The organism is Pseudomonas sp. NPDC086566 (genome assembly GCF_050280885.1).
GTDB classification, from domain to species: Bacteria; Pseudomonadota; Gammaproteobacteria; order Pseudomonadales; family Pseudomonadaceae; genus Aquipseudomonas; species Aquipseudomonas vlassakiae.
Window position 1 is genome coordinate 1 of the sequence record NZ_JBNNWD010000013.1, and the last position, 56,646, is coordinate 56,646.

Annotated in this window: 50 protein-coding genes and 4 pseudogenes (1 of these 54 only partly in view); 12 read left to right on the forward strand and 42 right to left on the reverse strand. The window is 64.4% G+C overall.

Features of this window, described 5'->3' with window-relative positions; genetic code table 11:
- Window positions 1-96: pseudogene (locus ACQKPS_RS24670) on the forward strand (hypothetical protein); the annotation flags it as partial.
- Window positions 97-179: 83 nt separating this feature from the next.
- Here the strand turns inward: ACQKPS_RS24670 and ACQKPS_RS24675 are convergent.
- The 7 genes and pseudogenes from ACQKPS_RS24675 to peaA form a co-directional block, all read right to left on the reverse strand.
- Window positions 180-434: pseudogene (locus tag ACQKPS_RS24675) on the reverse strand (TniQ family protein); the annotation flags it as partial.
- Window positions 431-1,339 (reverse strand): TniB family NTP-binding protein, encoded by a 909-nt coding sequence (locus tag ACQKPS_RS24680; protein WP_003830789.1) that lies wholly within the window; start codon window positions 1,337-1,339, stop codon window positions 431-433. The pseudogene ACQKPS_RS24675 and the gene ACQKPS_RS24680, both read right to left, overlap by 4 nt.
- A 2-nt stretch (window positions 1,340-1,341) precedes the next feature.
- On the reverse strand, window positions 1,342-3,021 hold the full coding sequence (locus tag ACQKPS_RS24685) for a Mu transposase C-terminal domain-containing protein (protein WP_003830788.1): 1,680 nt from the start codon (window positions 3,019-3,021) through the stop codon (window positions 1,342-1,344).
- A gap of 145 nt (window positions 3,022-3,166) precedes the next feature.
- Window positions 3,167-4,102 (reverse strand): annotated as a pseudogene (peaD, locus tag ACQKPS_RS24690) (quinohemoprotein amine dehydrogenase subunit beta); the annotation flags it as partial.
- A gap of 32 nt (window positions 4,103-4,134) precedes the next feature.
- A complete protein-coding gene (qhpC, locus tag ACQKPS_RS24695; RefSeq protein WP_427605795.1) occupies window positions 4,135-4,458 on the reverse strand; it encodes a quinohemoprotein amine dehydrogenase subunit gamma in 324 nt (107 codons plus the stop codon).
- Between the two features lies 1 nt (window position 4,459).
- Window positions 4,460-5,890, reverse strand: coding sequence for a quinohemoprotein amine dehydrogenase maturation protein (gene peaB / locus ACQKPS_RS24700; RefSeq protein WP_254485289.1), 1,431 nt, complete (start codon window positions 5,888-5,890; stop codon window positions 4,460-4,462).
- 49 nt (window positions 5,891-5,939) lie between these two features.
- Window positions 5,940-7,508, reverse strand: a complete 1,569-nt coding sequence (gene peaA, locus ACQKPS_RS24705) for a quinohemoprotein amine dehydrogenase subunit alpha (RefSeq protein WP_427605797.1) — start codon at window positions 7,506-7,508, stop codon at window positions 5,940-5,942.
- A gap of 392 nt (window positions 7,509-7,900) precedes the next feature.
- Here peaA and ACQKPS_RS24710 point away from each other — a divergent pair, with 392 nt between their 5' ends.
- Window positions 7,901-9,394 carry an aldehyde dehydrogenase family protein gene (locus ACQKPS_RS24710; RefSeq protein ID WP_313202534.1) on the forward strand — a complete coding sequence of 498 codons (1,494 nt, stop codon included), beginning with the start codon at window positions 7,901-7,903 and terminating at the stop codon, window positions 9,392-9,394.
- Window positions 9,395-9,522: 128 nt separating this feature from the next.
- On the opposite strand, the gene qhpG is transcribed toward ACQKPS_RS24710, so the two are convergent.
- From qhpG to ACQKPS_RS24730, 4 genes are read right to left on the reverse strand one after another with little or no spacing between them, the layout of a single operon-like run.
- Complete coding sequence (gene qhpG, locus ACQKPS_RS24715) at window positions 9,523-10,815, reverse strand: flavin-dependent monooxygenase QhpG (RefSeq protein ID WP_427605799.1); 1,293 nt, start codon at window positions 10,813-10,815, stop codon at window positions 9,523-9,525.
- Window positions 10,808-11,479: a subtilisin-like serine protease QhpE gene (gene qhpE / locus ACQKPS_RS24720; protein WP_427605801.1), complete on the reverse strand. Its 672-nt coding sequence runs from the start codon at window positions 11,477-11,479 to the stop codon at window positions 10,808-10,810. Before qhpE ends, qhpG begins: the two co-directional genes overlap by 8 nt.
- Window positions 11,469-13,202 carry an ABC transporter ATP-binding protein gene (locus ACQKPS_RS24725; protein WP_427605803.1) on the reverse strand — a complete coding sequence of 578 codons (1,734 nt, stop codon included), beginning with the start codon at window positions 13,200-13,202 and terminating at the stop codon, window positions 11,469-11,471. Before ACQKPS_RS24725 ends, qhpE begins: the two co-directional genes overlap by 11 nt.
- Before the next feature lies 1 nt (window position 13,203).
- Window positions 13,204-15,117, reverse strand: coding sequence for a sigma-54-dependent Fis family transcriptional regulator (locus tag ACQKPS_RS24730; protein ID WP_427605805.1), 1,914 nt, complete (start codon window positions 15,115-15,117; stop codon window positions 13,204-13,206).
- Window positions 15,118-15,682: 565 nt separating this feature from the next.
- On the opposite strand from ACQKPS_RS24730, the gene ACQKPS_RS24735 reads away from it, so the two are divergent.
- From ACQKPS_RS24735 to ACQKPS_RS24750, 4 genes are read left to right on the forward strand one after another with little or no spacing between them, the layout of a single operon-like run.
- A complete protein-coding gene (locus tag ACQKPS_RS24735; RefSeq protein ID WP_427605807.1) occupies window positions 15,683-17,011 on the forward strand; it encodes a hypothetical protein in 1,329 nt (442 codons plus the stop codon).
- 32 nt (window positions 17,012-17,043) lie between these two features.
- A complete protein-coding gene (locus ACQKPS_RS24740) occupies window positions 17,044-19,278 on the forward strand; it encodes an Ig-like domain-containing protein (protein WP_427605809.1) in 2,235 nt (744 codons plus the stop codon).
- A 15-nt stretch (window positions 19,279-19,293) separates the two neighbouring features.
- A complete protein-coding gene (locus ACQKPS_RS24745) occupies window positions 19,294-19,764 on the forward strand; it encodes a curlin (RefSeq protein WP_283724522.1) in 471 nt (156 codons plus the stop codon).
- A 16-nt stretch (window positions 19,765-19,780) separates the two neighbouring features.
- Entirely contained in the window at window positions 19,781-21,226 is a 1,446-nt protein-coding gene (locus ACQKPS_RS24750) for a curlin (RefSeq protein WP_283724521.1), read from the forward strand.
- 133 nt (window positions 21,227-21,359) lie between these two features.
- Here the strand turns inward: ACQKPS_RS24750 and ACQKPS_RS24755 are convergent, their stop codons facing one another.
- Entirely contained in the window at window positions 21,360-22,292 is a 933-nt protein-coding gene (locus ACQKPS_RS24755; protein WP_427605812.1) for an RHS repeat-associated core domain-containing protein, read from the reverse strand.
- A 190-nt stretch (window positions 22,293-22,482) separates the two neighbouring features.
- Between ACQKPS_RS24755 and alkB the strand changes: the two genes are divergently transcribed.
- Window positions 22,483-23,127, forward strand: coding sequence for a DNA oxidative demethylase AlkB (alkB, locus tag ACQKPS_RS24760; protein ID WP_427605814.1), 645 nt, complete (start codon window positions 22,483-22,485; stop codon window positions 23,125-23,127).
- 141 nt (window positions 23,128-23,268) lie between these two features.
- Here alkB and ACQKPS_RS24765 read toward each other — a convergent pair whose 3' ends face one another.
- Both ACQKPS_RS24765 and ACQKPS_RS24770 read right to left on the reverse strand, forming a co-directional pair.
- Window positions 23,269-23,463, reverse strand: coding sequence for a hypothetical protein (locus ACQKPS_RS24765; protein ID WP_427605816.1), 195 nt, complete (start codon window positions 23,461-23,463; stop codon window positions 23,269-23,271).
- Window positions 23,464-23,734: 271 nt separating this feature from the next.
- Entirely contained in the window at window positions 23,735-24,610 is an 876-nt protein-coding gene (locus ACQKPS_RS24770; RefSeq protein ID WP_427605818.1) for an RHS repeat-associated core domain-containing protein, read from the reverse strand.
- Between the two features lie 118 nt (window positions 24,611-24,728).
- Here ACQKPS_RS24770 and ACQKPS_RS24775 point away from each other — a divergent pair.
- Window positions 24,729-24,998: pseudogene (locus tag ACQKPS_RS24775) on the forward strand (alpha-ketoglutarate-dependent dioxygenase AlkB); the annotation flags it as partial.
- A 138-nt stretch (window positions 24,999-25,136) separates the two neighbouring features.
- Complete coding sequence (locus ACQKPS_RS24780; RefSeq protein WP_427605820.1) at window positions 25,137-25,865, forward strand: RHS repeat-associated core domain-containing protein; 729 nt, start codon at window positions 25,137-25,139, stop codon at window positions 25,863-25,865.
- Between the two features lie 153 nt (window positions 25,866-26,018).
- On the opposite strand, the gene ACQKPS_RS24785 is transcribed toward ACQKPS_RS24780, so the two are convergent.
- From ACQKPS_RS24785 to mnxG, 20 genes are all read right to left on the reverse strand, one after another.
- Complete coding sequence (locus ACQKPS_RS24785) at window positions 26,019-26,264, reverse strand: hypothetical protein (RefSeq protein WP_427605879.1); 246 nt, start codon at window positions 26,262-26,264, stop codon at window positions 26,019-26,021.
- 551 nt (window positions 26,265-26,815) lie between these two features.
- Window positions 26,816-27,667, reverse strand: a complete 852-nt coding sequence (locus ACQKPS_RS24790; protein ID WP_254485275.1) for a CsgG/HfaB family protein — start codon at window positions 27,665-27,667, stop codon at window positions 26,816-26,818.
- 34 nt (window positions 27,668-27,701) lie between these two features.
- On the reverse strand, window positions 27,702-28,115 hold the full coding sequence (locus ACQKPS_RS24795) for a curli assembly protein CsgF (RefSeq protein ID WP_254485274.1): 414 nt from the start codon (window positions 28,113-28,115) through the stop codon (window positions 27,702-27,704).
- Entirely contained in the window at window positions 28,112-28,510 is a 399-nt protein-coding gene (csgE, locus tag ACQKPS_RS24800; RefSeq protein ID WP_427605822.1) for a curli production assembly/transport protein CsgE, read from the reverse strand. The genes ACQKPS_RS24795 and csgE overlap by 4 nt, the downstream gene beginning before the upstream one ends.
- Window positions 28,507-29,034, reverse strand: coding sequence for a type II secretion system protein (locus ACQKPS_RS24805; protein WP_313202523.1), 528 nt, complete (start codon window positions 29,032-29,034; stop codon window positions 28,507-28,509). The genes csgE and ACQKPS_RS24805 overlap by 4 nt, the downstream gene beginning before the upstream one ends.
- Window positions 29,009-29,383, reverse strand: coding sequence for a type II secretion system protein (locus ACQKPS_RS24810; protein ID WP_054885274.1), 375 nt, complete (start codon window positions 29,381-29,383; stop codon window positions 29,009-29,011). Before ACQKPS_RS24810 ends, ACQKPS_RS24805 begins: the two co-directional genes overlap by 26 nt.
- Window positions 29,384-29,388: 5 nt before the next feature.
- A complete protein-coding gene (locus tag ACQKPS_RS24815) occupies window positions 29,389-29,862 on the reverse strand; it encodes a type II secretion system protein (protein WP_313202522.1) in 474 nt (157 codons plus the stop codon).
- Window positions 29,859-31,739 (reverse strand): secretin N-terminal domain-containing protein, encoded by a 1,881-nt coding sequence (locus ACQKPS_RS24820; RefSeq protein WP_283724518.1) that lies wholly within the window; start codon window positions 31,737-31,739, stop codon window positions 29,859-29,861. The genes ACQKPS_RS24815 and ACQKPS_RS24820 overlap by 4 nt, the downstream gene beginning before the upstream one ends.
- Window positions 31,736-32,245, reverse strand: coding sequence for a hypothetical protein (locus ACQKPS_RS24825; protein ID WP_254485269.1), 510 nt, complete (start codon window positions 32,243-32,245; stop codon window positions 31,736-31,738). The genes ACQKPS_RS24820 and ACQKPS_RS24825 overlap by 4 nt, the downstream gene beginning before the upstream one ends.
- Window positions 32,245-32,796, reverse strand: coding sequence for a type 4a pilus biogenesis protein PilO (gene pilO, locus ACQKPS_RS24830; protein WP_254485268.1), 552 nt, complete (start codon window positions 32,794-32,796; stop codon window positions 32,245-32,247). The genes ACQKPS_RS24825 and pilO overlap by 1 nt, the downstream gene beginning before the upstream one ends.
- The gene (locus ACQKPS_RS24835; protein ID WP_427605826.1) at window positions 32,783-33,325 is read right to left on the reverse strand and encodes a PilN domain-containing protein; all 543 of its coding nucleotides are present in this window, start codon (window positions 33,323-33,325) and stop codon (window positions 32,783-32,785) included. The genes pilO and ACQKPS_RS24835 overlap by 14 nt, the downstream gene beginning before the upstream one ends.
- Window position 33,326: 1 nt before the next feature.
- The gene (locus tag ACQKPS_RS24840; RefSeq protein WP_427605828.1) at window positions 33,327-34,106 is read right to left on the reverse strand and encodes a hypothetical protein; all 780 of its coding nucleotides are present in this window, start codon (window positions 34,104-34,106) and stop codon (window positions 33,327-33,329) included.
- Window positions 34,090-35,772 carry a GspE/PulE family protein gene (locus ACQKPS_RS24845; RefSeq protein ID WP_254485265.1) on the reverse strand — a complete coding sequence of 561 codons (1,683 nt, stop codon included), beginning with the start codon at window positions 35,770-35,772 and terminating at the stop codon, window positions 34,090-34,092. The genes ACQKPS_RS24840 and ACQKPS_RS24845 overlap by 17 nt, the downstream gene beginning before the upstream one ends.
- Before the next feature lie 60 nt (window positions 35,773-35,832).
- Entirely contained in the window at window positions 35,833-36,366 is a 534-nt protein-coding gene (locus ACQKPS_RS24850) for a response regulator (RefSeq protein WP_254485264.1), read from the reverse strand.
- 237 nt (window positions 36,367-36,603) lie between these two features.
- Entirely contained in the window at window positions 36,604-37,245 is a 642-nt protein-coding gene (locus ACQKPS_RS24855) for a SurA N-terminal domain-containing protein (protein WP_283724512.1), read from the reverse strand.
- A gap of 12 nt (window positions 37,246-37,257) precedes the next feature.
- Window positions 37,258-38,766 (reverse strand): ABC transporter substrate-binding protein, encoded by a 1,509-nt coding sequence (locus ACQKPS_RS24860; RefSeq protein ID WP_427605831.1) that lies wholly within the window; start codon window positions 38,764-38,766, stop codon window positions 37,258-37,260.
- A 144-nt stretch (window positions 38,767-38,910) separates the two neighbouring features.
- Complete coding sequence (locus ACQKPS_RS24865; protein WP_254485261.1) at window positions 38,911-39,573, reverse strand: SCO family protein; 663 nt, start codon at window positions 39,571-39,573, stop codon at window positions 38,911-38,913.
- Complete coding sequence (locus ACQKPS_RS24870) at window positions 39,570-40,226, reverse strand: SCO family protein (RefSeq protein WP_254485260.1); 657 nt, start codon at window positions 40,224-40,226, stop codon at window positions 39,570-39,572. The genes ACQKPS_RS24865 and ACQKPS_RS24870 overlap by 4 nt, the downstream gene beginning before the upstream one ends.
- Window positions 40,223-42,208 (reverse strand): cytochrome D1 domain-containing protein, encoded by a 1,986-nt coding sequence (locus ACQKPS_RS24875; protein WP_254485259.1) that lies wholly within the window; start codon window positions 42,206-42,208, stop codon window positions 40,223-40,225. The genes ACQKPS_RS24870 and ACQKPS_RS24875 overlap by 4 nt, the downstream gene beginning before the upstream one ends.
- Window positions 42,209-42,220: 12 nt before the next feature.
- Window positions 42,221-48,064 (reverse strand): manganese-oxidizing multicopper oxidase MnxG, encoded by a 5,844-nt coding sequence (gene mnxG / locus ACQKPS_RS24880; protein ID WP_427605834.1) that lies wholly within the window; start codon window positions 48,062-48,064, stop codon window positions 42,221-42,223.
- A 382-nt stretch (window positions 48,065-48,446) separates the two neighbouring features.
- Between mnxG and ACQKPS_RS24885 the strand changes: the two genes are divergently transcribed.
- The gene (locus ACQKPS_RS24885; RefSeq protein ID WP_054885289.1) at window positions 48,447-48,734 is read left to right on the forward strand and encodes a hypothetical protein; all 288 of its coding nucleotides are present in this window, start codon (window positions 48,447-48,449) and stop codon (window positions 48,732-48,734) included.
- Between the two features lie 84 nt (window positions 48,735-48,818).
- Window positions 48,819-49,433 (forward strand): Yip1 family protein, encoded by a 615-nt coding sequence (locus ACQKPS_RS24890; RefSeq protein WP_427605836.1) that lies wholly within the window; start codon window positions 48,819-48,821, stop codon window positions 49,431-49,433.
- Between the two features lie 18 nt (window positions 49,434-49,451).
- On the opposite strand, the gene ACQKPS_RS24895 is transcribed toward ACQKPS_RS24890, so the two are convergent.
- The 5 genes from ACQKPS_RS24895 to ACQKPS_RS24915 form a co-directional block, all read right to left on the reverse strand.
- On the reverse strand, window positions 49,452-49,712 hold the full coding sequence (locus ACQKPS_RS24895; protein WP_254485255.1) for a DUF1652 domain-containing protein: 261 nt from the start codon (window positions 49,710-49,712) through the stop codon (window positions 49,452-49,454).
- A gap of 215 nt (window positions 49,713-49,927) precedes the next feature.
- On the reverse strand, window positions 49,928-50,839 hold the full coding sequence (locus ACQKPS_RS24900) for a DNA-3-methyladenine glycosylase family protein (RefSeq protein ID WP_427605839.1): 912 nt from the start codon (window positions 50,837-50,839) through the stop codon (window positions 49,928-49,930).
- A gap of 117 nt (window positions 50,840-50,956) precedes the next feature.
- Window positions 50,957-51,844 (reverse strand): pirin family protein, encoded by an 888-nt coding sequence (locus ACQKPS_RS24905; protein ID WP_427605841.1) that lies wholly within the window; start codon window positions 51,842-51,844, stop codon window positions 50,957-50,959.
- A gap of 96 nt (window positions 51,845-51,940) precedes the next feature.
- On the reverse strand, window positions 51,941-52,816 hold the full coding sequence (locus ACQKPS_RS24910) for an alpha/beta fold hydrolase (protein ID WP_427605843.1): 876 nt from the start codon (window positions 52,814-52,816) through the stop codon (window positions 51,941-51,943).
- 21 nt (window positions 52,817-52,837) lie between these two features.
- A complete protein-coding gene (locus ACQKPS_RS24915) occupies window positions 52,838-53,467 on the reverse strand; it encodes a LysE family translocator (RefSeq protein WP_427605845.1) in 630 nt (209 codons plus the stop codon).
- A gap of 138 nt (window positions 53,468-53,605) precedes the next feature.
- Here ACQKPS_RS24915 and ACQKPS_RS24920 point away from each other — a divergent pair, with 138 nt between their 5' ends.
- Entirely contained in the window at window positions 53,606-54,085 is a 480-nt protein-coding gene (locus ACQKPS_RS24920) for a GNAT family N-acetyltransferase (protein WP_254485250.1), read from the forward strand.
- Between the two features lie 15 nt (window positions 54,086-54,100).
- Here the strand turns inward: ACQKPS_RS24920 and ACQKPS_RS24925 are convergent, their stop codons facing one another.
- The 3 genes in view from ACQKPS_RS24925 to ACQKPS_RS24935 are tightly spaced (at most 8 nt apart) and all read right to left on the reverse strand, a layout consistent with a single transcriptional unit that may run on beyond the window.
- Window positions 54,101-55,030 carry an aliphatic sulfonate ABC transporter substrate-binding protein gene (locus tag ACQKPS_RS24925; RefSeq protein WP_427605847.1) on the reverse strand — a complete coding sequence of 310 codons (930 nt, stop codon included), beginning with the start codon at window positions 55,028-55,030 and terminating at the stop codon, window positions 54,101-54,103.
- Between the two features lie 3 nt (window positions 55,031-55,033).
- The gene (gene mgrA / locus ACQKPS_RS24930) at window positions 55,034-56,077 is read right to left on the reverse strand and encodes an L-glyceraldehyde 3-phosphate reductase (protein ID WP_427605849.1); all 1,044 of its coding nucleotides are present in this window, start codon (window positions 56,075-56,077) and stop codon (window positions 55,034-55,036) included.
- An 8-nt stretch (window positions 56,078-56,085) separates the two neighbouring features.
- Window positions 56,086-56,646, reverse strand: the 3' portion of a protein-coding gene (locus tag ACQKPS_RS24935) for an LLM class flavin-dependent oxidoreductase (RefSeq protein ID WP_427605851.1). It continues 762 nt past the right edge of the window; 561 of the gene's 1,323 nt are visible here — the last part of the coding sequence; its start codon lies off the right edge, out of view — the gene reads right to left on this strand; its stop codon occupies window positions 56,086-56,088.

Consider the following 56,646-nt stretch of genomic DNA (forward strand, 5'->3'; position numbering starts at 1 on the left):
GACTACGTGTCGATCCGCCAGCTGGATGCGGACGGCAAGGTCATCAAGGAACACCGCTTCATGGGCCTGTACACGTCGTCGGTGTACGGCGAGAGTGGGAAGATTCTCGGCAGCAGTACCGAGAGCTGGAACGCATAGGTTTCCAATGCGGCTGGAATCTGATCATCAAGGCTGTCCAGTAGCCAAGGCACCCAGCCGGCGAAACTCATGCAGCGCAGCCGATCCAGCTCGATACCGCTCCGCTGGGAGAGCATCGCCAGCAGCGCCAGTGGTGGCGCGGTGTCCAGGTCATCAACCTGGCCGTGACCAAGATCGTGCTCCAGCAGCTCGGACACTTCCATGTGATAGCAAAGGGCCACGCGGTTGAGCCACGAAGACAGGGCTTCGGCTTCCCTGGGTGCCGGATGCAGTGGCCAGCGTGGCGCTGGCTTCACATCAGTTCCCGCTCGAATTGCCGACGCCGCTCGCTTGGGCCGGTGTAATCGGCCATGCTGAGCGTGCGGTGGTTGATCGCTTCCTCGCCGCTCTCCACGGCGACGAGGGCCGCCGCCATCAGCAAGTGCGCCAGTTCGCCGATGGTGCCCTCGCTGCGTGTGAGCAGGTAGCGGGCCATGTCCAGCGTGGCAATCGACGAGGGTCGCCGCAATGGAAGCGAAGCGGCGAAGCTGGCCAGCAGTGAGCAGCAATCGTCGTTGGCCTCCCACACCGGCAGCATCATGGGCTCGAAGCGGTTTTCCAATTGGTCATCCGAGCGGATGGCCAGGTAGGCGTCGCGCGTGCCGACCCCGACCAATGGGATGCGCAGCTCATTGCCGAGGAAGCGCAGCAGGTTGAGAAATTCCCGCCGGTTGACGCTGTTGCCGGCCAAGACGTTGTGCAGCTCGTCGATCACCAGCATGCGCACGCCGACCTTGCGCAGCAGTGCCAGCGCCAGTTGCTCCATTTCCGGCAGCCGTGGGCGCGGGCGCAATGGTGCCCCCATCGCGGCAAGTAGCGCGACGTAGAAGCGGATCACCGACGGTTCGGACGGCATCTGCACGACCAGCACCGGCATGTGTTCCTGGTCCGCGTCGGAGCTGGCCGGATGCGTGCGCCGGAATTTCTCGATGATCATCGACTTGCCGTTGTTGGTCGGGCCAACCAGCAGCAGGTTGGGCATGCGTTGCTTGTTTGGCCACGCATACAGGGTTTCCAGCCGGTTCAGCGCCTCGACCGCGCGCGGGTAGCCGATCCAGCGGTCGGCGCGAAGGCGCTGGATGCGCTCGTCCGCCGGCAGCCGAGCCAGCCCCTGTGCCGCTGGCAGCAGGTGTGACAAGTCGATGATGGGATATTCGTCCACGGCTACCACTCCTCGATCTGGTCGAACGGTTTGGCCGGAGGCAGGTTGTCTGCCTGCGGATCAGCAACGTCCGTTTTCGGCGGAATCGGCTTGTCCGGCGGAGGCGATGCCTTGAGGTGCTGGCGTCGATCCGCGTCGCGCCGCGCCTTGCGCGTGGCCTTCTGTGCGGTGGTCACGATCTCGCGCATCTGCCCGATCATGCGGAACAGCGCCGACTCATCCACCTGTTCGCGTCCCTGCTGCCGCAATTTCGTCAGCGCCTGCCGTTGTTCCCAGAGGGTGACAGCCGGGTGCGACAAGGTACGGTAGGGGATTTCCAGGTAATGCTGCCCCTCCGGTTCCAGCACCCAGATACGGCTGATGTCACGCGGGTCGCGCCGGATCAGGAAAGCGGGCAAGCGGTCGCGTCGTGCGATCCACGGTTTGAGCGCATCGGCGTAGTAGTGAATGTGGTCGATGACAAAGCCGGTGCGAGTCAGAGTACGGCGAATGATGGGCAGGAAATCGACCAAAAAAGCCAAGGCGCGGGTGACGACAGCCGGTACACCGACACGCGCCACGGCTTCTGACCAGCGCGCCGCCGGCGGCTGAAGCAGGCCGTTGTGCACAGAGCCGTGATAGGTGCCCACCGCCAACGTGAGCCAGCGCTCCAGCTCACGCAATGTCAGGGCGGCCTTGTTTTCGGAATCGTAGTCCCCGCGCTGGTCAGGGTTGGAGAAGGTCGTCCCTGGCAATTCATCGTGGATCATCTGCATCGCCGTACCGATGATCCGTTCCACGATGCCGCCGTAGTGCGGCTGCCCTGGCGGACGATAGTCCAACCGGATGCCGTGCTGCTCGCAGCCACGGCGCAGCGCCTCGCTCTTGAACTCGGCCGCGTTGTCCAAGTAGAGCAGCCTGGGCTTGCCGCTCATCGGCCAATCCATTTCTATATTCAGACCCTCCAGCCAGGGACGCTTGTCGCAGGCGACATGCACAAGGCACAGGCCGACCGAAACAGATGACGGCGCTTCCAGCGTGACGACCATGCCGAGCACGCAGCGGGTAAACACGTCGATGGCGATGGTCAGATACGGACGGCCAATCGGTTGCCGGTCGCGCTCGTCCACCACGATCAGGTCGATGACCGTGTGATCAATCTGCACTTGTTCCAGTGGCGCGGTCACGGCGGGAGGCTCACCACCGACACCTTGCAGGCTGCGGGACGCATCCTGACCTTCCCGGCGGCGAGTGGCCTTGAGCGGGTCGAGGCCGGCGATCCGCAGGGCCAAAGTGTTGCGCGCCGGCACCCGTAGCTTTTGCGCTTTGCAAGCCTGCGCGACCTCGCGGTGGAACGCCGCCAGGCTACGCTTCTGCTTGGTCAGGAAGCGCTTTTGCAGCAACTCGCGGATGATGCGCTCAACTGATTCCGGCAAGCGTCCCTTGCCTTTTCCGCCGCCGGACTGGCCGGGAACCAGGTCCGTCACAAACCCAGCACCTTGCCGGGCACGCCGGATCAGGACATACACCTGCCGCCTGGATAGGCCCAGCGCTTGAGCAGCGGCATCGGCGGCTTCATGCCCAACCACTTCAAGCGCTGCCAGCGGCCCGATGATTTCGGTCCGGTGCCGGGCCTGTGCCCATGCCGCATCGGGCAGGGTGGCCACGCCCTGCTCGGCAATTGGTAATGTGTCTGACGCCATGCTCACACCTCGCTTTGGTGCACACGAGTATTGAGCATAGTCGAGATTGGTGCAGATGACTTCTGATATTGCGTGGTCAGGAGCCGACTGCACACCTGGCGTTACGCCCCGTCAATTGGTGCAGTCGTCTTCTGAAAATGACATTGATCAGCTTGCGCTGCTTGATATCGTACCTGGCCAGGCGGTTGAGCACACCGTAGATCTGGTTCGGGTCCTTCGGCGAACGCAAGCCGGTGAAGTAGAGCTCGGTCAGGTCGGCAAACTCCTCGGTGTGGGCCTTGCCGGTCCTGAGGTCGATGCTCAGATAGCCATACAGCGGCTGCGCCTCGTTCGGGTCCTGCTTGGCGTCCTTGAACCTGGCGATGGTGTAGAGCATCGAGAACTCGTGGCGCGGGCTCTGGTGCGGCCAGAAGTACAGCACGTCGGGGGCGCTGTAGCCTTTGCGGTTCCAGTTGCGCAGCGGCAAGGCCACCGTGTACTTGCCGGTGTTCACGTCCATCTTGTAGATGTCCGGCCCGGCGACGAACAGGCTGCCATCGTCCGCCGCACGCATCAGGTACACCTGGCGCGGCATCGGGAAAATGCGCACCGGCTTGGCCTCCAGGCCATCGGCGGTGCTGAACACTTCCAGCCGCGGTGGCTTGACCACGTAGTGATCGTTCAGGCGCTGGGTCGGGTTGACTGTGGCGTACACTTCCTTGCCGTCCGGGCTGATGGCGAACGAGTACATTGACCGGCCCACCTCACCCGGCACACTGGACAGGTTGGCGTGAAAGGTGTTCTGGCAGGTGTCCAGGTCGATGCCGTAGATGTCACCGTAGTGGTTATTGAGCACGTAGGCGGTGCGGTTGTCCGGCGCCATCATTGCGGTGCCGGGGCCGAACTTGTCGGGCATCACGCAGCTCTTGTACACCGTGTCAGTGGCCACATCGACCACGTGCAGGTTGTTCGGGTAATTGGTCACGATCATGTATTCGTGGCCAGCCTTCAGTGCCGGCCCGGTGTCGTCGGCCTGAGCCAGCCCGACAAAGGCCGTGGCGGCGATGGTGAGCGCGAGTGGCGTGCAGCGTCCAGCTTTCATGCGGTTTCCCCTTGTCATTCTTGTCGGGCCGGTCACTTGTCTTTAGGGAACACGGTGCCGAGGTTGCGCCAGTCTTCCTGGGAGTTGTTCGCCTGGGCGTTCCAGTCCTGGTAGGTGCTCATCATGTCCGGCACCTGGGCCGGCCACCAGCAAGGATCGGAGCACCCGTACAGGTCGGCCTCCATCGGCTGGCACAGCGAGCTCACGCCACCAAAAGCGTCCACTTCCCAGCCCGGGTCGGTGGTGGCGGTGCAACCGGCCACCGCGCTCATGGCCATGATCTCTTCGACGCGGTCTTCAGCGGCGGCCTGCTCGAGGATGCGCGCCTTGTTGTTCAGGGGCTTCAAGTGCTTCATGTCAGTGCGCCTTCCGCGGGGTGATGTAGCGGTCGATGAAGGCCGGGTTGGCGGCCATGATGCGGCTGTAGACTTCGATGCCGAAGTCGACCCAGTCGCGCATCAACTCGCAGTAGTGGTAGGTCGGGTGCTGCGGGTCGCCGTAACGGGCGTAGCTCTCGTGATAACAGCCGCCGGAACACAGGTTGCGTATGCGGCAGCTGTCGCAGCCGGTGTTGCTGCGGTCCAGGCGCTGCGACAGGAAGTCGTTGAGCTGCGCCTGCTTCACGCCCTGGTGCACGTTGCCAAAGGTCGGCAGGCCAGAGCCGGTGAAGCGGTGGCACAGGTTCAGTTCGCCCTCGTGGTCCACCGCCAGCATCTTCAGCCCGGCACCGCACGGCAGGGCCTTCTTGTGGCCTTCGTGGATGTCAGTGATAAGCTGGTGCAGGTTGGAGAAGCCGATGTTGCGGTGCTCCAGCGCCGCCTGCAGGTACTTGCGGCCCAGCGCCTTCATGTTGGCGAACACCTGTACCAGCTCGTCACCGGTGAGGTTGAAGTCGGCCATGTCGCCGGAGGTGACCGGGGCAAAGCCGACTTCGGCAAAGCCCATTTCGTTGAACAGGTGGTTCCAGATGGTCTCGACGTCGGTAATGCCACGGGTCAGGGTGACCCGCGCGCCCACCGGGCGGCTGGTGTAGCGCGACAGCAGCAGGTCGGCCTTGCGCCGCACCACGTCATAGGTGCCCTGCCCGCCCACGGTGATGCGGTTGCGGTCGTGCACGGTCTTCGGGCCGTCGATGCTGATCGACAGGCCGAAGCGGTGGGCGTCGAGCCAGTCGATGATCTCTTCGGTCAACAAGGTCGCATTGGTGGTCATGATGAACTCCACCTGCTTGCCGGCTGCGGCGAAGCGCTGCTCGCAGTAGGCGACCATGTGCTCGATCAGCGGCAGGTTGGACAGCGGCTCGCCACCAAAGAACACCACGCTGTAGCGTTGCTCGTTGGGCGACTCCTTGAGCAGCATCTCCACCGAGGCTTCGGCGGTGGCGGTGCTCATCTTCTTGCCCGCGGACGGTTTGGCCAGGTCTTCCTTGTAGCAATAGGTACAGCTGAGGTTACAGCCCGTGTTGACGTTGAGCACCACGGTGTTCAGCGCCGTGCGCTCGACCTGCCTGAGGGCGATTTCCGGGGTCAGCGGCGAGCCGTCGCTGACCAGCTCCAGCGCGATCAGCTCGCGAAGGGTGTCCTGGATATCGTCGCCGGCAAACTGCTGGCCAAGGCGCTGCATCAGCTCCTCGGCCGAGCAGCCTTGCTGGCGCAGGGTGTCGATGATGCCACCGGTCACCGCGTCGGCGGTGAACAGCGAACTGCTGGGGATATGGAACAGCATGCGGTCGGCATCGACCTGCACTTCGTGCAGGTTGCGTTCGACCAGGTTCAGTAGCGCGCCCATGGCGACCTCCCGATAATCGATCCGTTGGCAAAACCGTTGTGCCCTGCCCTCAAGGCAGCGGCGGGTTGTTCCAACGCTGAACGGTGACGATCATGTGGCCTTCACCCCGCTGGCCACCGTCTGCCAAGGTGGCGATGACCTTCAGGTTGCCGGCGTTGTTGGTCATCATCTTGCGCGCCGGGTTCGGCCCGGCACCGCCGGGCACGAACACGCCGTCGGCCTGCATCTGCCCAGCGAACTTGACGTCTTCGTCCTCGACCGCACGCTCGTTGAATGGCTCGACCTTCCAGTTGGCCGGCAGGTAGCCGATCCGCAGCGGCTGGCCGCTGGCGTCCTTGCCCCAGGCTTCGGCTTCGAAACGCCCCTGGACCTTGGGCACCGAAGCGCCGTTCTCGCCGATACGGGCGATGGAGAATGCCGGCACCACCTTCACTTCCTCGACTTTGTCGTAGACCGCCAGGTTGACGCCCTTGAGTTCGCCCACCGCCACGTCGCGCTGGCCAGGCTTGGCATCCGCCGCAGCGCGGGCCTTCAGCCGCACCAGGTTCGGGGTCTGTTCCAGCACCTCGGTCACCTCCACGCCAGCCCCCAGGTCAGGCTTGCCGGCCAGGCCGGTGCCGACCAGGGTGATATCGCCCTCGCCGCCGGCCTTGATGAATGCAGGCTGGACCGCCAACAACCGCGCCTTACCCTCTTTGGCGGCGATGAAGTCCAGGCCACGCTCGTCGTGCTCGGCCTCGAACATGCGGCCTTTCATTTCGCCGTCCAGCGCAGCGAACACCTGGCGCAGGTTGCTGTCGCCGATCTTGACGTTGCCGCGCCACTCGTAGCCGTTGTAGAGGATCGCCGTGCCACTGCCGTTGAACGGTGTGCCATCGGTGTAACTGCCTTTGACCTCGACCTTGAAGGTATCGCCCTGGTCGGCAACCACGGTCATCACCCCATGCACATCGCCCTTGGCCGGCATGTGGCCGCTGAACGCCCACTGCCCCGCCAGCGCGCCAGCGGTCGGCCTGGCCTTCTGCCATTCGGCCCAGGCCGGGCTCTGAAGCGGGAAGCGCTTGGCCAGGTCCGGTACCACCTGTTTGAGGGCGATCTCCAGCCAGTCGCGGTCACGCGCCTGGGCCTGGTATTCGAGGGACGGCCATTGGCCAAGGTGAAAGTTGACCAGGTGCTCCCATTCCTGCGCCGGGCGCCGCTGCAGGGCGACACGGGCACCGGAGTGGCAGCGGCCGCAGGTTTCGCTGAGCCGAGTATCGAAGTGCTCGACGGTGTTCAGTCGGCGCTCCATGGCGTAACGCACGCCATCGGTCTCGCTCGGCGCCAGGCCCTGCTTGTCGGCCAGGTACTTGACCAAGGTGCGGCGATCGTCGTCGCTGATCTGCACGCCATGCATGACCTGCATCCGGGCGATGCTCATCAGCCAGCCTTCCGGCGTCTTGCGCTGATGGCTGATGCGGCTGTAGGTATCGTTGCCCTCGGGGATGTGGCACCCCATGCACGTGTTCTGCAACAGGCTCGGGCCCTGCTCGGCCGCCACCACGGCCTGGGTGCCCAGCAGTGCGGCGGCGACCAGCGCCAGTTTGCCCGCATGCCGCCGGAGTCGAGTCGTCTTCAAGGTCAGACCTCCACGGTTGTTGTTCTTATGGTTTTCACACGCTTTGGTACAGCAGGTGTGCTTGTGACGGTGGTGATACAGAAACTGTGCCAAGTGCTGCAAAGGCGTTGTATTTCAGGTCTTTAACAGTTTCCGCCGGGGGTATTGGACGGTTGCCTGGGTGGTTGGAGCGTGCCATTTCGCGACAGGGTGTTTCATCCTGAGACAGAGCCTGCGCAGCCACTGTTTCACCACCGTCTCACAGCGTCTCAATGTGCAACAGCGCACGCCTGCAAAGCTGACCTTGCATAGAAGCAAAACCCAGACGGTTCAACACTTTGCGCCCATTGCACCGGTTTGGCACGCGCCTTGCGCCAGTGCCTGCCACATCCAATGACAAGAGGCACAGCCCCATGCTTTGTGAACTGCCCATCCTGCCCGCCACCCGCGCCTTCCTCGAACGCAAGCTGAAGATGCGCATCGGTGCCGACTGGCAGGACGCCGCCAGTGGTCGCACCCTGGCGTTCCGCAACCCGGCCACCGGTGAAATCCTCGGTGAAGTGCCCGCCGCCGAGCAGGAAGACGTCGACCGTGCCGTACACGCCGCGCGCCAGGCCTTCGACGACTCGGCGTGGAGCCGTGTGCGTCCACGCGAGCGGCAGAACCTGCTGTGGCGTCTGGCCGACCTGATGGAGCGCGACGCGCAACAACTGGCCGAGCTGGAATGCCTGAACAACGGCAAGAGCGCCGCCGTGGCCAAGGTCATGGACGTGCAGCTGGCCATCGACTTCCTGCGCTACATGGCCGGCTGGGCCACCAAGATCGAGGGGAGCACCGTCGAAGCATCCATGCCGTTGATGCCCAACGACCAGTTCCATGGCTTTGTGCGCCGCGAGGCCGTGGGCGTGGTCGGTGCCATCGTCGCCTGGAACTTCCCGCTGCTGCTGGCCTGCTGGAAACTCGGCCCGGCCCTGGCCACCGGCTGCACCGTGGTGCTCAAACCAGCCGACGAAACCCCGCTGACCGCGCTCAAGCTGGCGGAACTGGTGGACGAGGCAGGCTACCCGGCCGGGGTGTTCAACGTGATCACCGGCACCGGCCTCAACGCGGGCGCCGCACTTAGCCGCCACCCAGGCGTGGACAAGCTGACCTTCACTGGCTCCACCGAAGTGGGCAAGCTGATCGGCAAGGCCGCCATGGACAACATGACCCGCGTCACCCTGGAGCTAGGCGGCAAGTCGCCGACCATCGTCATGCCAGACGCCAACCTGCAAGAGGCCGCTGCCGGCGCCGCCACGGCGATCTTCTTCAACCAGGGCCAGGTGTGCTGCGCCGGTTCGCGCCTGTACGTGCACCGCAAGCACTTCGACAATGTGGTCGCCGACATCGCCGGCATCGCCAACGGCATGAAGCTCGGCAGCGGCCTGGACCCGGCGGTGCAAATGGGCCCGCTGATCTCGGCCAAGCAGCAGGACCGGGTGACCGGCTACATCGAGCTGGGCCGCGAACTGGGCGCGACCATCGCCTGTGGCGGTGAAGGCTTCGGCCCGGGCTACTTCGTCAAGCCGACAGTGATTGTCGACGTCGACCAGCGCCATCGCCTGGTGCAGGAAGAGATCTTCGGGCCGGTGCTGGTGGCGATGCCCTTCGATGACATCGATGAAGTGATCGGCATGGCCAACGACAACCCTTACGGCCTGGGCGCGAGCATCTGGTCGAACGACCTGGCGGCGGTGCACCGGATGATCCCGCGGATCAAGTCGGGGTCGGTGTGGGTCAACTGCCACAGCGCGCTGGATCCGGCGCTGCCGTTTGGTGGCTACAAGATGTCCGGGGTTGGCCGTGAGATGGGCGCAGCGGCCATCGAGCACTACACCGAGCTCAAGTCGGTGCTGATCAGGCTCTGATTCTTACCTGTACCGGCCCATTCGCGGGACAAGCCCGCTCCCACAGGACCACACCACATTCAGGTCTTGTGGGCAACCTGTGGGAGCGGGCTTGCCCCGCGAATGGGCCGCCATGCGGCCCCGGGATCTCAGCTATAGCCCTGATCAGCCAGCCACCGCCGAAGCATCATCTGCTGCGCAGCAGGCTGTTTCTTCAGCACGCCCTCAAGCGGCAAACCCGCCTGCAACCTTGACACCACCGGCGCCAGCTCCACCCCCTGCAAATGCCAAATACCCAAAGGCTGATCCGCCGTCACCACCACCTCAGCCTCGTCCACCAGCCCATCACGCAATACCGGCCGCCGGGCGACCCGCACTGCCGCCCAATCCGCCGCCAGATGCATCGGCTGTGCATCCGGCCAGCCTCGCCGCCGTGCCCAGAACGGCTGCCCAGCGCGCTCAAGCTCCTGCTCATGGAAATCCCGGCCGATACGGGCAAAGCGCATGAACAGTTGCTCGATCCGTTGCTGATGAAACTGCTTCGCCAGTGCGGCGCGCTCAGGTCGGCGCAGCAAGGTGTTGATCACCACGGGCGCTTGCAGCGCCGACGACAGCGACTGGAAAATCCCGTTCCCGGACAAGGGGTCGACCGCCATCGCTGCATCGCCCACCCGCAGCCAGTCTTCGCCCACGCAGTCACCCGCGAGGATCGCCGTGCTGCTGCGGGCGTGCACCTGCGCAGGCGCCAGCGCTCGCGCATCGAACAGTTCAGCCACCAGGGCCGAAGCCCTTCGTCGCGCCGCGCAGTGCTCAGGCAACGCTGCCTTGCCCGGCAGCCGTTCGGCGTCCAGGGTCACCTGCCAGTAGCATCGCCCGTCGGCCAGCCGGGCCATCCAGGCCCAGCCATCGTCCAGGCTTTCCACCGCCGACGCAGGCGCGCCAGGGTCCGACTGCCAGAGGTTGAGCAGGCTGACCGTTTCCGGGCCACGCAAGCGGTCGGCCGCCAATGGCGCCTGACGACCACGCGCCTCGACCAGGAAGTCACCCTGAAGCCGCTGCCCGTCATCCAGCCGAACCTGATAACCCGCTGCGTGCGCAACCTCCCGCACACGCCCTTCCAGCAACGTCACCCCGGCGCGCAGCAAGTCATCACGCAATGCACGATCGAAGCGTTGACGATCGAGCAGAAACTCCTGATTGAGCTGCAGATGCTGGCCATTCCAGCGCACCTGGCGTGTGGCCGGTACCGCGGCCTCGGCCAAGGCGCGGCCCAGGCCTGCATGGCGCAGCCCTTCCAGCACCCGTTGCGAAACCCCTTCCACGGCAGCGAAACGCCGCCAGTCGGAGACCACCGATACCGGATAGCCCAGCCGGCGCAAACCCAGCGCCGTGGCGGCGCCGGCCGGCCCGGCGCCCAGCACCAGAATGTGTGGCTCAGGCATCTGCTGCACCTCGCCGCTCCGGGCCGCTGAAGGCAGCATGGGCCTTCAGCCAGGCACAGACTTGCTGATGGCCCAGCCCGGGCTGTTGTTGCAACAGTGCTGCAATGCGCCCGCTCAGCGCCGCACAGCCAAGGCTGGCACCGGCCTGCCCGCGCTCGCCCACATGGCCACCGAAGTCGGCCTGGGCACTGCCGAGCCACGACCACTGCCCCGGCGCGCAACGGGCATCGCCAGTGATGCGGATAACCCCCGGGTACGCCGCCGGGTACACCGCACTGCCCTGTGCCGGGCTGGAGGCGCACAGCAGCACGCCGGCCTGCTGCACTTCAGCACAGGCCTGGCGCAACACCGCACGGTCCTGCGGCAAGCCAAGGCTGAGATTGATCAAGGTCACGCCCTGCTCCGCCAGCCAGAACAACCCGGCGGCAACCTGCAAGGCGCTAGTGCTGCCCTGCTCGGTAAATACCTGGGCCAGCACCAGCGGCAGCTCGCCGGCCTCGGCTTGCAGGCTGGCCAGCACGGCGCTGCCATGGCCGAGCCGGTCTGGGTGCAACTCGCCCTCGCAGAGCACGCCCTCGTCCAGCCAGAAACGCCGGGCAGCGACCAGTGCCTGCGTTGGCGCACAACCGCTGTCGATCACGCCAACCTTGAACTCAACGGCCATGCCTGATCGTCTCCCGGGGCAATACGTGCAGCTGCCCACCTTGCAGATGCAGGTGCAGGTCGGCATCGGCCAGGGTCGATGCGCGGTGGCTGATCAAGATACGCGTGCGCCCGGCGAACAGTTCGTCGATCGCGGCAATCACTTCGCGCTCGGTGGCTTCGTCCACCGCCGAGGTGGCCTCGTCGAGCACCAGGATCGATGGCGCCTGCAGCACCGCCCGGGCGATGGCGATACGCTGCTTCTGTCCACCGGAAAGCTGCTGGCCACGCTCGCCGAGCAGCCCGTCCAGGCCCAGCGGCAGGCTCTCGACCAGGCTATCGAGGTGGGCCAGTTGCACCACCCGTTCCAGCTCCTCGCGGCTGGCCTGCGGCGCGCCATAGGCAAGGTTCTGCGCCAAGGTGCCACGGAACAGCACGATATCCTGGCTGACCACGGCGATGCGCTGGCGCACGGCAGCCAGGCCAAGCTCGCGCAGGTCGGCGCCATCGAGCAGGATGCGCCCGGCGTCCGGGTCGTAGAAGCGTTGCAGCAGGTCGATCAGGGTCGACTTGCCCACGCCGGAGGCGCCACTGATGGCGACCTTCAGGCCACCGGCAATACAGGCATTGACCTGCGCCAGCACCGCGCCCTGGCGCCCGTCATGGGCAAAACTCACGCCTTCCAGGCGCAGTTCGCCCGGCCCTTGCGGCATCGGCCTGGGCGAGTCGGCCTCGCGCACGGCCAGCGCTTCCTGTTTCAGCTCCATTACCCGCCCCAGACTCACCGCCATGCGCTGTACCGCCACGTACAGGCCCAACAGGCTCTGCACCGGGCCGACCGCCATGCCCATGTAAGTGGAAAAGGCGATCAATGCACCCAGCTGCCAGGTGCCTTCGATCACCCACCAGCCACCGACCAGGAATGCACAGGCGCGGCACCACGAGGTCAGGGTGCCCGGGACTGCCTGGGTGAAAAACTCGGTGACCTGGACCTTCAGCAGCTGGCGCATGTAGCCCTGCCCCAGCTGGTCCAGGCGCCCGGCCTCGCGGTTCTGCTGGCCAGAGGCCTGGATGAACTTCATCGCCGGCAGGGTCTCGACCAGGAACGACGACACATCCGCGGAACGCTCACGCAGGCTGCGCACCTCGCGCTCGACCTTGCGCCGCATCCAGCGCAGCCACAGCACTTCGATCGGGATCAGCAGTGCCAGCAGCAGCGACAGTTGCCAGGACAGCATCAGCATCAGCGCTACCGCGCCGACCAGGCCGATCACTGCCGACACCGCCGAGAACAGCGAATCCACGGCGAAACGCTGGATCTCGGCCACGTCGCCGTCGAGCCGCGAGAGGATGTCGCCGGTGCGCCGACGCCCGTAGAAGGTCGGCGACAGCTGCTGCAAATGGCGGTACAGGTCATCGCGCAGGGCAAACAGAATGCGCCCCGACAGGCGCGTGTGCAGGTAGCGGTTGACGCCCGCCAGCACCGTGCCCAGCAGGCCGGCACCCATCATGATCGCCGCCATGTGCCAGAGGGTCTGGTAATCCTTGGCCAGCAGGCCTTCGTCGATCAGCGTCTTGACCAGCCACGGTTGCACAAGCGCCAGCAGCGAAGCACCGAAGGACAAGCCCAGCAACACGCCGATGGCCCGTTGCTGGGGGCGGACGAAACCATACAGCCAGGCCAGGGCCTGGCGCATGAGTAGCGGGTTGCCGGATTCAACCAGCCTGGCTAACAGGTTGCCCATGTCAGCCGCGCAACTGCTTGAGCTTGCGGTACAGCGTCGCCCGGCTGATGCCCAGCGCTTCGGCGGCGGCCGAGACATTGCCATGGTGGCGCGCCAGGGCGCCACGGATCAACTCCAGTTCATTGTCCTTGAGGCTACCCGAGGGCGCCGCGCCGCTGGCCAGTTCTTCCAGCAGGCAATCGGTCAGGTGGTCGAGGGTCAGCACCTGCTCGCCATCCTCGCGCATGGCCAGGGCGGTGCGCACGACCATTTCCAGCTGGCGGATGTTGCCCGGCCAGTCGAAACCTTCGAGCAGTGCGGCCAGGGCCGGGTCGAGGCTTACGCCTTTGGCGCCGGACTTGTCCAGCAAGCCCTCGATGATGTTCGCCAGGTCATCGCGCTCGCGCAGCGCCGGCAGGCGCAGGGACACGCCGTTGACCCGGTAGTACAGGTCTTCACGAAAGTGCTGTTCCTGCACCAGTCGCTTGAGGTCGCGGTGAGTGGCGCAGATCAACGCCACGTCGATGTCCTGTTCATCGCCCGCCCCCAGCGGTGCTACCCGGCGTTCCTGCAGCACGCGCAACAGCCGGGCCTGCAGGGCCAGCGGCATGTCACCGATCTCATCGAGGAACAGCGTGCCGCCATGGGCCTGCATCAGCCGCCCGACCATGCCGCCGCGGCGTGAGCCGGTGAAGGCGCCCTCGCGGTAACCAAACAGCTCGGACTCGATCAGCCCCTCGGGAATCGCCGCGCAGTTGACCGCCACGAACGGTTTGTCGGCACGCGGGCTGGCCTGGTGCAGGGCACGCGCCACCACTTCCTTGCCGGTACCGGTCTCACCCAGCAGTAACACCGGCAGGCCATTGCCCAGGCCCTGGCGGGCCATGCGCAGGTGGCGTGCCAACCGCGCGTCAGCGCCGGCCAAAGCCTCCAGCGCAGGGGTTTTGCTCGCCACCGTCGGCTTGGCATGCGCCGCGCTGCCATTGAGCGCGGTGTGCCGTGGCAGCTGCAGCGCACGGAAAGCGAATTCACCTTTGGCCGTCTGCACGTTGCTCACGCCACCCTGCCACAGGCGGGCGATGAAAGCCGGCGAGCGCTCGCCCAACAGGTCGCTGCAACGGCGCCCGATCAGGCTCTGGCGCGGCACCTGGAGCAATTGACAGGCGCTGTCGTTGGCGGCCAGCACTTCGCCGTCCAGGCTTAGCGCCAGCAGGCCGTGCCAGGCGCTGTTCAGGTATTGCGGGCGGCTGTGGAAGGCCAGCACCAGTTGCTCGGGATGGCACAGGCCGAACATCCTGCTTTCGATATTGCCAGCCGCCAGCATCAGCGTGCTCAGGCTGTCCTGCGGCTGGGCCATGACCCCTTCACGGGTGATGTCGAGCACACCGATCACTTCGCCGCGCGGGTCGCGCAGCGGCACCGACGTGCAGGAGAACGGGCTGAGCCTGTCCAAGTAGTGTTCGCCGCAGTTGATCAGCGTCGGCCGGCCTTCGACCACGGCGGTGCCGATGGCGTTGGTGCCGCGCAGCGATTCGCTCCAGCAGCTGCCGGGGTGCAGGTCGCGCAGGCCTTCGCGTTGCAGTACCTGCTTCTGCCCCTCGATGGCCAGCACGTTGGCCTGGGCATCGCCGAGGATGACGATGCCCGCCTTGCCCTGGCGTGATACCAGGTAGTCCAGTTCAGGGATGACGGCGTCCATCAGCAGCCGGTTGCGTTCCAGCAGCATGCGCAGGTCCTGGCCCTGTTGCAGGCCCACGCCGACTTGCTCGCCTTGCAGGCAATCCAGGCCATGGCCAAGGCTGCGGCGCCAAGAGGCGTCGATTTCTTCGCGCAGCATGCCCAGCGGCAGCTCGCCTTCGCTGGCCAGACGCATGCGGGCCTGGCGGGATTCGTGCAGCGGGTCCTGGGCGTTTGTTATGGGAAATTGTCGCGCCATTTTTTGCTCCAGCTGTGGCCCTTGGGGTCGGGGCTACGGGCTTGGTATTTTTTCCGCAGTGTGCGGGAGAATCTGGTGGGCGTCGAGGTGCTTGGCTTGGGAGGTGTATCGCCCGTGAGATCGAGCGCCGCCCGCGCGGCGCATCGCGAGCTTTGCTCGCTCCTACGTCTGTTTCGGGCCAATCATTCCTGTGGGATCTGCGCGCGGACGCCTTGGCGCATGACTCGATATCGCGTCGTACAAACAAGGCGGTCGCGCGCGCCTGCCACAGGCGTTACTGGCCAAAAACAAACGTAGGAGCGAGCAAAGCTCGCGATGCGCCGCGCGGGCGGCGCTCGATCTCACAGGCGACACACCTCTAAAGGCATACACCTCCAGCCCCACCCCTAACCCCAATACTGGGGATCACCGCCCACCAAAAAACCTGCCCACCCCATCAGACATCACCTGCGCAGCCCAAGCCCCACAAGCCCTGCAGCCCGATGTGAAAAAATTGGCACGGCTGTTGCGCTGGTCCTCCCAGACGCCCCAAGTCCATGGGCCCGTTAGCAGGAGGAACCGACTCATGCTCCGACCGATACCCAACACGCTGGCAGTGGCGATCGTCGCCGGCCTGTTCCAGCTCCCGGCGCAGGCAGCGCTGTACGCAGTCGACACTGGGCCCTATACGCCTGAAAACGGCCACTATGCCGCCTGGTACCAGGACAGCCATGGCCGAACCCTCGACCTGTGCCTGTCCAAGGCGGTGAGTTCACGCGTCGCCGGCGCCCCAGGCGCACCAGCGTACATGTGCACCCTGTTGCCTGCCCCGGGAATCTTCGACGACACCAAGCCGTTGGTCTTTCCAACCAACTGGCCGGATGAATCGTTTTGGTTCACCGCCGATGCCGCCATCACCGATGCCGCCCGGGGCGTCAACCTGACCTACGTCAGCGCGCTCGAAGCCGCATTCGGCGGTGGCGACCCGGCAGAAAACGACCAGATCAGTTTCGCCCGCGTGCGGATCCGGGTCGACGTTCCCGTGGCCGGCACCTACGTGGTCACCCACCCCTACGGCGTCGAAGTGTTCGATGTACCGGCCGCCGGGCGCCGGGCGATCAACATGACCCGCGACATCGGCATCGGCTCCGCCGGCACCTTTACCGGCGCACTGAAGGGCGATGTCGGGCCGTTCCTGCGCAGTGTCAACGGCCCCTACACCGAAGGCAGCGAGAAATTCATCGGCGACCCCAACCTCAACGAGCGCGTCACCGGCAGCCCGTTCAACACCAACTTCGTCCGCATCGAAGGCCCCAACGGCATCGACCTGCGCACGGACCTGTTCGCCATTTCTGGCAAGCTCTCCGAAGTGGTCCGGCCAACCCCGTTGATCCCGTTGCGCAGCACCTACTCACGGCACACCGAGAACGGTGACCTGCGCGCCCAGCAGGATATGTTCGTGCTGGCACCGCCACCGCCTGGCACCGCCACCCTGACCAGCCAGACCCCCAATCTGCCGTTGACCGAAGCCAATGGCACCGGCACCTGGTATGCCCAGTCGGCGCTCAACCCGGCACTGCCCACCAGCCTGCTGATCAGCGCTGACAACAGCGTGGCCATCCCCACCAGCAGCGTGACCAACGCCAGCCTGCCGCTGACCGACCTGGTCACCATCACCAAAGCCGAATACAGCCTGGCCAACGCCACCCTGACCTTGATCGCCACCAGCAGTGACGAAACCAACCCGCCGGCAATGACTGCCCACACCGGCAACGGCACCTTCATCGGCAACTTCACCGGCGACGGCGCGCAGAAAAGCCTGAGCGCCAACTTGTCACCCGTCCCGCCAGCCAAGGTGCAGGTCACCAGTGCCAATGGCGGCAGCGACATCGAAGACGTGGTGCTGGTGCCATGAACAGACAAAGGCTCCGCCTTCAAGGAGGCAGCATGAACACTTGGCAACGCCGCGCGCTGTTGGCCGCCGGTTTCTCCCTCACCCTCAGCAGTGCGGCCTGGGCTGCCCTGTCCGACGTCGACCCGGGCCCCTACACCTTCGCCACCGGCGGTTTCCCGTTGTGGTACAAGGACACCGATGGGTTGTCACTGGAACTGTGCCGCTCGCATGCCGTCAGCACCCTGGTCGCTGGCGCCCCCGGTGCACCGGCCTACATGTGCACCCTGCTGCCAGAGCCGGGTGTCTTCGACGATACCCTGCCCCTGGTGTTCCCTGACAACTGGCCTTCGGAGATGTTCTGGTTCCTGGCGGAAACCAGTATTCCAGCCGTTGGCAACAGCGGCTATGCCCTCGACGCCTATGTGGCGGGCATAGAAGCGGCATTCGCTGGTGGCAACCCGGTCGACGGTGACCAGCAGAGCTTTGCCCGCATCCGTCTGCGCGTCTCGGTGCCCACTGCCGGTACCTACACCATCACCCACCCCTACGGCGTGGAGACGGTCAACGTCACTACACCCGGCCGCCGGGCGATCAACATCACTCGTGACATCGGCATCGGCGCCCCAGGCAACTTCACCGGCGCGCTCAATGGTGCAATCGGGCCGTTCATCCAAGGTTTAGGCGCTCCCTATACCGCCGTGAACCCGGATACCGGCAGCACCGACACCTTCATCGGTGACCCCAACCGCCCGGAAGCGATCAAGGGCAGCCCGTTCAACACCAACTTCATCCGCATCGACGGCCCGCCCGGGCGCATCGAAACCAGCCTGTTCACGGTCTCCGGCAAGGTACTCGACCAACGTCCTCAGCTCCCGGCATCACTGGAACGGGCGACCTATTCGCGCAATGCCGGCGGCACCCGGGTGGAGGTATTCGCCAAGGCGCCAAGCGACGCCAGTGTCTGCTTCCGCAACGGCCTGGCGCTGGTCGGCACGCCGCCCTCGCCTTGCCAGTTCAGCATGACGTCGGACAACAACGGGCTGTTCTTCAGTCAGCAACTGAGCCAGGCGGCGCCGCCGCCGGTGGTCGTGGTGACCGCCAGCAGCAGCGACCTCAACACCCAGCCGACCGCCATTTCGAGCAAGCTTTCCGATGTGGTCAAAGTCAGCACCGCACGCTACGAGTGGGCCAACAAGCGGCTGATCCTCGAAGCGCGCTCCAGCGATGAAGTGCTGATCCCGGACATGGTCGCCCAAGGCTATGGCCGGCTGTCCAAGTCCGGCACCCTGCAAACGCTCACCGTTAATGACCTGACCCAGCCACCGGCCACCGTCACCATCAAGTCCAGCCATGGCGGCGTGGATGTGGAGCCGGTGGTGGTGGTCGGCACCGCACCGGTGTCGGCCGCCAACCAGCCACCGCTGGCCCAGGCCGATGTCGGCAGCACCAGCGTCGGCGTGCCGCTGACGATGAACCTGCTGCTCAACGACAGCGACCCGGACGGCAACGTGCCACTGAGCATCACCGACGTTACCCAACCGGCCACCGGCCAGGGCAGCGTGGCCCTCAACGGTAGTACTGCGGTGACTTACACCCCACCGCCAGGTGCCACGCAGCCGGTGGTCGCCACCTTCACCTACCGGGCAATGGACGCCAAGGGGCTGAAGTCGCAACCGGCCACCGTGACCGTCAACGTCGCGCCCAACCAGGCCCCCACCGCCAACCCGGAAACCGTTACCACCCTGGCCGCACCGCTGACCATCAACGTGTTGACCAACGACACCGACCCGGAAGGCAACGTGCCGTTGACCGTGGCCAACCTGACCCAGCCTGCCGCCGGTCGCGGCAGCGTGAGCACCGATGGCACCACGGTCAGCTACACCCCTCCGGCCACGGTGACCACGGCGTTCACCACCACCTTCACCTACCAGGCGCGTGATTCCCTGGGTGCGCTGTCCGCCCCCGCCACCGTCACGGTCAACGTGCAGCCACGGCCCGCAGCCGGCGAGACCTTCACGGTCACCGCCGCCACCGTCCTGGCCCGCTCGAACAACCGTTACAACTGGGATGTCAGCGGCACTTCGTCGGTAACCACCGGCAACACCGTGACCGTGCGGGTGACCACCACAACCGGCATACAGACCCTCGGCACCACCACGGTACCGGTGACTGGCCGCTGGCGCCTGACCGTGAGCAACAGCACCACGATCGTCCCGACTGCGGCACCGACCGCCACCGTGACCAGCAGCCAAGGCAGTACCCGTACTGTCAACGTGACGGTGCAGTAAGGCCAGGAGAACGCCATGAAGTGCCTGTATCCACTGCTGCTGAGCCTGGCCCTGGCGGGCCAGGCCGGAGCCGATGACCTGATGGACAACGCCGACCTGGCACCCGGCAGCGACCTCGGCGAACCGCTGGTCATCCGCCTGCTGCCGGTCGGTGCCGGTCAGGCGGCGGTGATCGAGCAGCAGGGCAACGGCAACCGCGCCGCCCTCGACCAGAACGGCCAGGCCCTGCTGGGCCGCATCGTCCAGGCCGGGGGCGCCCAGGAGGCGTACATCCTGCAGGAAGGCAGTGACCTGATGGCCAACATCAGCCAACAGGGATATGGCAACAGCGCTGCGATCCGCCAGAGCGGCACCGGCAACAGTGCCAGCATCGAGCAGATCGGCAACCACAACAGCGCCAGTATCGAGCAGGCCGGCACAGGCCTGAGCAGCTCAGTGACCCAAGCCGGCAATGGCCAGCATGTTCAGATCACCCAATACCGATAGACCTGGAGGCACCCCCATGTTCAAGCTCGCTCCCCTCAGCGCCGCTATCGTCCTGGCCCTGGCCGGCCAGGTCATGGCTGACGACAGCACCTCGAACCAGTCGCAGAACGGTAACCAGAACATCGCCGAAGTACAGCAGACGGTGGCGCCGTTCGCCGCGGCCACCCAGACCCAGACTGGCAAGGGCCACAACCACCTGGCGGTGCAGGAAAACAGCACCAGCACCATCAACCAGAGCGCCAGCGGGTCGTACAACGCCGGCTACGCTGAGCAACTGTTCGAAAATGGCAGCCAGATCACCCAGCAGGCCGCGGGGTCCTACAACGATGCCTTCGCCAGCCAGTCGGTGGGCGAGAACAACCAGTCGCTGCAAAGCCAGCAAGGCAGCGAAAACCGCTCGACCGTGTGGCAGGACACCCAGACCAGCAGCCAGGCCACCACCACCCAGAGCGGCCAGCGCAACGAAGCCTTCGTCGAGCAGCTGTTCGGCGGCAGCAACAACCGCGCCAGTGTCACCCAGGATGGCCAGGACAACTACGCCGCCTCCGAGCACATCCTGCATAACGATGGCTACGTGCAGATCTACCAGCAAGGCAAGCAGAACTTTGCCTACGGTGACCAGCGCGACGGCAATGGCGGCACCATTGCCATCGACCAATACGGCACCGGCAACTCGGTGGAAGTCTGGCAGGACACCCAGACCGGCAGCCGTGCCACCGTCAACCAGACCGGCCAGACCAACGAAGGCTACATCGACCAGAGCTTCGGCAAGGACAACGTCGCCAACCTGTATCAACAGGGCCAGTCCAACGCCAGCTGGTCGGATCAGTTCGAGACCAACAACTCGAACACCACCGTTTCCCAGGGTGGCAAGAACAACAGCAGCTTCACCTACCAGACCGGTGACAACCAGAGCCTGACCATCAACAGCAAGGGCAACGGCAACAAGGTCCTGGCCAGCAACTGGAAAGGCGACAAGCTGGGTGGCCAGTTCGGCAACAACCAGACCGCCAATATCCACCAGAACGGCACCGGCAACAGCGCCAACCTGACCCAGAATGGCGAGTACCAACTGGCCACGCTGAGCCAGAAAGGCACCGGCAACACCATGCAGACCAAGCAGGCCGACAGTTACAACGAGCTGTACTTCGAGCAGAACGGGAGCGACAACAGCCTCATCGCCGACCAGCGCGGCACCGACAACTATGCCTACGGCTCGTCCACCGGCAGTGGCAACAGCATCAACCTGGACCAGTCCGGCTACGCCAACCAGAGCTACACCACCCAGCTGTACGGCAGTGGCAACAGCGCCACCATCAAGCAGGCTGACAGCGCCAACGTCGCCTACGTCACCCAGGGCGGCAACAACAACGCCGCCATCGTCAACCAGAGCGGCGCCTACCAGAGCGCCACCATCAGCCAGATGGGCAACGGCAACACCGCTACCGCTACCCAACGCTGACCAGCTCCCCCTTGAACCGCGGCGTCTCCTCTCCCTGGCGTCGCGGTTCCTTTTTAGATTTCGACATTTGATATATCCGAATCAAAAAAGCTCTCGACACTCTTGGCAAGAAGGCACAAGATTTTATAACACACTATTCCAAACCCTCAAACTTCCTGACAGAATTCGCATACACTCTCATCCGATAGGCTAATGAATTAATGTTGACCTTACTCAGATGGGGATGCATGTTCTTCGCCCCATAATAATACGTTCTGCTCCCGCCAAACATAAGACCTTCACCAATAGCGAGACTAACTATTTTCTCCCCTTCCGTTAGCTTTAAGGGTGCCCCAGCGCGTGATTTTCTGTCATAAGCGGCTACCCGCCCCGTCAAATAACCAATCATATTGTCTGCTTCTTTCCCTGCGCTTTCACCCCATTTACCCTGCATGTCTTTGACCACGTCGACTACAGCTGCCGGAATCGTAGAGGGTGAATCTCTCATACGCTTTGGCCGGACATGAAGTTGCTCAATTGGCGAGCCTGTTCGCTTCAAACGCCCCTGCTCAGCAATTTGCTTAAGATTTTTACGCACAACGCTCCAATATTTGTTCACCCTAGCCTGGGGATTCTGCACGATCACCGACGGGCGTCCTGGTGAGTTCCCACTCGGATCCACGTAATTAACTGGATCACCTTTGCAGTAAGCGTACGCATTGATTCCTCCTATGTCGAATGGACTAAACCCGTCCGGGCTGACGAACCGCATCAATACCGAACTGTAAGCACGCTTACCCATGCCTAAAAAGTCACAGCCCGTTACCCCATCACGCGTTTGACCATTGAACCCTAACAGGGTGCTGCGCTTGTGCCACTCATCATATCCATAGACTGTATAAGGTGTTGCACCTCTCGTTTGCATCACTGATTTTTTTTCATCAGTAGAAAGCAGATGACACTCGGGCAATGCGCCAGCGCGAGATTCGGAAAACAGCACGTCCTCGAACTGAAATACCCTGACGCTTTCACTTCCAGTAATGACGGCCAATAAATTATTGCCGCTGTAGAAATTTCTTGTCTTCATCGTGCCCCCACGCCGGATTAGCATCAACCTCAATATGAGCACGCTGATGTGCAGGCGACAACTATCATAATTATCAGTTGCTTGACGTCGAGCTGTTCGGTCCCCAGCCACATCTTGCTTAACCTGATGTAGCGGATCGATTCGGGCACACCTTACAATGCCTGGCATCCCCACATTACGTCGCCGCCCCATGATCCAGTCCGACCTCGACCTGTTCGGCCCCCAGCCGCAACGCCTGGCCAGCCACACCGTGCTGCTGCCCGGCTTCGCCCTGGCCGAGATCGAGCCGCTGCTCGATGCGCTGCGGCCGGTGCTGCGAGCCGCACCCTTCAGGCACATGCAGACACCGGGCGGCCTGAACATGGCGGTGGCGTTGACCAATTGCGGCGCGCTGGGTTGGGTCAGTGATGCTAAGGGTTATCGCTACAGCCCCACCGACCCGGTCAGCGGCCAACCCTGGCCTGCCCTGCCCCAGGTACTGCTCGAACTGGCGGGCCGCGCAGCGGCGACGGCCGGCTTCGAAGGTTTCGTGCCGGATGCCTGTCTGGTCAACCACTACCTGCCCGGCACCCGCCTGAGCCTGCACCAGGACCGCGACGAGCAGGACTTCGGCCAGCCGATCGTGTCGATTTCACTGGGGTTGCCGGCGGTGTTCCTGTTTGGTGGGCTGCAGCGTTCGGACAAGACTCAGCGGATACCATTGAGCCATGGGGATGTGCTGGTGTGGGGAGGCGAAGATCGGCTGCGCTTTCATGGGGTATTGCCGATAAAGCCGGGGGTGCATTCGCGGATGGGCGAGCGGCGGATCAATCTGACCTTGCGCAAAGCGGGTTGACCGGTAAGCCGGTCCGGCCTCTTCGCGGCGGTTCGACGCCTCGATAAACCCGCTCCCACAAGGACGGCCTCGCATATGAGATCACGCAATACCTGTGGGAGCGGGTTCACCCGCGAAGAGGCCCTGAAGCCCAACCAAGCGTCAGATAGCCGGCGCCGTCTTCCGTCCGGCCAGCTGCTGCCGTTCCAACCCATCCAGCAACGCCTCCACCACCGCCTTGGCCGAATCCAGCCCATGGTCGTTGCTCAACAACAGATCACGACAGGTTCCCTTGGCCAGCTCCAGCGCCTTCAGATTGGTGGCGCGTACGGGAGGATCAGGTAAGCCTTTTGTCATTGTGTCGCTCCTTGATTCAATGGAGCCGCCACAAAGCGTAGGGGCATGTGCAGTAACACTTCTCCCGCCGGCTTCCACTTCCTCACCAACTGACGCGGCCGATGGCACGGGCCAGCAGGTGCCCCACCGCTGCCTCGATCTCCTACAACACGCACAGCTGCGCCGGTTCGTTGGTGGTGTAACCAACCCAACACTGACCAGCTCCCCCCTTGAACCGCGGCGTCTCCTCACCCTGGCGTCGCGGTTCCTTTTTGGTTTGACACCAGCAATGTCAGGGTTGACTACGAATTGAAGAAGCTATAGCTAATGGCAAATCGCTTGCAGACTTAAATTTATTCAGCTTTGACACCCAGTTCCTAAGTTCCCCATAATAATTGGAGTCAACAACACCGTACTTCTCTTTTAAATATGCACTCAATGAAATTGGCAGGCCTTGCTCCTTAAGCGTTTGAATGCCATATGCCGAAGCAATGTCATTTGTGGTCACCCTACGCGGCCTCCCTTTTCGTCTGCCATGCCCATACATCCCAAGTAGCTGATGTCCCTCCTGAATAGCATTATTTATCTTTGTATCAACTTCGGGCGCCGTCAGCGCCTGATCTACCTTTGATCCTTGGTCAAGTAATTCAGGCAACTCAGCATTCACTTGCCGTTCACGAGCGCGCTTCAGCCTGAACTTAATATTAGTGGGCGCCTTAAGGCGATGTGTGATTCCAACCGACGGCTTGAACTTGGCTTCACCTTCAGGGTCCGTAAAGTTGATCGGATCTCCCTCGCAGTACGCGTAGGCATTAAACGAACCGACGCCGAACGGACTAAAGCTATCAGCTGAGCAGAAGCGTCTCAATATCGGACTGAACAACCTCGCGCCCCTCCCCAGCAAGTAACAGCCTGTCCGAATGTCCCGCATTTCTCCGTTAAACCCTAAGGTGGAAATCCCAAGAGAGAAATCGTCAAAGCCGTAGGGCGTATACACGGTTGCAGCCGCAGCGCGCAGCACTGAGCCGTGGGCATCCGTTAATATCAGAGCGCATCCACCCCATATCCCAGAATGGCTCTCGGCCAACAGAGTATTTCGATGACGAATCAAGCGTCGCCCCTGATCACTGCCCCCAACAACAGATAATTTATCGAGGTGATAGAACAAATGCTCCCTCATCATTCACTCCCGCGTGCATCCAAGGATCGAATGATGATTAGTACACCAACAACACAGTTTCTCAACTGGCAGATTTGATAGGGCCGGGTAGGCCAGAGGCGTAAGCGGGGCCCGCCTGAGCCTGCACCAGGACCGTGACGAACAGGACTTCGGCCAGCCGATCGTGTCGATTTCACTGGGGTTGCCGGCGGTGTTCCTGTTTGGTGGGCTGCAGCGTTCGGACAAGACTCAGCGGATACCATTGAGCCATGGGGATGTGCTGGTGTGGGGAGGCGAAGATCGGCTGCGCTTTCATGGGGTGTTGCCGATAAAGCCGGGGGTGCATCCGCGGATGGGCGAGCGGCGGATTAATCTGACCTTGCGCAAGGCGGGGTGATCGCACACTTTTTCAATGTCGGCGGTTCACCTGCCAATCGCCCTACCTGACAGTCCTAGCACTTTTACCAGTTGCGAGCTTTTGCAACTGGCCTCAGTCTTTTGTACAGGCATAATCCCGGGTACGAGAATTGTGAAAATGCGACGACAAGCCACCTTGAACCCTGCATTTACACCCTATGGTTTTTCATTACGGGAAGATATTCCAAAATCTCACCTTGGATTTTGCGGCGAGCATCCAGACATTCTCACTGGTCTTTACTGGTTAGGAAATGGATATCGACTATACAACCCTACGGTCATGCGCTTCACCGCCCCTGACGACATGAGCCCATTTGGCAAAGGGGGACTGAATAGCTACGTTTACTGCGCTGGCGACCCGGTGAATTATACCGACCCGACTGGGCATATGCTGAAACATAACGGCTTTAAGCCAAAACCATCCCCTCGCGTGTCGCAAGCACCCCGCAAGAGGGCTCGCTCAGAGAGTCCACCCCCTCCCAGTAAACGTCAGCGAAGCGCTTTGTTAGAAAATAGAACGCCTGCACAGGGGCCGGTAGAACGTGCTACGTCACCGATCCTCCCGGGGTATTCAAGGAACAATCCAGATACTGATTCAGCATCGGGCGAGACCTGGCAAATTCGAAGCCGTGCGAGTTCGAATAACAGCCTGGATGCTAATTTTGCGAGTGACAAAGAAAGTTCGAGCCACTCATTTGGCAGCGCAGCTGATCCATCAACACCACCCGCAAGCCCGGTACCGGGCGAGGTTCAAAACGGCAGGACAATCGACTTCGAAAAAATGTTTCAAAGTTTAGATCTGGAAGCACTCAATCAATCGGTTAAAAACCTACGCAGAAGCCCTTGACTGCCTGCCCATCGTCCTCGCAAAAGTTGATCAGGTCACGACGAAACGCTCGCTTCTGCTGCTGGCGATGTGCGGACCTCTTTGCGGGCAAGCCTGCAAAGAGGCCCAGAAGGTCAATCACGACTGTCGCTCGATATCAACAGAGCCCACTCCTCAAACACTCCCCACCTGCGGCGCCTTCCCTCGCCCGGCCAGCTGCTGCCGTTCCACTCCATCCAGCAACGCCTCCACCACCGCCTTGGCCGAATCCAGCCCATGGTCATTGCTCAACAACAGATCACGGCAGGTCCCCTTGGCCAGCTCCAGTGCCTTCAAATTGGTCGCAAACGCCCCTTTCAGCAGCGTGGACAGGTGCACCAGCGCATCTTCGTAATCCACCCCCGAACGCACGGCAAACAACGGCGGATGGCTGCATTCGCAGGTGGAGAAACTGGAGGCCGCCGTGGTGGCGCGTACGGGAGGATCAGGTAAGCCTTTTGTCATTGTGTCGCTCCTTGATTCAATGGAGCCGCCACACAACGTGACCAAACGAATGGGTGGCGACTGTACGCGGGTTGGTCAACCGGGAATCAAGGAAACCGGCGCGCACGAAGGCGCCCCACGCACAGCCGCCATAAAACGAAACAGCCGGGCACAAAAAAAGTGCCAACTGTATCGTAGAGCGGGCGCTTGTGCGCCTTGATGATTGCGGGTGACCAAACCCGGCTGCTGGATTTACAGCAGCGGGCAAAGACTACCGGTGTCGGGGAAGCGTTTCAAGCGAAGGGCATGTGCAGTAACACTTCTCTTGCCGGTCGCTACGTCCTCACCTGCTGACGTGTATGGCTCAAGCTTTGGGTTGGGGCTGACATCGAGCGCCGCCCGCGCGGAGCAGAGCTCGCGATGCGCCGCGCGGGCGGCGCTCGATCTCACAGGCACTGAAAACCTCACGGCGAACCCTCTAGAACCCATCACTGCGCCTGATTCTGGCTCAGGAACTTGTCCACCTCTGCCTTGCCCTCCCCCGGATCCCCCGCCACCTGCCACAGCCGCCGCTCGATCCCCTGGGCCAGCAGGTGCCCCACCGCTGCCTCGATCGCCGACAACACGCACAGCTGCGCAGGCTCGTTAGTGGTGTAGCCCACCTCGGCTTCCAGCAACTTCTTGAACTCGATGAACTTGAACACCCCGGCATTGCGACCAATCGAATAGATGGTCTTGCTGGTCATGACGTTGGCCAGCACCTGCCCGGTGCGTACGTCCACCGCACGCAGGTTGACCGTGACCTGGTCGACCCGGTACTCGCGGGAGATGTCGACGCCCAGGTAGCGGGCGCCTTCACCGCCACTGCGCACGTTGGTGTCGTAGGCGATGATCCCGCCTTCGAGCATCAGGTTGGCGGCTTGCAGCGGTGGCAGTTCGCTCATGATGTTTTCCGGCACGTCGGGCTTTTTCTGCGAAGCACGGATGATCTTGCGTTCGGTCAGCAGGTTCTGCAGGCCTTCACGCTCCAGCACCACGAACCAGCCGCTGGCGTTCAGCGCGTCCATCAGCATGCTCGCTGCGCCCTGGGTGACGCTGGTGGAGAACGAACTGGCCGGGGTTGGCTTGTATTGCCCGGTCTGGTCGCGGAAGCCGTAGACCACGGCCATCAAGCGGCCTTTGGGGCGCGGCATGTTGATCAGGTCGTAGTAGGTAGAGGCCCGCGGCGTCAGGGTCGGAGTTTCGCTGTCCTGTTCGGCCGGCATCGGCTCGCGCAGGCCGCAGCCTTGCAGGCCGGCAAGTGTGGCGACAATCACTAGAGTGCTCAGCAGACGTTTCATGGTGCTCTCTCCCCAGCTAAACGACCCGTCCCTCTCAGGGGTTCAGGCCACTGACCTCAATGAGCGACGTTTCCCCTGTGGCGCGGTCGGTGACCTTGATGCTCAGGGCACCGGAGTCATCGATCACATCGATCAGGAACGCGTCGGTGGCCATGCTGCCGGTCTTGCCGTTGCTGATGTTGTCCATCAGCTGCGACAGCATCCGCGACTCCAGCTGGTTGCTGAAGCGCTCCAGGGCCGAGGTACCGTTGATGGCGGATGCGCGGTCCTTCAGGTCCGGGTCGTCGTGGTCGTTCTGCGCCTGGGCGTTGTTGAGCAGCCAGGTGCCGTTCAACGGGTTGCCGCCGAACGCCGGGTTGACCGGGGTATACACAAGTTCGGTGGCGTGCACGGCGCAGGCACTGAGCAGCAGGCCAGCCGCAAGGCAACGGGGTATGCACGTGTTCATAGCTCATCCCTATCCAGATCAGTGGTGTCCTGCAGCAGCCGTTGCAGCTTGCGCTGAATGACTTCCTGCTTGACCAGGTCGGCGGCCGCGACGGCCTCTTCTTTTAACTGCGTGACATTCGGCGGCAGAAAGCGCCGGTACAGCACGTCACGGTCGAACTCCACGGTCACCAGGCTGCCCCAGCGGGCATCCGGGCGTTCGCGCACCACCAGGTTGAAGTCCAGCCGGCTGGTGGCGCGCAGGCGGTCGGCGAAGTAGTAGTAAAAGTCATGGCCAATGTGCGAGATGGTGTTGTCGACGATGAAACCCTTCATCTCGTCGGCCCCTGCCATGGCCGCATCCGGCCCCCCGGCTGCCAACAGCAGGCTCAGGCACAGGGCATGCAGGCGTTTCATGGCGTGTCTCCCGGCCCCGCATGGGTACGGCCGCCACCAGCACTTTCGTTGAAGGCCTGCTCGGCGACGAACTGCCAGTCGCTGTAATGTTCCAGGCCTTCGAAACCGGAAAACTGCATGTCGAAGCCACTGCGCTTGAACGGCGTGGCATCGGAGCGGCTGTGCACCCCGGTGATACGGCCATCGATGGCGCGCAGCAGGCCCCAGTCGTCACTGTTGGTGATCGGGTCCGGGTACAGCCGGCGGATGTGCCGCTTGGCCTCGGGGAAGCGGTTGTCTTCGAGCAGGTCGGCCAGCTCCTTGGGGTACTGGGCCAGGCCTGGCGAGGCGCGATAGTAGCTGCGCAGGGCCTGGGCATACTGGCCACCGACCCACAGCAGTTGGCGCTCCTGCTCGCGCTGGGCAACGCTTGACCACACTGTGCCGGTAGCGGCCAGGGCCACGCTGCTGATCGCGATCAGCAGCAGCACACCCAGGTAGGTGAAGCCGGCGCTGGCCTTACCATTCGGCGAACAGGCTGCCATCACGCGCCCTCCCTGTGGCACCGCTCTTGATATCGGCCACACCGCCGGCCACGCCCTCAGGCGGCGGCACCAGCTGCCAGGCGTCACTGCGCTCGGTGATCGGGTCGACCGGGGTGTTGCGCAGGTAACGCTGCTCGACCAGTTGCTCCAGCGAATCCGGGTAATGGCCGGTGTCGCCGTAGTAATGGTCCAGGGCTTCGCGCAGCACCGCCAGGCTCTGGCGCAAGGTGGCCTCGCGGGAGCTGTCCAGGCTGTTGAAGTAGCGCGGCATGGCGATGGTCATCAGCGTGGCAATGATCGCCATCACCACCAGCAGTTCGATCAGGGTGAAGCCTTTGCTGCGTTTCATGGCTGTCACCATTGCCCGTAAGGGATGTTGTTGAGGCCTTTGCCGCGGGCCTTGGAATACACGTCGAAGACGTCCTCGCCTTCACGCGGGTTGTCCGGGCTGCTGGCGTACGCACGCAGGCCCCAACCGCCTTCGTCCTGGTTCCTGGCCGCCACCAGCGGGTCGTGGGGAATGCGTCGCAGGAAGTAGAACTTGGCGCCCTTGGCACTGCGCACATCGCGCACGCCATCGACCAGCACCTGCAGGTTCGGCGGGTAGCCGCTGGCATCCAGGCGCTTCTCGATGTACCCGGCGTCAAAGGCGCGCTTGTAGGCGTCGATGGCATCGCGGATCTGGTACAGCGCCTCGCGCAGCTGTTGCTCCTTGCCACGGCGCACCACCGTCTCGGTCAGCGGTGCAGCCATGGTCGCGAGCAGCCCGAGCAGGGCCAGGGTCAGCACCACTTCGATCAGGCTGAACCCCTGCTGGCGGCGTTTCATGGCCGTGGGCTCACAGTGACAGGGGCCGGGGCAGTGGCCACTTGGCTCTGGATCACCGGGGCACTGTCCTGGCTATCGCTCGGCACGTCGCCTGGCACATCACGCACGGGCAGCGGCGCCGCCTGGCGCACCTGCATGCTCGACTCGGTGCCGGTACCGAACTCCATGTCCGAAGGGCTCTGGTACGGCAGGTTACGCACGATCCGCGGGGTGATCGCCAGCACCAGCTCGGACTTGCTCATGTCGTCCTTGTTGCTGCCGAACAGCCGCCCCAGGCCAGGGATGTCGCCAAGGCCGGGGATCTTGTTGCCGGCGGCGTTGTGGTCGTTGCGCACCAGGCCGGCCAGCACCTGGGTTTCGCCGTCGTGCAGGCGCAGGCTGGTCTGCGCGTTGCGGGTATCGACCTGGACCGGGATGGTGCCCTGGCGGGTGGCCTCCAGGGGGGTGGCGTTGCTTACTTCAAGGGCAATCTTGATCGCCACTTCGTTGTTCAGGTGCACCGTCGGCTGCACTTCAAGTTTGAGGCCCACGTCCAGGTAGGTCACGCTTTCGGTGATCACCGGGCCTTGGGTGGACGGTACCGAGGTGGCACTGATGATCGGTACCCGCTGGCCGATGTGGATACGCGCCTGCTCACGGTTGCTGACGCGAATCACCGGGCTGGCCAAGGTGTTGATGTCCTTGTCCTGGGCATTGATCTTGGCCTGTGGTGCCGGCGAGATGCTGATACGGCTGGAGTTGATGCCGCGCAGCTGGTCGAGCACGCTGACCGGGTTGCCGTCGTCGGTCAGCACACCGAAGGTGTTGGGCCATTGCAGGCCAAGGTCGAGGATGCGCGAGGTGGCGACTTCCATCACCTCCACTTCCAGCACCACCTCGGGGTTGGACTGGTCCTGCGACTGCAGCAGTTTTTCGGCCATGCGCACGGCGTCGGGGGTGTCACGCATGGTCAGGGTGTTGAGGCGTTCGTCGACGAACACGTCACGGGTCTTGAGCATGGTCTTGACCATGTTCAGCGCGGTGTTGGCGTCGATGCTGGTCAGGTAGAACGTGCGCATGACCAGTTCCTGGTAGTCCTTGGTCTTCTGCGGCGAATCGGGGTAGATCAGCAAGGTGTTGTCGTTGACGATCTTCTGGCGCAGCTGGTTCTGCTCCAGCAGCAGCGCCACGGCATCTTCGATGCGCACCTCGCGCACGAAGATGGTGGCTTTCATGTCCGGGCGCAGGTCCTTGTCGAAGATGAAGTTGATGCCGGCGACCTGCGACAGCACCTCGAAGATGGTCTTCAGGCCGGCATCGCGAAACTCCAGGGTGACCGGGCGCTCCAGCTTGCTCTTCAGTTGCGGGTACGGCGTTGCGGTGCGGGCCTGGACATTCTCGATGTCGGTGCGCAGGGCTATGCCCTTCTGGTTCTGTGGGTCCAGGCGCAGCACCTCACGCATGTAGCGCTCGGCACCGAACAGGTCGCCCTGGCGCAGCGCGGCCTGGCCCAGCGCGACACGCTCGTCGAGGGTGCGGATCAGCTCAAGGTGGCGGATGCCTTCCTGGGCGCGGCGGTTGTTCGGCTCGAGGGTCAGCACCCGGCTGTAGCCGGTGCGGGCGCTGGTGAAGTCGTGGCGGATGCGGTCGGCATCGGCCTGGCTGATCAGTGCTTCCACCGCCGCCTGGCGACCGTGGGCCAGGGCGATGTTCAGCTCGGTGTCGCGCGGGTTTTCCCTCAAGGCCTCTTCCAGGCGGGCGATGCCGGCCTCGTACTGGCCCTCCTTCATCAGCTCGGCGCTGTCCTTGCGCACCCCGCTGGAACCGCAGCCGGCAATGGCCACGCACAGCGCCAGGAGCATGAACGGAGCAGGCTTGCACAGTTTTGACGACTTCATGGTGCGCTCCCTACAGACAAGGTCTGTGACTGATGCAAAGGCAGATAAACCAGGTCCAGCTCATTGGCCGAGACTCTGTCGAGGCGATAGGTACTGTCGATCACGTCGCCCTTGCGCACGACATAGAGCTTTTCGCCGCTTTGCAGGAAGATCTGCAGGTCGTCACGGTCGCCCATGCGGCCGACGAACTGGAACGGCAGCGCCGGGGCGGTGGGGGCCGCAGCTACCACGGGCGCGGCGGCTACGGGTTGTTCGGTGACCGTGGCCAGGGCTTGTGGCTTGGTCCATTGCTGGGGTGGGAACAGATCTCTGGAGGCCTGTACCGACCCTTTCGCCGGCTCACCCGCTCCCACAGGTTGCGCATGCGACGCCGCTCCTGTGGGAGCGGGCTTGCCCGCGAAGGGTGCGACGCTGTCTTCCTGGTTGAACCAGTGCCCCGGCGCCCATGCCAGCGCTGCCGACACACCCAGGAACCCGACCCACATCACTGCGCGTTGTGTATTCATCACGACCTCGACAGGTAGAGGGTCAGGCGCACCCGGCCGATGAGTTCGGTATCGCCGATGTTCTTGCGTTGCAGTTCGAGGTCTTCCAGCACCAGGGTCGGCAGCTGGCCGATCAGGCCGCGCAGGAAGCCGCGGATCTGCGGGTAGCTGCCGCGCATCGGCAGGATGATCTGGTAGCGCGACAGCTGGGTCTTGGGATCGACCCCCAGGGCGTATTCGCCACGCGCCAGGCTGATGTGCTCGGCACTGGCCAGGTGATACAGGCGCTCGATCAGCTCGCTCGCTTCAGGCTGCCCGGGCAGTTGCTGGCGCAGGCTGTCCAGCGCTTGCTGCTCGGGCTTGACGGCAATCTTCAGCTCGCCGCGCTTGACCCGTTCGACCTGGACGCTGGCATCCGCTTCGCTGGCACGCAGCTCGCGCACGGCCTGCCATTCGGGGGCTACGCCCAGCATGGCGACACCGACAGCGAGCACGGCGACGGCGGCGGCGCCCAGGCCGACCGGGCCGATGCGGCGCAGTTGCTCATGAATGATCAGACTAGGGACGCGCATGGCCAATCTCCCAGCTGGCAGTAAGGTTGAAGCGCACCGGGTGCTCAGGCTGCCCGGCCAGCACTTCGTGGTTGAGCAGCGAGACATCGCTGAGCTCGTCGCTTTGCTCCAAACGCTGGTGGTACTGCAGCATCGCTTCCAGGTTGCGGGCCTCGGCGGTGATGCGCACCTGGCCCTTGCGGGCGTCCGGGGTCAGGGTCAGCAGTGCCACGTCGTCCTGCGGCTGCGCTTCGAGCATGGCGAACAGTTGTTGCCAGGGCCGTTGCAGTTGCTGCGAGACGCTGCGCATCTGCGTCAGGCGTTCGGCCTGTTCGCGGCTGGCGGCGCTGTTCTGTGGGGCGACCGGGGCCGGGCGGCGGCCCAGTTGCCGCTCCAGGCTGTGCACGCGGGCTTCCAGGTCTACCGCTTCGACCTGCAGCTGCTGTTGCACCAGCACCAGCCCGGCGACTGCGACAGCGCCCAGGGCCAGCAGCGACCAGGCCAGCGGGCCGCTGCGACGGGGCTGAAATTCCAGGTCGAGGCGGCGCATGTCAGGCCACCGCCCGCCACATGGCGCACAGCGGGTCGCTGTCGCCAGCGGGCTGGCACAGCTGCACGGCCGCCAGTTGCGGTAGATCGCCGCGCCCCGCGGCATGCAGGTACACCCGTGGCAGTTGCTCGCCGTACAGCTCGCCGGTGCGTTCGATCAGCGCCTGCAGGGCCTGGTCGCTGTCAGCGCAGCCCTGGGCCAGCACCTGTTGCCAGGCACCGCCGGCGGCCAGCAGCAGCACGCTGCGGCGTGGTTCGGCGAGCACGAACAGGAAGTCGCCCTGCTCCAGCTGCGCCGAGCAGCGGTTGTAGGCAGCCATCAGGTAGGGCTGCACCGAGCGCAGGCTCAGGCGGCTTTCCCGTCCCAGGCTCTGCAGCCCCAGCAGCAGGGCTTCCGGCAGCGCGGTGGCGATACGTGCGGCCCCGGCGGGCTCCGGCGAAAGGACGATGCGCCAGTCACCGAGCGACTGGCCGTAAAGGTGCTCGAAGCAGGCCCGGGCGTAGGCATCCAGCTCGCGAGGCTGGCCGATGGCATCGCTCCACGGCACCAGGCAGAAGCGGCTGTAGCGGGCCGACAGCAGCACGCGCAGCTGGGCGCCCTTGACGGCGTGTTCGGCCAGCAGCGCGCTCAAGGCTTGCAAGGCGGCCTCCCAGGCGGGTTGCGTGGCATCGCAGGTGAACGCGCGGCTGCCAAGCCACTGAGTCTGGTTAGCGTGCCAGCAACCCAGGCCGACACCTTCAGCGCCGAGGACGGCACAGAAACGATCAGATGAATGTGACACGGTTGATCTCCTCGAGTGTGGTGCGGCCATCACGGACCAGGTCCAGGGCCGAGGCACGCAGCAGGCGCAGGCCACGTTGGCAGGCCAGCTGCTTGATCTGCGACAGGGGGCGGCGTTCGACGATCATCTGCCGCAGGTCGTCGTCCAGGTGCAGCAGTTCGGCAATCGCGCTGCGGCCGCGGTAGCCGCTGCCACGGCACTGGCCGCAACCCTGGGCTTGGACGAATGTCCAGCCGCTGACCGCCTCGCGGGTCAGGCCCGAGGCGGTCAGCGTGTGGTCATCGACCTCGCACGGCGTGCAGCAGTGCGGGCAGGCCAGGCGGATCAGGCGCTGGGCCAGCACCGCGTTGAGGGCAGAAACGAAGCTGTAGGGGTCGACCTGCATCTGGCTGAAGCGGCCGATCACATCGAAGACGTTGTTGGCGTGGATGGTGGTGAACACCAGGTGGCCGGTCAGCGCCGACTGCACGGCGATCTGTGCGGTGTCCGGGTCGCGGATCTCTCCGACCAGGATCTTGTCCGGGTCATGGCGCAGGATCGAGCGCAGGCCACGGGCAAAGGTCAGGCCCTTCTTCTCGTTGACCGGAATCTGCAGCACGCCGGGCAGCTGGTACTCGACCGGGTCTTCGATGGTGATGATCTTGTCCACGCCATGGTTGATCTCGCTGAGCATGGCGTACAGGGTGGTGGTCTTGCCGCTGCCGGTGGGGCCGGTGACCAGGATCATGCCGTAGGGCTCGCAGGCCAGCCGGCGCAGGGCGCTCAGGGTTTGGTCGGCAAAACCGAGGGCCTGTAGCTGCACGCCGCTGACGCGGTCGGACAAGTCCTGCTTGTCGAGCACCCGCAGCACCGCATCCTCACCGAAGATGCTCGGCATGATCGACACGCGGAAATCGATCTGCCGTTCGCCAATGGCGACCTTGAAGCGGCCGTCCTGGGGGACGCGTTTTTCACCGATGTCCAGCTCGGCCATGACCTTGATGCGCGAGATCACCTGATCGGCGAAGGCACTGCCACTGGCCTTGCCGGCGCCATTGAGCACGCCGTCGATGCGGTACTTGATGACCAGGCCTTGGCCGGTCATGCCCAGGTGGATATCGCTGGCATGCTGCTTGAGGGCGTCGTACAGGGTCGAGTTGACCAGCTTCACCACCTTGCTCTGGTCTTCGCTGATGCTGGTCAGCGACAGGCGTTGCAGCGGGTCGCTTTCACCGCCGGCTTCAGGGTCATGATCGAGGGCGTCGACGGCGTGGAAGCTTTCTTCGTGGCGGGCCAGGAAGGTGGCCAGGTCGGCAGCGTGGGCCAGGTACAGCGGCGCGCCTTGCAGGATGTCGTCGATCCAGGCCAGGCGGGCGTGGTCGAAGGGGTCGGCGAATACGCCGGTCAGCTGGCCGTCCTGCTCGATCATCACGAACTCGTGCTTCAGGCACTGGGCCAGGCTGACCGTGTCGAAGCGCGCAGTGCTGGCCAGCAGTAGCTGGGTGGCCAGCACCGGGTAATGCAGGGTCAGGCCAAGGCGCTGGATGAAGCGGTCGGGGGTGTCGTTGGCCAGGCGCTCCAGGCAGTTGAGCAGACGCTCGTCACCCGCTTGAAGGCGGGCCTGGGCCAGGAGGTCGCGGGGGTAGGCGCTGTACTTGCCTGCAGCTGACTCGAATACGTCTGACATGGCCTGCGACTCCGCTCAGGGGCGCGTCGCGGGCTGGCTTGGCCAGGGCAGCGGGCGCCGCTATTCCCCGGTGAGCAGTTGTTCGTCGTCAGGTCCTGGGGGCCTGGCGCCATTACGGCGGCGATCGGCCAACACCCAGCTGCCATCGTACAACTGCAAGGGGAACGATTCGTTCCTGTTCTGGCGTCGTTCGACAAACCCCTCGGCTGGATCGTCAGTGGCCCTGCGCCGGCGCTCGATGCCCATCAGGTCGAAGATCGCGCGGGCCAGTTCGGCCAGCGGGAACGGCTTGAACAGGACATGACTCACGCCAAGTTCGGCAGCCCGCTCACGGACTTCGGCAGTCGGGTGGGCGGTGATCAGCACGAAATGGCACTGCCTGTTCTTGCGCACGGTCTCCAGGAGTTGAAACCCCACCATGTCGGGCAAGCGGTAATCCAGCACTATCACGTCCGGCGCCAGGCTTTGAGCCTGCTCGATACCACTGGCACCGTCGTGGGCGACGTGAACTTCCAGGCCTTGCGCCTGCAGGTACGCTTGCAGGTTTTGCGCAAGGGTCTGTTCGTCATCGACTACCAATACTCTGTTCACCAAGGTCGACTCCCAAATACTGCCCGGTTACCCGGGTTGCGAAGTGCGGCCTCGACAAGGCTAGAGCAGGCTTCGTGCCAGGCGTGAATTGTCATCTCGCACCACTGTAAGTCATTGATCCTGCTGGGTTGCGGCAAACCCCACGGCACAGGCGCAGGCCTTGTTCCCCACATCCGGGGAAAGTGATGGCACTTTGCCAAACCGCTATTCCCCAGCTTTGGGGAAACCCGTTCGAGGGCGTCAGTCTGCGATTTCCACTGTAGCGGATTCGCGCAAACGTTGGCGCACGGATTGGCGCGCCTGCGCCTGCAACTGGCCGATGAGCGCAGCCTTGGCCAGTTCCAGGGCCGGTTCGGGTATGACCGATGTACTAACACTTTGGTTCTGCGCTCCTTGCAGGGTTTGCCGGTTGGCCTGGTAGAACGCCGCGACTTCGGCCTGGCTGGGTTCGTCTACCGCGCTGAGCTGGGCGTATACCCGCTGCGCGGCCATCTCGCGGCGCATGTAATCAGCGTACTCTGCGCGGTCGAATCCTGCATCTGCCAGGCGCCTTTCGAACAGTGCGGGGCTGGCGAAGGCTGCTTCGATTTCGTCGATTTGAGCTGATACCTGCTCATCACTGATGTGAATACCCTGGCGCTGGGCTTCCTGCCAGAGCAATTCCTTGTCGATCAGTTCATCCAGGGCCTGCTCGCGCAGGCGCTTGTAAAGCGTCGGATTGCGGATGCTGGCCACTGCCCTGCCCTGTGCCTGCAGATACTCGGCAAAATAACGTTCAAGGCGCAGCAGGTCGATATCCACCCCGTTGACCCGCGCGGCGGGCACGTCGGCCCAGCTCACCTTGGCGGCCACCAGCAGCAGGCACAGCAACAGGATCCGCATGACCACCTCCATTCATGGGCTGTCCGGCAACGGCCGGTACGGGGCAACAGCGGTGAAGCGCGGCCCAGGCAGCGCCACCGCGACGACATGGGCGCCGCTCATACCCTGGCGCCTGCCGGGGCCGAAGCCCAGTGCCGGGGTCAGGCCGGTATCGACATCGTGCAGGCTCTCCAGGGCGGCCACCAACCGTTCGCGGCTGGTATCGCGGCCACTCTGCTTCAGGGCTTCGGACAGCAGTTTGAGGGCACACAGGGCGTTGACCTGCAGCGATGCCTGGCGCGGGTCGAGGCCCTGGCGCTGTTGCAGGCCAGCCAGGGTCGCCATGCCCTGCCCGGTCCAGTCATCGGGCAAGAACGGATAAGCCAGGAACACCCGTTGCGACCATTGCGCTGGCAAGCCGGCAACCGCTGCCGCCACCTGGCTGGAGGCGGCGAGCAGGTATGGCGCGCGCCCTTCGGCGTGCAGCGCCTGGGCTAGCGCGGCGAAGGCCTGGGCGCGGCCGACGAAGACGATGCCCTGGCCATCGACGGCCTGGCCGTCAAAGGCAAGGACCGGTGCGGGCATCCAGCCTTGCTGGAGCAGGCGTTCGCGCACCTGCTCGGCCAATGCCGCCTGGTCGTTGCCGGCATACACCACGCGCAAGCCATCAGGCGGCAAGCCGAGCGCGCCCTTGGCATGGGCTGTCAGGCTCAGCAATTGGCTGGCGACATCCGGCAGCGGGTCGAAAATCAGTGGGCTGGCGCCGCTGCGTGGGGTGCTGCCGATCAGCGGCACGCCCTGTTGCTCGAGCAGTGTCGGCAGTTGCTGATCGAGCATGGGCACCAACGGCGTGATCAAGGTAAACACCTGCTGCTGGTCCAGCAGGTGCTGCAAGGCATGCTCGGCACTGGCCTGGTCGGTGCCAGCATCGGCCACCACCAGTTCCAGGCGCCGGCCATGAATGCCGCCCTGCTGGTTTATCTGAGCCAGGCCGTCCTCAAGTACGGCACGCACGACATGCCCGGCTTCAGCCAGTGGGCCACGGGCTGGGAGCAAGGTGCCCAGGCGCAGCACGCCAGCTTCCACCCCGGGGTCGCGTTCATCGCCCAAACGTTTGAGGTAGGCCGTGAGGTTGCGCTGGTCAGCCAGGGTCAGTTCGAAGCGCGGCATGGCGGGGTCCAGACGCTGCCCTGCCGGGTCGACGCCGTGCTGGATCGCGCGGGCCAGCGTGCCGTCGCGGTAGGCCGGGTAGCGGCGACCGTTGCTTTGTCGCTCGCCCTGCCCCAGCGCCAGGCGTTGCCAGTCGAGGCTGGGCGGGCGTACCCCGCCTTCGGCGCGCCCACGCCCGTCAAGCCCGTGGCAACTGGCGCAGGGCAGCACGCTGGCGGGCACGCTCATGTTGCTGGCGCCGACCCGAGCCATCAGCTGTGCGTCGCTGCTCGATACCCCGTGCCGGTACAGGCGTTTGCCGGCTTGTTCATTCGGGGTAAGGTCGAGTGCCAGTGCTGAGTGGCAAAGGCTGAGGCTTAGGAGCAGCGCCATCACCCTTGTAGCGCTCGTTCGGCCGTCTTCGCGGGGCAAGCCCGCTCCCACAGGACAGCTGCGCCTGATAAAGAGAGCGCAACTCCTGTGGGAGCGGGCTTGCCCCGCGAAGAGGCCGGCACAGGCGGACCGAACGTTCATGGCTCAACGCCCAGCCAGCGGTTGCGCCAGCAACTGCATGCGCTGGGCAATGGCGGCTGCGGGTGCATCCGGGCGGATCTTGCTCCAGCGCTTGCCGGCCACGTCACCGGCAATCAGCTGGGTCGAATGCTGCTCGGGGCTGGGCAGGAACTGGCCGATGCGCCCCAGCACCCGATCGACATCGGCCTTGTCACCGGTGAGAAACAGCCAGTTGGCGCTGTCTGCACCTTGCTGCTCGGCGAAGGCCTTGAGCGCTGCCGGGGTGTCGTTGAGCGGGTCGCTGCTGATCGACACGAAGGTCACCTGGCTGGCCAGCTTCGGCCCCATGGCATCGCGCACGTCACGCAGCTTGCGGGTGATCAGCGGGCAGGCGTCGGTGCAGTGGGTGAAGATCACGTTGAGCATCACCACCTTGTCCTTGAGCACATCGCTGTAGAAGCGCAGCTCTCGGCCGTTCTGGTCCTTGAGCACGGTATCGGTGAACCAGGTCTGCGCATCGCGGGTGCCACCGCCACTGGTGATGGTCGGCGGTGCCGGTTGCGGGCTGGGGCCCTCTTGCCCATGGCCCTCATGGGCGAAGGCGACCGAGCTGAGAATCCACAGCACGACCACCAGGGCCAGCCAGTCAGTGGTGCGCATCGTGGTGTGGCGGGCTGCGCTGCTCATGGCTGCACCTCACTGTGTTCGGCGATGGCGGTGCTCTTGGCGTGTACGCGGCGGGCACTCAGGCGGTTGATTTCCTCGACCAGCACGGCCGGGTCGGTGAAGCCGTAGTAGCGGGTCCAGTGGCCAGTGCGGCCGTCCCCCACGAGGATCAGCGGCGGATGCTGGCTGAGGTCGGCACTGAAGCTGCCGAGGCCCTTGAGGGTTTCGGTAATGGCGTATTGCGAACCGGTCAGCCAGCTCCAGCCCGGACCGTGCTGGAAGGCCTTGGCATAGTGCTGCAGGCGCTTGGAGTCGTCACGTTGCGGGTCGACGCTGATCGACACCAGCTGGATCTCCTCGCCCACCCGCCCGCCCAGCTGCTGCTGGACCTTGCCCATGATCGACGACACCACCGGGCACACCGTGGTGCAGCTGGTGTAGATGAAGCCCATGACCACCAGACGCTCGCCCACCAGGTCGTGCTCCAGGCGCACCGGCATGCCGTCCTGGTCGAGCAGCGGGACATCGGCAAAGCGCACGCTGGCCTTCTCCTGGCGCGCTGAAGGCGGCTGCCCGGCGTGGCCGTCATGGTCATGGCCGGCATGGGCCAGCGCCAGGTTGCTGGCCAATGCCAGGCTCAGGGCAAGCAGCTGGAAACAATGCTTGGCGTTCATCGCACATGCCTCACTTCGGTCTGGGAAGCGGTAGCCGCTGCGGCTGGCAGCACGCGCAGGCTGGTGTAGTTTTCTTCGGCGAAGGTGCGCCCGAGCGATGGCGACTGCACGTGCAGGTACCAGGCACCGGCTTCGGGCAGGGTCAGCGCCGCCTGGTACACGCCCTCGCCCACCTCTTCGAGCGGCAGGTTGCGCGCCAGTGAAGACGGCGCCAGGAAGTAGCGCAGGGTCAGGTCGCCCAGGCCGACCCGTGGCCGGCCGTCGTCGCCGACGATGCGCACCTTGGCGGTGAATGGCGTTTGCTGCGCCATGGGCTGGTCGAGGCCGATGAACTCGGCATGCGCCCCCCGGCGCTGGCTCGCTGCCGGCGCAGCGGCCACCTCGGTGCTGAAACAGTGGATGATCTGCGGCTGGTTGAGCAGGAACGCCACATCGAACGTGCCCGCTGCCGGCATCTTCACCGTCGAGCCATACACGCCCGGTGCCAGCTCCCGCAGGCTGCGGTCGATGACCAGGGTCGCGCGGGCCTGGTGGCCACGGTTGTTGTAGCCGGACATCGGGGCGTTCATGCCCTCGGCGTAGAAGTAGGTGGTGTTGTCCACCGGGTTGACCACGAATACCGAGTTGTCGTCACGCGACACCGCCAACCCTTGGGCCAAGGGCAGCTCGCCGGCCTGGCGTGGCGCCGCAGGGCCGGCTTCGAAGCCCTGCACGATCGGCTGGCGCCCTTCGCCCAGGCTGCTCAGGTTGATCATGCTGACCTTGGGCGAGGCCAGGCCGCGGATGTAGGCATAGCCTTTGGTGAAGGTCAGCTGGTACGGTTCGGCCGCCACCGGAACGCGATGGATCAGCGTGTCGGTGCTGGCATCGATCACCAGCGCCTGGTTGTCCAGGGTGTTGAGCACAATGCCCCAGCGGCCATCACCGCTGAAGCGCATCGGCCCGAGGCCTTGCTCGGCCTTGACGATGTGGCGCAGCTGATGGCTGTTGGCATCGATCACCCGCACCGTGCCCTCTTCGCCATCGCTCACGTAGACCGCCTGGGACAACGCCGAGTAGGCCACCGACAGCGGGTGCGGGCCGACCTCCAGGGTTTTCACCAGGCGCATCTGGGGGATGTCGATGATGCTCAGCGTGCCGCCATCGCGGTTGCTGACAAAGGCGTAGCGTGAGTCGCCGCTGAAGGCGATTTCGTGATGCCCGGAGCCGGTGGCGAATGACTTCAGGGTGCTGCGCGCGGGAACGTCGATCACCGTCACCCCGCCTTTGGCCGGGTCGCTGCTGTTGTTGCCGACCCACAGCCGGTGCTGGTCCGGCTGCAGGGCCACGCGGACCGGTGACTCACCGGCCTCCAGGGTGGCAACGCGGGTGAAGGTCTCGGTGTCGATGACCGCCACCTGGCCACGCTCGGTGATCGACACGAAGACCTGCTTGTCGTCGGCAGTGGCCGCCCAGTCCATGGGCCGGCCTGGCAGATCGATGCGCGCCAGGGTACTGGTGATGCCGCCTACCGACACCGTAGGGTCGATCACGGTCAGGCTGGCGTCCTTGTTCAGCACCAGCAGGAAGTAGCTGTTCAGGTCGAGCAACGGGCGTGCACCGATGCTGCTCTTGAGGAACAGCGCAACACGGGCCTTGCAGCTCTGGTCGCGGTTGCCGCCTTCTGCCGGTGCCGATTGCGCCGGGTCGATCCAGGCCCCCGGCGCCATGCCCGACAGCGGCTGGCCGCTGGCCTGGTCGGTGACCTTGAAGCGGATGTTGGCAAAGCCCCCTTCACGCAAATCGCCACCGGCCAATGGCCGCGCCTCGAACTCCACCGTCACGCCGTCCCGGCTGAGCCGGTGCAGGGCCTGCGGGTCGGCAGGCTCCTGCAGCAGTTCGCGCGGGTCGCACCAGAGCTTTTCGTAGGCCATGCCCAGGCCGATCAGCACTGCCGCCATTACCAATCCCATATAGGCAGAGCGAATATTCTTGTTGTTCATGCTCGCGCTCCCTTACTGGCCCGCGGCGGTTGCCGGCGGCAGGTCATTGGTCACTCGCAGGATGCCCCACAGTCCCGAGAGGTTGCCGTAGGCGGCGTAGTCGCGGAACAGGTAGTCACCCTGCACAGCGTTGGCGCCACCGGCACTGGGCAGCATGAAGCTGAAGTGCGCGGCTGGCAGCACGCTCTCCTGGGCGCCGATATACATGGCCATCGGGTTAAGGCCGAAGCGCACCGAGCCGATACCAGGCAGGTTCATCGGGTAGCCGTCGGTGTCGTTCTTCTCGGCCTGGAATGCATGCAACGGCCAGACATGCCCGTCCAGCTGGTAGACCATGCCGCGGCTGCCACCGCTGGGCATGACGATGTGGTTGCGCACCGGCTGGCCCGGCCTGGCGTACAGCACCGGGGTCAGCGGGTCGCCACCGACCAGGGCGTTGGCGTAGGCCATGTGGGCGTTGGGCACATCGGCGAAGCCCAGGCCGTTGGCGTGGCCGAACGGCGAGTCCGGGGCCATGCCGAAGCGCAGCCACAGCGGTTCGGTGCGGTAGTTGACGGCCATGTTGCCGTTGTCTTGCGGGTCGCCCGCCGCACCGTTACCTTCGGCGTTGATGCCTTCCACCGGGCGACCATCGGCCCAGCGCATGTTCAGCGCGCGCTGCCAGACCGTGACGAAGTCGCGGTAGTCCGGCTGGCCAGTGACCTTCACCGTGGCCTGGGCGCGCGTGGCCGTGTCTTCGCTCCAGGTCGCGGTCTGTGGCAGCACGCTCATGGCACCGACCAGGCCCTTCTGCGGTTGCTTGATGAAGTCCGACGGGGTCAGGTTGAGGCCGCCGAACTCGATCGCCGTGGTGTTGATGTTGTCCACCGTACGGCCCAGTTGCAGCACCGGCTTGCCTTCACGCTCCAGGTGGCCGGCGTAGTACTGGTACACCTTGCTCGGATAGGCTCCATTGTTGCCGACCCGGGGCGGTACGGTCTGCACCGGGTTGAGGCCGACGTTGGCACCATCGGACTTGGTGATGTCGTAGGCCAGCAACTGGGCGTGCAGGCCGACATGGCTTGACGGGCGCATCAGGTTGTTGGCAAAGGCGGTGGAGCCTTCGCTGTCGAACCGGTCACGCTTGACCACGTTATGCATCACCGCCGTACTGGGCAGGTCTGGCATCACCTCGGGCAGGCGGTTCTCCAGGGTGATGCTGATGCAGTCGCCAGCGTTGGCACGCAGGATCAGCGGCTCCACCGGCACGCCGGCTTTGAGCTTGCCGGTGGTGGCATCGAGGTCGGCCTTGCGCACGTACAGGATGGCCGTCGGGTCGTGCAGCGGCGCACTGTGGCCGCCGATACTGAACGGCATGCCGTCCTCGGGATCGACACCGCTGACCAGCGGGATGCTGGTCTTGCGGTTGTTGAACACCAAGGTGCCACCGTTGGCCTTGAGCGGCCCGCCGACATGCTGGCCGATACCGGCGATGTCGTTGATGGCCACGCCGTTGCGGTTGTCGAGGATGTCGTTGGCCAGCGCGGCGACGATCTCGTAGCTGCGCTTGACGGTGGCGCGGGTGCCGATGCCGTTGGGGTTGGCCGTGGTTTTCGGGCAGATACCGTCGAAGTTCACGGTGTTGCGCATGGCCACCGGCTGCGAGTTGTTCGGCAGCGGGAACAGGTCGGCACGCTGGGCAGTGTAGTTGCGCATGATGCCCCAGATGCCGTTCCAGTAGCCTTCCAGCGCCGCGTCCAGCGAATACAGGTAGTCACCGTTGGGGGCGGCGGAACTGGAAATCATCGATACCGGTGCCAGGAAGCCAAGCTGCTCTGAGATGCCGATCATCTGCGATGACTTCCAGCCCGAATTGGAACTGTTGCCAAAGCCGGAGCCGTTTTGCAGCCATTTCACGCCGTGCAGCGTCACGTTGTGCTCCTCTTCATGGCCGCCGGCATGCATGCGCAGGCGCACGTTGTCGCCGCTGTAGGTGCGCAGCATCGGCGTGAACGGGTCGCCCGGCTCGCTGCCGCCCCGGTTGATGTGCGGTGGGAACAGCGTGGTGCCACCGGTCGGGCCGACCGCCGAGGTGATCGCCGAAGGCGCCAGGTTCAGCGCCGGGATGGCGCGGTCGGTACGCGTCTGCAGCGCGTAGCTGAGGTCACCGCCAAGGCCGTCGGCCTGCATGCCGCGCTTGCCGTCCGGGCCAACCTTGTTCGGGTCGAACACGCGCAGGGCCAGCGGTTCGTTACGGTAGTTGACGACGAACATGCCAGGGTCATCCACCGAGATCGCCTGCGGGCATGGCCGGCTCGGGCAGCCCGGATTGATGCCGCCACGTTCCTCGACGATAGCCTCCAGCAGGTTCGACGCCTTGCCGCGTACCGGCGGGTTGATGGCGTAGCGGAAGCTGTCACCGGTGGCCGGGAATGACTGGGCATTGGGGATGCCATCCGGGCCGGCGCCAACGTACACCCCCGCCTCGTAGGCATGCTGGAAGTCGCTGTACTCCAGGAAGAACTCGCGGTAGCTGTCGTTCTTGCCGTCACCGTCGTTGTCGCCGGTGTGGATCACCGCTTGCCACGAGGTCGGGCCACCATCCTGGCGGGTGGCCGGGTTGTACAGCTTCTCGCCAGTCTCGGCGTGGTACCAGGTGGAACCGGCCGGCTCGGCCAGCACGGTGGCGTACAGCCCGAGTTGCTGGTGGGTCGATGGGCCGAGGTGGTCGTGGGTGAAGATGGTGCCCAGGCCACGGTCGACGTTGAACACGTTGACCAGCGGGTCGGCGAACCAGCGCTGCATGGCGGTGCGCGCGCCCAGCCAGTCGGCCCGGCCGAAGCGGCCGAAGTATGGATGCTGCTTGGCTTTCGGGCAGGCAGCGGTGCCGTCGCGGGGGTCGCCCTCGCTGCAGTTGTTGTAGGCACGGATGGCCTGCACGCGCTCGACCACACTGCCGGGCGAGAGGATGCCGTCTTCGTAGTTCCAGCCGTTGGCCGAGCCGTCGGCGGCGGTCAGGTCCCACTTGGGCAGGTGGATGTGCTGGCCGATCACGTCGGTCGGGGTGCGCACCTGGTAGTCGTCCATTTCATAGAACGACGGGATCAGGTTGGTGTGCTGGTACATGGTGCAGTCGAAGGTGTTCATGCGCATCACCAGCGGCTCTGGCGGGCGCTGCTTGGTGATCACTGGCCAGGCGTCTTCCCACAGGGCGATGATGCGCGCCTGCGGGAAGTGGTAGCCGACCTTGTTGTACACCGCGTCGAACTGGATGTTGGCGCCCTTGTAGATACGTGGGCGATCAGCAGTGAAGGCAGACGCGCCACGGAAATTGATACCGCTCAGGCTTTCGCCGCTGAAGAATTCGCCCGCGCCCGAAGACTGCGTCAGGCGTTTGCCACGGTCATCCATGCACGGTTCATAGAACGGGGCGCCTGCAGTCGGCAGTGCGCCGTTGGTGCGGAAGGCCTTGGGTACCGGTTGGCTGCCAGGGATCAGCGCATAGCTGGGGTGCTCGGCCGCAGCATGGAACTGCATGGCAGCCTGCTCGACGTCGGTACCCTCTTCCGGCAGGTAGATCGGCTTGGCCCGGTGCACCACCTTGGAAAAATCCAGCTTGGTGGTGGTGGTGACGGCTTCGCCGCCAGCGGATACGCCGTCCAGCGCGTGGCGCCCGAGCCCACCGTCCCAGCCATCGACCTGGTTGGGGTCGAGGTTGGCCCACAGCGCATTGCCGCTGTCCTTGAGCTGCCGGGCCAGGGCGGGGTCGAGCATGTCCAGTGGCGGGGTTGGCGGGCGGTTACCGACGCTGCTTTCCATACCGCCAATCCAGAACGGGTAGCCCGGGTTCTTCAGCGTGCCGTCGGCATTGCGGTTGGCCTCGCTGCGGTCGACCAGGGCCAGCGAGCCGATTGCCCTGGCAGCGCCAGGCGGCTGGGCATGGTCGTCATCACCTTCGCTTTCAGGATGGTCATCGTTGTTGGCGGCCACCTGCTCGGCAGCGAGCTTGGGCACCACCACCACCTTGCCGGGCATCGGCGCCATCGCCTTGCCCGGCAGCGGCACAATGGCCGGGATTGGCGTGCCGGCAACGATCTCGCCGTCCGGCAGGGCCCGGGCGCCCGCCGCTGGCTTGCCGCTGCGCAGCGCGAACGGCGTGCGATGGAAGCCGTCCTCGCCCTGCCCGCTGACGTCCAGACGGGTGCCTTCCTCGAACACGTCATGCACCCGCCACATGGCCCACATGCCCTGGGCGAAGTGCGGGTAGAAGTGGCAGTGATAGATGGCATCGCCGGCCACCCGGTTGCGGTTGCCTGAACCTCCGTTGGCGATCTCATAGGTGTAGCCGACGCCGGCACCGATACCCTGGGCATCGATGTAGTCGGAATTGTCGTCGTTGGGGTTGAACAGCCATTGGTGCCCGTGCAAGTGGAAGATGTGCTGCTCGTGACCGTTGTGGGTATTGCGGAACTTGGTGAAGTCACCGATGTAGCTGTGGTGCACGTTGGCCGGTTCCGCCGGGTACAGGGCCATGCTGGCCTTGACCCCGGTGGCACTGGCCGGCGGCACTTCGCCGGGGCGGATATGTTCGAGGCCGACGTTGGCCGGCACATCGACCAGGGTGCCGATATCGCCGACGGTATGCGCACTGAGGAAGAACTCCTCATAGGCGCACGACAGGCAGTCATGCATCGGCCCCACGCCGAGGCGGTTGGCAACCACCTCGGCGCCCATGCCACCGGAGCCATAGTTGATCATGAATGCGTCGCGCGCCGGTTCCAGTACATGACCCATCACCGGGTCTGCCCAGTAACCAGGGAAGGCCTGGGTGCCGGCCACCTCATCGGCGAACTGCGAGGCGAAGTCGCGGAACGCCTCGAGCCGGTTGGGCAGCGCCGGGTTGCGCTTGCCGATGCTTTCCAGTGGGTAGGTGGACTTGGGGAAGCTGCCATCAGGGTTGGGGCCCATGACGATGGCGTCGGTTTCGCTGCTGATGATCTGGTTGCCGTCGATCATCGCGATGATCGGCTTGCCGGCCTTGCCCTCGGTGAGCCAAGGCTCGCGCTGTGGGTAGCGGGCCTCGTAGTCGATCACCGGCTGGCCGGTGGCGGTACGCCCGGTGGTGGCCAGGCGCATGTCTTCTTCGCTCAGGGTGTTGCGGTAGGTTCGCCCACCTTTGGGGACCACCACCACCTGGCCGAACAGGCCGTTGGCGACGTTACCGGCAGCCCCTTCGCCGCCAAAGGTGGCGGCCTTGCTGGTAGCGGCGAATGCCCCTTCGCGCTCGGCAAACAAGGTGTAGCTGCGGGTGCTGCCGGGGCTGACCAGGAAGTTGCCGTTACGGCCGGTGTTGGCGGAGATGTCGGCGATGCTGTTGACCGCCTGCATGCCGTTGACCTGGAAGCCGACCATGCGCTCGGCGACTTGCTCGTCGGCGACGAAGCCTTCGGCAGCAGGGTCTTTCGGCAGTTCGACGCCTTCGACTTGTTCCGCCTCGATGCCGTGCTTGTTGGGGTTGGCCTTGTAGTCGAGCAAGTTGGTGAGGTTGACCGTGAGGCAGTCCCCGGCGGCCACGCGCAGCACGATCGGCCGTGGGCGCTTGTCTGGCCGCAGGGTGACCTTGCCCGGCACCGCGGCGCCGCCCTTGCTCAGCGGAACCTGACGGTCATCCACCACATCCTCGCGCAGGGCGAAGATCATGCCGTTGGCGTTTTGCGCACCCAGGCGGTTGAACATCAGCGGCTGGTCCAGGGCCACCACGTTGGCCACCAGGGTGCGCTGGCACTGCACGGCAGCCTCGCTCTCGCTGGTCGCTTCCCAGCCAAACAAGGCCAGGACAAGTGATGTCAGGACGGGGCCTTTGGACGGGGTCGGCATGCTGCACCTCCGGGACACAGGAACACTGCAGAGAGGGCAGCAAGGTGTGTGCCATAAGGAAATAGCTTGCTATTTCAGTCAGTTAGTAATGGAAACGGACCCATTTGGGGAGGATCCCCCATGGAAATTCCCCGAATCGGGGGGATGATATGCATTGTCGTTTCGGAAGATGGCAGCGGGGCTTTTTCGGGCAGGCGTGAACGCAGATGGCGGCCCTTCGTCGGCCCACTGCAAAAAAAACCGTGAAAACCCATGAAACAAGTTGAACATACAGCTCCGGTAAGCTTCCAAAAGATGATACGTGCCATCCTTTTGCCAGGAGCCTGCCGCCCATGCCTAACCAGTCTTCCCTGCCGTGCCAGCGCCCAGGAGCCCTGCGGCCATGAAGATGCCCGGCCGCGCGCCCAACTCCAGCCTGCAGCTCGACTACGTCCGTGACACCCTGTTCGGCCCGGTCGCCCTGAGCGTGGAATGCCAGTGCCAGCTCGCCCCTCTCAATTTGCAGGGCCGCCCTGGCTTGCGCCTGCATATCTGTCCACCCTTGCCGGACAAGGTCGAGCGCGCCCACAGCGTCGCGTTCGTGTGGGACGGGCGCAGCTATCATGGCGTGGTCCGCGATCAGGGCAAGTGCGGCGATGGCGGCTTGAACCTGCTGCTGGAACTGCAATAAGCCGATCAACGGCCACGCGCCAGGATGAACCTGATACAAGCGGCGGATCTCCATAACTACAAGGCTTGCCTTCTGGAGAACGCCATGAACAGCCCGTTGCTCAAACTCTTCACTCGCCCCTCCGACGCCTGGATCGACATCCGCCGCGCCGAAGAAGACCACCCGCAGCAATACCTGCCACGCCTGTTGGTGCTGGCCCTGATCCCTGCCCTGTGCCTGTTCGTCGGTACCACCACCTTCGGCTGGAGCCTGGCCGCAGAGGACCGCGTGCGCTTGAGCATGGCCAGCGCGGCACAACTGGCCGGGCTGTTGTATGCCACCACTGTGGTCGGGGTCATGCTGATGGGGGTGATGATCCGCTGGATGTCGCGCGGCTTCGATGCGCAACCGACGCTCAACCAATGCATCGGCTTTGCCGCCTACTGCGCTACGCCATGGTTCTTCGCTGGCGTTGTTGGCCTGGTGCCGATCCGCTGGCTGGCACTGCTGGCGCTGGTCGCCGCGTCAGCCTACGCCACGGTATTGCTGTACGGCGGCTTGCAGACCTTCCTGCGCCTGCGCAAGGAGCAGGCCATGCTGTTTTCCAGCTGCGTGTGGGGCGTGGGGTTACTGTTGCTGGTGACCATCCTGGTCTCGATGATCCTGTTCTGGAGCCACGGGCTGATGCCAGAATACGTGCGCCCGGCCAGCCTCGGCTGACCGGGACGCATCGGGTGCTCAGGCGATGGCCCTGAGTGCCGCCGGGTGGCTGTCCCGCAGGGTATGCAACTGACCGACAAGATTTACCAGGTCGCGACAACTGTTCAAGCTCTGCAATGAGACCCCGGAGAGGGTCACGCCCTCTTCGAGGCTTTGCCCCTGACCCAGGCGAATGGTCAAGGTGTTGCCGTCCGGGCAGCTGACTTCGCAGCGGTCGGGCAGGCAAGCCTGCTCGATGATCTGCCGCATTTCCAGCATCGAAACTCCTATCAACGACATAGTACGACCCTCTCTGTACTGGATGGCCTGTTGTGTGTGAGTACGCCTTTGGCAGGCAGGGTGCCAATTGATAATGCGCATGCCCAAGCGGCCGTCCATGCGCCGGGGCAATGATCGTGCGGGGAATCCCTTAGCACCTTAGTGGAAGAACGGCGGGGAGCACCGCTCGTTCGATCGAATGCTGGCACTTCGCGACAGGCGGTCACAGAACGTCCCTATCTGTCAGCCAGGGACGCCCACAAATGCTGCGCGGCATAGGCACGCCAGGGGCGCCACGCCTGGGCGCGTTCGGCCAGTTGGGCGGCAGGGCCTTCAAGCAGGCGCAAGGCCTTGGCCAGCGCCACATCGCCCAACGGCAATGCATCGCTGGCGCCAGCTTGGCGCAGTGCCAGATACTGGGCACTCCAGGGACCGATCCCTTTCAGGAGGCGGAGATTGGCCAGCAGCGGCTCGAGCGCCTGGCCTTTGCGCAGCAAGCTGGGTTGTTCCTGCAGCGCACGCGCCAGCGTACCGAGGGTGGCAGCACGTGCGCCAGGCATGCCCATGTTTTCCAGGTCGGCAGCGGCAAGCACGTCCGCCGTCGGGAAGACATGGGTAAGGCCGGCGACCGCAAGACGCAACGGCTGACCATGGCGCACCACGAGGCGCCCGGCCAGGGTCATCGCGCCCGCCACGCTGATCTGCTGGCCGAGCACCGTGCGCATGGCTTGCTCGCAGGCGTCCCAGCCTTGCGGGACGCGCAGGCCTGGGCGGGCGGCGAGCAGCCTGGCCATCAACGGATCGCGGGACAGCTCGGCGGCGATGCGGAGGGGGTCGGCGTCGAGGTCGAAGAATCGACGGATGCGGGCGACCAGGAAAGGAACGGATGATGCAGGCACACCGCTGAGCTGAATATACAGGCGGTTGCCCCTGGCAGGCCTGGCTTCGAGTACAGCGTGCTGGCCAGCTACGGTGAAACTGCGGCGGTAGGTGCCATTGCTGAATGTTTCGATGCCGGGGATGCAGCGGGCGGACAGGAAGGTCTGGGTTGAAGGCCAGTGGTAGGGCATGGGGTAGCGCAACCACAAGGTGTGCTGGCCGCAAGCATTTAATGAGCGGTGAACGGCGTGCAGTCGGGACAGAGACATCGCTGCATCATGCCAGGATTTACGGGGCTTGTACCGACCTCTTCGCGGGCTCGCCCGCTCCCACGATGCTCAAGCCTGTGGGAGCGGGCGAGCCCGCGAAGAGGCCGTTACAAGTGATCAATGATCCAGGCCGGCGCCCTCCTCCGACATCTGCCCAAAGCGGCCGGCGTGGAAGTCATCGAACGACTCGGCAATCTCCGCCTGGCTGTTCATCACGAACGGGCCGTAGCCTACGATTGGCTCATCGATCGGTTCACCGCTGAGCAGCAGCAGGCTGGTGCCTTCGAGCGCCTCGATCGCCACATCCTCGCCACCGCGCTCCAACAGCACCAGGCTGGCCGGGCCGGCTTCGCGCTCGCCGTTGACGCGTACGCTACCGCGCAGCACCACCAGTGCCGCATTGTGGCCGTCGGCGACGGGCAACTGCAGGCTGGCCCCGGCGTTTAGGCGCATGTCGCACACGTTCATCGGAGTAAAGGTCCGCGCCGGGCCTGCGTGGGCCTGAAAGCTACCCGCGATCACCCGCAGGCTGCCGGCGTCACCCTCCAGTTGCACCACCGGAATGTCCTTGGCCAGCAGCGTCTGGTACCCCGCCGCTGCGCGCTTGTCACGTGCCGGCAAGTTGACCCACAGCTGCACCATCTCCAGCGAACCGCCGCTGCGGGCAAAGACCGGGGAATGGAACTCTTCGTGGATGATGCCATTGGCAGCGGTCATCCATTGCACGTCACCCGGGCCGATCAGGCCACCGGCGCCGGTCGAGTCGCGGTGCTCCAGTTCGCCCTGATAGACGATGGTCACGGTCTCGAAACCACGGTGCGGGTGCTGGCCGACACCGCGTCGCGCGCTGGTCGGGCTGAAGTCGTACGGGCCGGCATAGTCCAGCAGCAGGAACGGGCTGATCTTGCTGGCCAGGTTGTCATAGGTGAACAGGCTGCGCACCGGGAAGCCATCACCCACCCAATGGGCGTTGGGACTGCGGTGGATACCCAGGATCTTTTTCATGAGAAGTCTCCTCTCTCGGCTGGGTTCACCTTATCAATGAGACCAATAAGCCGGTAGCCCGTTGAAATAACACTCATCGTTCCATCAACAGAACAATCAGTTCGGTTTCAGGTAGCCCAGTATCTGTTGTGCAGCCATGGCCGGGTCCTCCTGCATGAAACAATGCCCGCCAGCAACCTGGCGGGCGCTCACTGCAGGGTTGAGGCGGGCCAGGCGCTGCACCGAATGGGGCACGAAGGGATAAGTGTGTTCACCATGCAGCACCAAGGTGGGGGCCTGGATGGAAACCAGTTGCGCCCACATGCGCGACGGGAACGAGCTGAAAATCTCCACTTCGCGGCTGGGCCGGCACTTGAGCACCACTCCCTCGCCGCAGTCCCCGATCGCGTGCTCGACATAGGCTTGCAGCGCCGCGTCGGTCCAGCCCTTGAAGATGCCACGACCATGCAGCGAGGCCCGTGCCGATTCCCGGTCCGGCCAATGGCTGCGGCGGCTGGCGGCCTTGCGCGCCAAGGCATGCCGACGGTGCAGGCCAACCAGCGCAGCGGCGCCCATCACGCCGATCATGCGCCGGCTGAAGAGCACCGGGTCGAGCAATACGGCACGGGCAAACAAGCCCGGCTGGCTGGCCAGCATCAACGCGGTCAGCACGCCACCGAAGCTGTGCCCCACGGCATACCGGGGAACCTCGCCATACTCCCCTCGGCCGGCCTCGAAGGCCTCCACCGCCAGCGCGGCGGTGCGGTTCCAGCCTCGGAAAGCACCACCATGGTCGCTGTCGCCATGGCCCTGGACATCGCAAAGCCACAGATCGAAGTCTTCGCTCAGGCTCAGCAGCAACGGCTGGTAGGCCAGGCAGCAGAAGCCGTTGCCGTGCAGGAAGTGCAGCAAGGGCTTGCCGCTGGCTGGCGAGCGCCAGCCACGGAGGGTGAAGCCTTCGGCGCTGTCAAAGGACCAGGGGATCAACTGCATCGGTTTGCTGTACTCATGGCGTCATGAAAACGCCGATTCTACAAACAGCAGCGGGTACAGCGATATCACCAGTAGCAAGGCCATCAGGACATTGAACAGCATCAGCCAGCGCGGGTTCTGCAGCAGGTTGCGCAGGGCGCTGCCGAACATCACCCAGACGCCGACGCTGGGCAGGTTGACCAAAGCGAACAGTGCGGCGATGACGATCACATTCATCACGTAACCCTGGGCAGGCGTGTAGGTAGTGATTGCCCCGACCGCCATCACCCAGGCCTTGGGGTTGACCCACTGGAATGCCGCCGCCCCCCAGAACTCCAGCGGCTTGCGCGCCCTCGGCGAGTCAGCGCCGAGCGGCCCTGAGGTGGCGATCTTCCAGGCGAGGTACAACAAATAGGCCGCACCGGTGTAACGCAACACGCTGTACAGCACTGGCCAGGCCTTGAACACCTCACCCAGGCCGAGGCCCACCGCCAGCACCATGACCATGAAGCCGACGCTGATGCCCATGGCATGCGGGATCGAACGGCGCACGCCGAAGTTCACGCCCGAGGCCAGCAGCATGGTGTTGTTAGGCCCAGGCGTGATCGAGGACACGAAGGCAAACAGCACAAAGGCGGTCAGCAGATCGGCAGAGGCAAGCATGGCAGGCATTCCAGAATCATCGCAGGAGCTGTCACACTAGCGGAATCGCCTTACCCTGCGACCGGTACAGCTGTATTAAATTATGCACATACACATTACTGTACCGTTCACCAAGCGCCCCCTCAGCCAAGCACAAGGAAGCCCTGCATGAGCTTGACCATCCGCCCCGCCGTTCGCGCCGATGCCGCGCAGATTCTCGCCTACATCACCGAGCTGGCGGACTACGAGCGCGCCCGTCACCAAGTGGTGGCCACCTTGGCCGATATCGAACACAGCCTGTTCGATGACGGCAGCACCGTGCATAGCCTGATCTGCGAGCGGGATGGCCAGGCCATCGGCTATGCCGTGTACTTCTACAGCTACTCGACCTGGCAAGGCCGCAACGGCATTTACCTGGAAGACCTGTACATCACCCCTGAGCAACGTGGCGGCGGTGCAGGTCGGGATGTGCTGCGGCACATCGCTCGCGAAGCCGTGGCCAAAGGTTGCGGACGCTTCGAGTGGAGCGTGCTGGACTGGAACGAGCCGGCGATCGGTTTTTACCAATCGCTGGGCGCCGAACCGCAAGCGGAGTGGGTGCGCTATCGGCTGGAGGGCGACAGGCTGTTGCAGTTTGCCCAGGGCTGACCGTGGGTCAGCACGTCAATCCTGATGCCAGACCGCACCGGCAATGTCTACCTGCCTGGGCAACAGCCGGTTCTCGTAGAACAGCTGCGCCGTGCGCTGTTGCGCTGCGACGATGTGCTCACTCACCGGGATCACCGGCGATGCCGGCCGATGGCTGAAACTGCGCCGTACCACCTCCTCCGGCAGCCCCATGAACTGCGCCAGTACACGGACGCTGCCCGCCTCGTCAGTGCGGGTCAGCGCCTCAGCCTCGGAAATCTGCGCCAGCAAGCGCTTGATGAAATCGCCATTGGCTTCGACATAACCCCGCGCCCCCAGCATGAATGGCCCGATCAATCCCAGCCCCTCGCCATCCGTCAGCAGCCGTGCCTTGCCTTCCAGATCGATGGCCGAATAGTACGGGTCCCAGATCGCCCAGGCATCGATGCTGCCACGCTCGAAGGCTGCCCTGGCGTCAGCGGGCGCCAGGTACACCGGTTGCACGTCGCGCATGCTCAAGCCCACGCTGGCGAGGCTGCGCAGCAGCAGGTTGTGGGCGCTGGAGCCCTTCTGCAGCGCGACACGCTTGCCTTTGAGCTCAGCCACCGAAGTGATCGGGCTGTTTTTGGGTACCAGAATGACTTCGGCCTTCGGCTTTGCAGGTTCGGCGCCGATGTACAGCAAGTCTGCACCGGCGGCCTGGGCGAAGATCGGCGGAATGTCACCGGTGGAACCTATATCGAGGCTGCCGATGTTCAGCGCTTCGAGCATCTGTGGCCCCGCCGGGAATTCGATCCACTGCACGCGGGTATTGGCGAACCGCTGCTCCAGCAGCCGGTGCTGCTTGGCCAGCACCAGGCTGATCGAGCCCTTCTGATAGCCGATGCGCAGTGTCGCAGGGTCCGCCGCATGAACGGCGCCCGCCAGCGCCAGCAGTACGAGCGCGGCAAAGCGTAGTACGCGCATGGCTCATTCCTTCCAGTCGGTCGAGGGCTTTTCCCACAGGTTGATCCCGCCTTCAACGGCATGCCGGTCGATTTCGGCGAGCTCTTCAGGGCTGAAGTCCAGGTTGTCGAGTGCCGCGACATTCTCGGTGATCTGCTCCGGCCGGCTGGCACCGATCAGTGCCGAACTCACCCGCGGATCACGCAGGGTCCAGGCCAACGCCAGTTGCGCCAGGCTCTGGCCACGGCGGCGGGCAATCTGGTTGAGCGCACGGGCGCGGGCCAGATTGGCCTCGGACAGATGCTGCGGCAGCAGCGAGCCGCCACCGGGGCGGTTGACCCGTGCATCGGCCGGTATGCCGTCCAGGTACTTGTCACTGAGCAGCCCCTGGGCCAGTGCGGTGAACACGATGACACCGGCGCCCAAGGCGTCGGTGGTGTCCAACAGGTCGTGTTCAATCCAGCGATTGAACAGGTTGTACGAAGGCTGGTGAATCAGCAGCGGGACCTTCAATTCCGCCAATAGCGCGGCGATCTCGCGGGTTTTGTTGGCCGAATAGGACGAAATCCCGATGTACAGCGCTTTGCCCTGGCGCACGATATCGGCCAGGGCGATCGCGGTTTCCTCCAGCGGCGTTTCGGCATCGAAGCGGTGCGAGTAGAAGATGTCCACGTAGTCAAGCCCCAGACGCTTGAGGCTCTGGTCAAGGCTGGCTATCAGATACTTGCGTGAGCTGCCGCCCTGACCGTAAGGCCCCGGCCACATGTCCCAGCCGGCTTTGCTGGAGATGATCAGTTCGTCCCGATAACTGCGCAGGTCTTCTCGCAGAAGGCGGCCGAAGTTGCGCTCGGCACTGCCATAGGGTGGGCCGTAATTGTTGGCCAGGTCGAAATGGGTAATGCCGGCATCGAAGGCCGTGCGCAGCAAGGCGCGCTGGGTGTCGATCGGCGTCGCATCGCCGAAGTTGTGCCACAGGCCCAGGGACAGGGCCGGCAACACCAGGCCGCTGCGGCCGACACGGCGGTAAGGAATTCGCGCATAGCGCTCAGGGTTGGCAATGTAGCTCATGCATGACCTCACTCGGCAAAATAGGGATTGGCGGGCCGCTGCAGGCCCAAGTGCTCGCGCAGGGTGTGGCCCTGATACTGGCGGCGGAACAGGCCCCGGCGCTGCAACTCGGGCACCACCAGGCTGGCGAAGTCTTCGAGCCCCTGCGGCAGGTGCGGGACCAGCACATTGAAGCCGTCGGCCGCGCGGCCTTCGAACCAGGCCTGCAGCGCATCGGCGATCTGCGTCGGCGTACCGATCAGGCTGTAGTGCCCTCGCCCGCCAGCGATGCGCCGGCCCAGCTCGGCGAGGGTCAACTGCTCCTGCCCCGCCAGTTCGGTCAGCAGTCGCTGGCGGCTGCGCTGGCCGTCTTCAGTCAGTGGCAGCGTCGGCAGCGGGCCGTCCAGCGGGTAGCCGGACAGGTCGAAGTTGCCGAGCATGCGGCCGAGCAAGGCAACCCCCACACGGGGGTCGACCAAGTCCTGGAACTGCTGGTACTTGGCCTGGGCTTCAGCGGCACTGCGGCCGACCACGACGAACACGCCCGGCATGATCTTCAAGTCATCGTCGCTACGCCCGTAGCGGGCCAG

Bases quoted from the DNA above. Each gene is read 5' to 3' on its own strand.
- ACQKPS_RS24710 (WP_313202534.1), top strand. From the start codon at position 7,901: ATGCTTTGTGAACTGCCCATCCTGCCCGCCACCCGCGCCTTCCTCGAA.
- qhpC (WP_427605795.1), bottom strand. From the start codon at position 4,458: ATGAAGCACTTGAAGCCCCTGAACAACAAGGCGCGCATCCTCGAGCAG.
- ACQKPS_RS24740 (WP_427605809.1), top strand. From the start codon at position 17,044: ATGAACACTTGGCAACGCCGCGCGCTGTTGGCCGCCGGTTTCTCCCTC.
- ACQKPS_RS24825 (WP_254485269.1), bottom strand. From the start codon at position 32,245: ATGAATACACAACGCGCAGTGATGTGGGTCGGGTTCCTGGGTGTGTCG.
- ACQKPS_RS24730 (WP_427605805.1), bottom strand. From the start codon at position 15,117: ATGGCGCGACAATTTCCCATAACAAACGCCCAGGACCCGCTGCACGAA.
- ACQKPS_RS24725 (WP_427605803.1), bottom strand. From the start codon at position 13,202: ATGGGCAACCTGTTAGCCAGGCTGGTTGAATCCGGCAACCCGCTACTC.
- csgE (WP_427605822.1), bottom strand. From the start codon at position 28,510: ATGAAACGCCTGCATGCCCTGTGCCTGAGCCTGCTGTTGGCAGCCGGG.
- ACQKPS_RS24750 (WP_283724521.1), top strand. From the start codon at position 19,781: ATGTTCAAGCTCGCTCCCCTCAGCGCCGCTATCGTCCTGGCCCTGGCC.
- ACQKPS_RS24875 (WP_254485259.1), bottom strand. From the start codon at position 42,208: ATGAACAACAAGAATATTCGCTCTGCCTATATGGGATTGGTAATGGCG.
- ACQKPS_RS24900 (WP_427605839.1), bottom strand. From the start codon at position 50,839: ATGTCTCTGTCCCGACTGCACGCCGTTCACCGCTCATTAAATGCTTGC.
- ACQKPS_RS24870 (WP_254485260.1), bottom strand. From the start codon at position 40,226: ATGAACGCCAAGCATTGTTTCCAGCTGCTTGCCCTGAGCCTGGCATTG.
- ACQKPS_RS24920 (WP_254485250.1), top strand. From the start codon at position 53,606: ATGAGCTTGACCATCCGCCCCGCCGTTCGCGCCGATGCCGCGCAGATT.
- ACQKPS_RS24835 (WP_427605826.1), bottom strand. From the start codon at position 33,325: ATGCGCCGCCTCGACCTGGAATTTCAGCCCCGTCGCAGCGGCCCGCTG.
- mnxG (WP_427605834.1), bottom strand. From the start codon at position 48,064: ATGCCGACCCCGTCCAAAGGCCCCGTCCTGACATCACTTGTCCTGGCC.
- ACQKPS_RS24885 (WP_054885289.1), top strand. From the start codon at position 48,447: ATGAAGATGCCCGGCCGCGCGCCCAACTCCAGCCTGCAGCTCGACTAC.
- ACQKPS_RS24790 (WP_254485275.1), bottom strand. From the start codon at position 27,667: ATGAAACGTCTGCTGAGCACTCTAGTGATTGTCGCCACACTTGCCGGC.
- ACQKPS_RS24805 (WP_313202523.1), bottom strand. From the start codon at position 29,034: ATGGCAGCCTGTTCGCCGAATGGTAAGGCCAGCGCCGGCTTCACCTAC.
- ACQKPS_RS24735 (WP_427605807.1), top strand. From the start codon at position 15,683: ATGCTCCGACCGATACCCAACACGCTGGCAGTGGCGATCGTCGCCGGC.
- ACQKPS_RS24820 (WP_283724518.1), bottom strand. From the start codon at position 31,739: ATGAAGTCGTCAAAACTGTGCAAGCCTGCTCCGTTCATGCTCCTGGCG.
- ACQKPS_RS24915 (WP_427605845.1), bottom strand. From the start codon at position 53,467: ATGCCTGCCATGCTTGCCTCTGCCGATCTGCTGACCGCCTTTGTGCTG.
- ACQKPS_RS24780 (WP_427605820.1), top strand. From the start codon at position 25,137: ATGCGACGACAAGCCACCTTGAACCCTGCATTTACACCCTATGGTTTT.
- ACQKPS_RS24765 (WP_427605816.1), bottom strand. From the start codon at position 23,463: ATGACAAAAGGCTTACCTGATCCTCCCGTACGCGCCACCAATCTGAAG.
- ACQKPS_RS24855 (WP_283724512.1), bottom strand. From the start codon at position 37,245: ATGCGGATCCTGTTGCTGTGCCTGCTGCTGGTGGCCGCCAAGGTGAGC.
- ACQKPS_RS24810 (WP_054885274.1), bottom strand. From the start codon at position 29,383: ATGAAACGCAGCAAAGGCTTCACCCTGATCGAACTGCTGGTGGTGATG.
- alkB (WP_427605814.1), top strand. From the start codon at position 22,483: ATGATCCAGTCCGACCTCGACCTGTTCGGCCCCCAGCCGCAACGCCTG.
- peaB (WP_254485289.1), bottom strand. From the start codon at position 5,890: ATGGGCGCGCTACTGAACCTGGTCGAACGCAACCTGCACGAAGTGCAG.
- ACQKPS_RS24865 (WP_254485261.1), bottom strand. From the start codon at position 39,573: ATGAGCAGCGCAGCCCGCCACACCACGATGCGCACCACTGACTGGCTG.
- ACQKPS_RS24910 (WP_427605843.1), bottom strand. From the start codon at position 52,816: ATGCAGTTGATCCCCTGGTCCTTTGACAGCGCCGAAGGCTTCACCCTC.
- ACQKPS_RS24860 (WP_427605831.1), bottom strand. From the start codon at position 38,766: ATGGCGCTGCTCCTAAGCCTCAGCCTTTGCCACTCAGCACTGGCACTC.
- ACQKPS_RS24795 (WP_254485274.1), bottom strand. From the start codon at position 28,115: ATGAACACGTGCATACCCCGTTGCCTTGCGGCTGGCCTGCTGCTCAGT.
- ACQKPS_RS24755 (WP_427605812.1), bottom strand. From the start codon at position 22,292: ATGAAGACAAGAAATTTCTACAGCGGCAATAATTTATTGGCCGTCATT.
- pilO (WP_254485268.1), bottom strand. From the start codon at position 32,796: ATGCGCGTCCCTAGTCTGATCATTCATGAGCAACTGCGCCGCATCGGC.
- ACQKPS_RS24745 (WP_283724522.1), top strand. From the start codon at position 19,294: ATGAAGTGCCTGTATCCACTGCTGCTGAGCCTGGCCCTGGCGGGCCAG.
- ACQKPS_RS24845 (WP_254485265.1), bottom strand. From the start codon at position 35,772: ATGTCAGACGTATTCGAGTCAGCTGCAGGCAAGTACAGCGCCTACCCC.
- ACQKPS_RS24685 (WP_003830788.1), bottom strand. From the start codon at position 3,021: ATGGCGTCAGACACATTACCAATTGCCGAGCAGGGCGTGGCCACCCTG.
- qhpG (WP_427605799.1), bottom strand. From the start codon at position 10,815: ATGCCTGAGCCACACATTCTGGTGCTGGGCGCCGGGCCGGCCGGCGCC.
- ACQKPS_RS24815 (WP_313202522.1), bottom strand. From the start codon at position 29,862: ATGAAACGCCGCCAGCAGGGGTTCAGCCTGATCGAAGTGGTGCTGACC.
- qhpE (WP_427605801.1), bottom strand. From the start codon at position 11,479: ATGGCCGTTGAGTTCAAGGTTGGCGTGATCGACAGCGGTTGTGCGCCA.
- ACQKPS_RS24905 (WP_427605841.1), bottom strand. From the start codon at position 51,844: ATGAAAAAGATCCTGGGTATCCACCGCAGTCCCAACGCCCATTGGGTG.
- ACQKPS_RS24895 (WP_254485255.1), bottom strand. From the start codon at position 49,712: ATGTCGTTGATAGGAGTTTCGATGCTGGAAATGCGGCAGATCATCGAG.
- ACQKPS_RS24925 (WP_427605847.1), bottom strand. From the start codon at position 55,030: ATGCGCGTACTACGCTTTGCCGCGCTCGTACTGCTGGCGCTGGCGGGC.
- mgrA (WP_427605849.1), bottom strand. From the start codon at position 56,077: ATGAGCTACATTGCCAACCCTGAGCGCTATGCGCGAATTCCTTACCGC.
- ACQKPS_RS24890 (WP_427605836.1), top strand. From the start codon at position 48,819: ATGAACAGCCCGTTGCTCAAACTCTTCACTCGCCCCTCCGACGCCTGG.